General features: G+C 65.9%; 48 protein-coding genes and 1 tRNA gene (2 of these 49 running past the window's edge). 27 read left to right on the top strand and 22 right to left on the bottom strand.

The window, feature by feature from the left end; translation table 11 throughout:
- Positions 1-2,178, top strand: the 3' portion of a protein-coding gene (gene katG, locus MHM97_RS20665; RefSeq protein ID WP_239325120.1) for a catalase/peroxidase HPI. It extends 39 nt beyond the left edge of the window; the window shows 2,178 of its 2,217 coding nt (coding positions 40-2,217); the start codon falls outside the window, past its left edge; it ends in the stop codon at positions 2,176-2,178.
- 56 nt (positions 2,179-2,234) lie between these two features.
- Here the strand turns inward: katG and MHM97_RS20660 are convergent, their stop codons facing one another.
- From MHM97_RS20660 to MHM97_RS20650, 3 genes are all read right to left on the bottom strand, one after another.
- Positions 2,235-3,344, bottom strand: coding sequence for an acetyl-CoA C-acyltransferase (locus MHM97_RS20660; RefSeq protein ID WP_239325118.1), 1,110 nt, complete (start codon positions 3,342-3,344; stop codon positions 2,235-2,237).
- Positions 3,344-4,498: an AMP-binding protein gene (locus tag MHM97_RS20655; protein WP_239325116.1), complete on the bottom strand. Its 1,155-nt coding sequence runs from the start codon at positions 4,496-4,498 to the stop codon at positions 3,344-3,346. The genes MHM97_RS20660 and MHM97_RS20655 overlap by 1 nt, the downstream gene beginning before the upstream one ends.
- A gap of 64 nt (positions 4,499-4,562) precedes the next feature.
- Positions 4,563-5,420, bottom strand: coding sequence for a MurR/RpiR family transcriptional regulator (locus MHM97_RS20650; RefSeq protein ID WP_239325114.1), 858 nt, complete (start codon positions 5,418-5,420; stop codon positions 4,563-4,565).
- Between the two features lie 105 nt (positions 5,421-5,525).
- On the opposite strand from MHM97_RS20650, the gene MHM97_RS20645 reads away from it, so the two are divergent.
- The 8 genes from MHM97_RS20645 (at position 5,526) to MHM97_RS20610 (ending at position 14,178) form a co-directional block, all read left to right on the top strand.
- Positions 5,526-6,299, top strand: coding sequence for an N-formylglutamate amidohydrolase (locus MHM97_RS20645; RefSeq protein ID WP_370645781.1), 774 nt, complete (start codon positions 5,526-5,528; stop codon positions 6,297-6,299).
- Positions 6,296-6,883 carry a TRAP transporter small permease subunit gene (locus tag MHM97_RS20640; protein WP_239325110.1) on the top strand — a complete coding sequence of 196 codons (588 nt, stop codon included), beginning with the start codon at positions 6,296-6,298 and terminating at the stop codon, positions 6,881-6,883. Before MHM97_RS20645 ends, MHM97_RS20640 begins: the two co-directional genes overlap by 4 nt.
- Positions 6,880-8,199, top strand: a complete 1,320-nt coding sequence (locus tag MHM97_RS20635; protein WP_239325108.1) for a TRAP transporter large permease — start codon at positions 6,880-6,882, stop codon at positions 8,197-8,199. The genes MHM97_RS20640 and MHM97_RS20635 overlap by 4 nt, the downstream gene beginning before the upstream one ends.
- A complete protein-coding gene (locus MHM97_RS20630; protein ID WP_239325106.1) occupies positions 8,189-8,926 on the top strand; it encodes a DUF4336 domain-containing protein in 738 nt (245 codons plus the stop codon). Before MHM97_RS20635 ends, MHM97_RS20630 begins: the two co-directional genes overlap by 11 nt.
- A gap of 29 nt (positions 8,927-8,955) precedes the next feature.
- A complete protein-coding gene (locus MHM97_RS20625) occupies positions 8,956-9,990 on the top strand; it encodes a TRAP transporter substrate-binding protein (RefSeq protein WP_239325104.1) in 1,035 nt (344 codons plus the stop codon).
- Between the two features lie 101 nt (positions 9,991-10,091).
- A complete protein-coding gene (locus MHM97_RS20620) occupies positions 10,092-11,456 on the top strand; it encodes a glutamine synthetase family protein (protein WP_239325102.1) in 1,365 nt (454 codons plus the stop codon).
- A 100-nt stretch (positions 11,457-11,556) separates the two neighbouring features.
- Positions 11,557-12,939, top strand: a complete 1,383-nt coding sequence (locus tag MHM97_RS20615) for an aldehyde dehydrogenase family protein (RefSeq protein ID WP_239325100.1) — start codon at positions 11,557-11,559, stop codon at positions 12,937-12,939.
- A 93-nt stretch (positions 12,940-13,032) separates the two neighbouring features.
- On the top strand, positions 13,033-14,178 hold the full coding sequence (locus MHM97_RS20610) for an iron-containing alcohol dehydrogenase (protein WP_239325098.1): 1,146 nt from the start codon (positions 13,033-13,035) through the stop codon (positions 14,176-14,178).
- Positions 14,179-14,241: 63 nt separating this feature from the next.
- On the opposite strand, the gene MHM97_RS20605 is transcribed toward MHM97_RS20610, so the two are convergent.
- Together MHM97_RS20605 and MHM97_RS20600 are read right to left on the bottom strand one after the other, a co-directional pair.
- Entirely contained in the window at positions 14,242-15,249 is a 1,008-nt protein-coding gene (locus MHM97_RS20605; protein ID WP_239325096.1) for a LacI family DNA-binding transcriptional regulator, read from the bottom strand.
- Positions 15,250-15,387: 138 nt separating this feature from the next.
- Entirely contained in the window at positions 15,388-16,413 is a 1,026-nt protein-coding gene (locus MHM97_RS20600) for a LacI family DNA-binding transcriptional regulator (RefSeq protein WP_370645780.1), read from the bottom strand.
- Positions 16,414-16,537: 124 nt separating this feature from the next.
- On the opposite strand from MHM97_RS20600, the gene MHM97_RS20595 reads away from it, so the two are divergent.
- A tRNA-Arg gene (locus MHM97_RS20595) sits at positions 16,538-16,614 on the top strand.
- A gap of 302 nt (positions 16,615-16,916) precedes the next feature.
- Here MHM97_RS20595 and MHM97_RS20590 read toward each other — a convergent pair.
- Positions 16,917-17,798, bottom strand: a complete 882-nt coding sequence (locus MHM97_RS20590; protein WP_239325094.1) for an AraC family transcriptional regulator — start codon at positions 17,796-17,798, stop codon at positions 16,917-16,919.
- 459 nt (positions 17,799-18,257) lie between these two features.
- Between MHM97_RS20590 and MHM97_RS20585 the strand changes: the two genes are divergently transcribed.
- The 4 genes from MHM97_RS20585 to MHM97_RS20570 are packed head-to-tail and all read left to right on the top strand — an operon-like array spanning position 18,258 to position 21,702.
- Positions 18,258-19,220, top strand: coding sequence for a DMT family transporter (locus MHM97_RS20585; RefSeq protein ID WP_239325092.1), 963 nt, complete (start codon positions 18,258-18,260; stop codon positions 19,218-19,220).
- Between the two features lie 15 nt (positions 19,221-19,235).
- Positions 19,236-19,856: an HAD family hydrolase gene (locus tag MHM97_RS20580; RefSeq protein ID WP_239325090.1), complete on the top strand. Its 621-nt coding sequence runs from the start codon at positions 19,236-19,238 to the stop codon at positions 19,854-19,856.
- The gene (locus MHM97_RS20575; protein WP_239325088.1) at positions 19,853-20,770 is read left to right on the top strand and encodes an ornithine cyclodeaminase family protein; all 918 of its coding nucleotides are present in this window, start codon (positions 19,853-19,855) and stop codon (positions 20,768-20,770) included. The genes MHM97_RS20580 and MHM97_RS20575 overlap by 4 nt, the downstream gene beginning before the upstream one ends.
- Complete coding sequence (locus MHM97_RS20570; protein WP_239325086.1) at positions 20,767-21,702, top strand: alpha/beta fold hydrolase; 936 nt, start codon at positions 20,767-20,769, stop codon at positions 21,700-21,702. The genes MHM97_RS20575 and MHM97_RS20570 overlap by 4 nt, the downstream gene beginning before the upstream one ends.
- A gap of 39 nt (positions 21,703-21,741) precedes the next feature.
- Here MHM97_RS20570 and MHM97_RS20565 read toward each other — a convergent pair whose 3' ends face one another.
- A complete protein-coding gene (locus MHM97_RS20565; protein WP_239325084.1) occupies positions 21,742-22,980 on the bottom strand; it encodes an MFS transporter in 1,239 nt (412 codons plus the stop codon).
- Positions 22,981-23,145: 165 nt separating this feature from the next.
- Here MHM97_RS20565 and zapE point away from each other — a divergent pair, with 165 nt between their 5' ends.
- Positions 23,146-24,216, top strand: a complete 1,071-nt coding sequence (gene zapE / locus MHM97_RS20560) for a cell division protein ZapE (RefSeq protein ID WP_239325082.1) — start codon at positions 23,146-23,148, stop codon at positions 24,214-24,216.
- Between the two features lie 78 nt (positions 24,217-24,294).
- On the opposite strand, the gene MHM97_RS20555 is transcribed toward zapE, so the two are convergent.
- The 4 genes from MHM97_RS20555 to MHM97_RS20540 all read right to left on the bottom strand — a co-directional run bounded on the left by MHM97_RS20555 (position 24,295) and on the right by MHM97_RS20540 (position 30,766).
- Positions 24,295-25,566 (bottom strand): bifunctional folylpolyglutamate synthase/dihydrofolate synthase, encoded by a 1,272-nt coding sequence (locus MHM97_RS20555; RefSeq protein ID WP_239325080.1) that lies wholly within the window; start codon positions 25,564-25,566, stop codon positions 24,295-24,297.
- A gap of 149 nt (positions 25,567-25,715) precedes the next feature.
- Positions 25,716-26,678 (bottom strand): acetyl-CoA carboxylase, carboxyltransferase subunit beta, encoded by a 963-nt coding sequence (gene accD, locus MHM97_RS20550; RefSeq protein ID WP_239325078.1) that lies wholly within the window; start codon positions 26,676-26,678, stop codon positions 25,716-25,718.
- Between the two features lie 63 nt (positions 26,679-26,741).
- On the bottom strand, positions 26,742-27,623 hold the full coding sequence (locus MHM97_RS20545; protein ID WP_239325077.1) for a CPBP family intramembrane glutamic endopeptidase: 882 nt from the start codon (positions 27,621-27,623) through the stop codon (positions 26,742-26,744).
- 77 nt (positions 27,624-27,700) lie between these two features.
- On the bottom strand, positions 27,701-30,766 hold the full coding sequence (locus MHM97_RS20540; protein WP_239325076.1) for an ABC transporter transmembrane domain-containing protein: 3,066 nt from the start codon (positions 30,764-30,766) through the stop codon (positions 27,701-27,703).
- A gap of 375 nt (positions 30,767-31,141) precedes the next feature.
- Here MHM97_RS20540 and MHM97_RS20535 point away from each other — a divergent pair, with 375 nt between their 5' ends.
- The 3 genes from MHM97_RS20535 (at position 31,142) to MHM97_RS20525 (ending at position 33,282) form a co-directional block, all read left to right on the top strand.
- The gene (locus MHM97_RS20535) at positions 31,142-31,966 is read left to right on the top strand and encodes a hypothetical protein (protein ID WP_239325075.1); all 825 of its coding nucleotides are present in this window, start codon (positions 31,142-31,144) and stop codon (positions 31,964-31,966) included.
- Between the two features lie 121 nt (positions 31,967-32,087).
- Entirely contained in the window at positions 32,088-32,849 is a 762-nt protein-coding gene (locus tag MHM97_RS20530; RefSeq protein WP_239325074.1) for a DUF6478 family protein, read from the top strand.
- Between the two features lie 55 nt (positions 32,850-32,904).
- Positions 32,905-33,282, top strand: coding sequence for a hypothetical protein (locus MHM97_RS20525; RefSeq protein ID WP_239325073.1), 378 nt, complete (start codon positions 32,905-32,907; stop codon positions 33,280-33,282).
- A gap of 157 nt (positions 33,283-33,439) precedes the next feature.
- Here the strand turns inward: MHM97_RS20525 and MHM97_RS20520 are convergent, their stop codons facing one another.
- The 4 genes from MHM97_RS20520 to gpmI all read right to left on the bottom strand — a co-directional run bounded on the left by MHM97_RS20520 (position 33,440) and on the right by gpmI (position 39,306).
- A complete protein-coding gene (locus MHM97_RS20520; protein WP_239325072.1) occupies positions 33,440-34,501 on the bottom strand; it encodes a bifunctional transcriptional activator/DNA repair enzyme AdaA in 1,062 nt (353 codons plus the stop codon).
- Positions 34,502-35,292: 791 nt separating this feature from the next.
- Positions 35,293-36,630, bottom strand: coding sequence for a S41 family peptidase (locus MHM97_RS20515; protein ID WP_239325071.1), 1,338 nt, complete (start codon positions 36,628-36,630; stop codon positions 35,293-35,295).
- Positions 36,631-36,637: 7 nt separating this feature from the next.
- Entirely contained in the window at positions 36,638-37,789 is a 1,152-nt protein-coding gene (locus tag MHM97_RS20510; protein WP_370645779.1) for a murein hydrolase activator EnvC family protein, read from the bottom strand.
- Positions 37,786-39,306, bottom strand: coding sequence for a 2,3-bisphosphoglycerate-independent phosphoglycerate mutase (gene gpmI, locus MHM97_RS20505; protein WP_239325070.1), 1,521 nt, complete (start codon positions 39,304-39,306; stop codon positions 37,786-37,788). The genes MHM97_RS20510 and gpmI overlap by 4 nt, the downstream gene beginning before the upstream one ends.
- 327 nt (positions 39,307-39,633) lie before the next feature.
- On the opposite strand from gpmI, the gene MHM97_RS20500 reads away from it, so the two are divergent.
- A complete protein-coding gene (locus MHM97_RS20500) occupies positions 39,634-40,095 on the top strand; it encodes a DUF1203 domain-containing protein (RefSeq protein WP_239325068.1) in 462 nt (153 codons plus the stop codon).
- Positions 40,096-40,100: 5 nt separating this feature from the next.
- Here the strand turns inward: MHM97_RS20500 and MHM97_RS20495 are convergent, their stop codons facing one another.
- The 3 genes from MHM97_RS20495 to MHM97_RS20485 all read right to left on the bottom strand — a co-directional run bounded on the left by MHM97_RS20495 (position 40,101) and on the right by MHM97_RS20485 (position 42,244).
- Complete coding sequence (locus tag MHM97_RS20495; RefSeq protein WP_239325067.1) at positions 40,101-40,724, bottom strand: LysE family translocator; 624 nt, start codon at positions 40,722-40,724, stop codon at positions 40,101-40,103.
- A gap of 120 nt (positions 40,725-40,844) precedes the next feature.
- Positions 40,845-41,315: a GNAT family N-acetyltransferase gene (locus tag MHM97_RS20490; protein ID WP_239325066.1), complete on the bottom strand. Its 471-nt coding sequence runs from the start codon at positions 41,313-41,315 to the stop codon at positions 40,845-40,847.
- Positions 41,315-42,244 carry an ABC transporter ATP-binding protein gene (locus tag MHM97_RS20485; protein ID WP_239325065.1) on the bottom strand — a complete coding sequence of 310 codons (930 nt, stop codon included), beginning with the start codon at positions 42,242-42,244 and terminating at the stop codon, positions 41,315-41,317. The genes MHM97_RS20490 and MHM97_RS20485 overlap by 1 nt, the downstream gene beginning before the upstream one ends.
- Before the next feature lie 70 nt (positions 42,245-42,314).
- On the opposite strand from MHM97_RS20485, the gene MHM97_RS20480 reads away from it, so the two are divergent.
- The 4 genes from MHM97_RS20480 (at position 42,315) to MHM97_RS20465 (ending at position 46,416) form a co-directional block, all read left to right on the top strand.
- Positions 42,315-42,497: a zinc-finger domain-containing protein gene (locus MHM97_RS20480; RefSeq protein WP_005679955.1), complete on the top strand. Its 183-nt coding sequence runs from the start codon at positions 42,315-42,317 to the stop codon at positions 42,495-42,497.
- 53 nt (positions 42,498-42,550) lie between these two features.
- Positions 42,551-43,036: a flavodoxin family protein gene (locus MHM97_RS20475; protein WP_239325063.1), complete on the top strand. Its 486-nt coding sequence runs from the start codon at positions 42,551-42,553 to the stop codon at positions 43,034-43,036.
- Between the two features lie 217 nt (positions 43,037-43,253).
- Positions 43,254-46,061, top strand: coding sequence for a DNA polymerase I (gene polA / locus MHM97_RS20470; protein ID WP_239325061.1), 2,808 nt, complete (start codon positions 43,254-43,256; stop codon positions 46,059-46,061).
- 91 nt (positions 46,062-46,152) lie between these two features.
- A complete protein-coding gene (locus tag MHM97_RS20465) occupies positions 46,153-46,416 on the top strand; it encodes a hypothetical protein (protein ID WP_239325059.1) in 264 nt (87 codons plus the stop codon).
- A gap of 198 nt (positions 46,417-46,614) precedes the next feature.
- On the opposite strand, the gene MHM97_RS20460 is transcribed toward MHM97_RS20465, so the two are convergent.
- Positions 46,615-47,382: a hydroxypyruvate isomerase family protein gene (locus tag MHM97_RS20460; protein ID WP_239325057.1), complete on the bottom strand. Its 768-nt coding sequence runs from the start codon at positions 47,380-47,382 to the stop codon at positions 46,615-46,617.
- 278 nt (positions 47,383-47,660) lie between these two features.
- A complete protein-coding gene (locus MHM97_RS20455) occupies positions 47,661-48,242 on the bottom strand; it encodes a DUF1285 domain-containing protein (protein ID WP_239325055.1) in 582 nt (193 codons plus the stop codon).
- A gap of 64 nt (positions 48,243-48,306) precedes the next feature.
- Here MHM97_RS20455 and MHM97_RS20450 point away from each other — a divergent pair, with 64 nt between their 5' ends.
- From MHM97_RS20450 to MHM97_RS20435, 4 genes are read left to right on the top strand one after another with little or no spacing between them, the layout of a single operon-like run.
- Positions 48,307-49,314 (top strand): AAA family ATPase, encoded by a 1,008-nt coding sequence (locus tag MHM97_RS20450; protein WP_239325053.1) that lies wholly within the window; start codon positions 48,307-48,309, stop codon positions 49,312-49,314.
- Complete coding sequence (locus MHM97_RS20445; protein WP_239325051.1) at positions 49,311-50,219, top strand: DUF58 domain-containing protein; 909 nt, start codon at positions 49,311-49,313, stop codon at positions 50,217-50,219. The genes MHM97_RS20450 and MHM97_RS20445 overlap by 4 nt, the downstream gene beginning before the upstream one ends.
- On the top strand, positions 50,216-53,035 hold the full coding sequence (locus MHM97_RS20440) for a DUF4159 domain-containing protein (RefSeq protein WP_239325048.1): 2,820 nt from the start codon (positions 50,216-50,218) through the stop codon (positions 53,033-53,035). Before MHM97_RS20445 ends, MHM97_RS20440 begins: the two co-directional genes overlap by 4 nt.
- A 45-nt stretch (positions 53,036-53,080) precedes the next feature.
- Positions 53,081-55,123, top strand: coding sequence for a hypothetical protein (locus tag MHM97_RS20435; RefSeq protein ID WP_239325045.1), 2,043 nt, complete (start codon positions 53,081-53,083; stop codon positions 55,121-55,123).
- Positions 55,124-55,398: 275 nt separating this feature from the next.
- Here the strand turns inward: MHM97_RS20435 and MHM97_RS20430 are convergent, their stop codons facing one another.
- Both MHM97_RS20430 and pbpC read right to left on the bottom strand, forming a co-directional pair.
- Positions 55,399-56,289 carry a 2-keto-4-pentenoate hydratase gene (locus tag MHM97_RS20430; protein ID WP_239325042.1) on the bottom strand — a complete coding sequence of 297 codons (891 nt, stop codon included), beginning with the start codon at positions 56,287-56,289 and terminating at the stop codon, positions 55,399-55,401.
- A gap of 3 nt (positions 56,290-56,292) precedes the next feature.
- A protein-coding gene (gene pbpC, locus MHM97_RS20425; protein ID WP_239325040.1) for a penicillin-binding protein 1C crosses the window boundary here: on the bottom strand, positions 56,293-57,671 show its 3' portion. The gene runs 805 nt beyond the window's last position; only the last 1,379 of its 2,184 coding nucleotides appear in the window; its start codon lies off the right edge, out of view; the stop codon is at positions 56,293-56,295.

Genomic DNA, 57,671 nt, shown 5'->3' with positions numbered 1-57,671 from the left:
TTTTCCGGCGCAAACACCAACAAGGGGCGTCGCTCCAACCGCGATTGGTGGCCGAACCAGCTGAACCTTGCGATCCTGCATCAGCACCAGGCACGCCAGAACCCGCTGGGCGAAGACTTCAACTATGCCGAGGCCTTCAAGGGGCTCGATCTTGACGCGGTCAAGAAGGACCTGATCGCCCTGATGACCGACAGTCAGGACTGGTGGCCGGCGGATTACGGTCACTACGGCGGCTTGATGATCCGCATGGCGTGGCACTCGGCGGGCACCTACCGGACCGCGGACGGTCGCGGCGGCGGATCCACCGGCACCCAGCGCTTTGCACCGCTGAACTCCTGGCCGGACAACGGCAACCTCGACAAGGCCCGCATGCTGCTGTGGCCGATCAAGAAGAAATACGGCAACTCCCTGTCCTGGGCCGACCTGATGATCCTCGCCGGCAACTGCGCGATCGAATCCATGGGGCTGAAGCCTTTTGGTTTTGGCGGCGGGCGTGCCGACGTCTGGGAGCCCGAGGAAGACATCTATTGGGGGGCCGAGGACGAATGGCTTGCCACATCGGATCACGAACAGGCGCGCTACTCCGGTGATCGCGAGCTGGAGGACCCGCTGGCCGCCGTGCAGATGGGTCTGATCTACGTGAACCCCGAAGGCCCCGACGGCAACCCGGACCCCATCGCCTCCGGTCGCGACATCCGCGAGACCTTCGCCCGCATGGCGATGAATGACGAGGAAACCGTGGCGCTGACCGCCGGCGGGCACACCTTCGGCAAGGCGCATGGCAACGGCCCGGTCGAGGCCGTCGGCCCCGAACCCGAAGCCGCACCGATCGAGGCCATGGGCCAGGGCTGGCTCTCCTCGCATAAATCCGGCAAGGGTGTGGACACCATCACCTCCGGCATCGAGGGCGCGTGGACCGCAAACCCGACGCAATGGGACATGGGCTATTTCGACGTGCTGTTCGGCTACGACTGGGAGCTGACCAAATCCCCCGCCGGTGCCTGGATCTGGCATGCCAAGGACCTCAAGGACGAGGACCACGCCCCCGAGGTTGACGGGTCGGGCAAGAAGGTCCCGATCATGATGACCACCGCCGACATGGCGATGAAGATGGACCCGATCTACGGCCCGATCTCCAAGCGGTTCCACGAAAACCCCGAAGAGTTCGCCGAAGCCTTCCGCCGCGCCTGGTTCAAGCTGACCCACCGCGACATGGGGCCAAAGGCCTGCTACCTCGGGCCCGACGTGCCGGAAGAAGACCTGATCTGGCAGGACCCGGTCCCGGCGGTCGATCACCCGCTGATCGGTGACAGCGAGATCGCATCGCTCAAGGCAGAAATCCTGGCCTCCGGCCTGTCGGTGCAGGATCTGGTCTATGTGGCCTGGTCGTCGGCCTCAACCTTCCGTGGCTCCGACAAGCGCGGCGGCGCCAATGGCGCGCGCATCCGCCTGGCCCCGCAGAAAGACTGGGCCGTGAACGAGCCGGCAAAGCTGACACGGGTCCTGAGCGTGCTGGAGGGCATCCAGTCTTCGTTCAACAGTGCTGCCTCCGGCGGCATGAAAGTCTCGCTGGCCGATCTCATCGTGCTTGCAGGGTCCGCCGCGGTGGAGAAATCCGCCAAGGACGCGGGCTTTGACGTGACCGTGCCGTTCACCCCCGGCCGCACCGACGCCACCGACGCGCAGACCGACGTCGAGAGCTTTGACGTGATGGAACCGCAGGTGGACGGGTTCCGGAACTACGCGCCCAAGAAGTTCTCGGTCTCGACCGAGGAACTGCTGGTCGACAAGGCACAGCTGCTGACGCTTTCGGCGCCGGAGATGACCGTGCTGGTGGGCGGCCTGCGGGCGATCGGGGCCACCTATGGCGACAGCGATCATGGCGTGCTGACCACCCGCAAGGGCCAGCTGACCAATGACTTCTTCGTCAACGTCGTGGATCTGGACACCAAATGGACCGCCACCGATGACAGCGGCGAGGTCTTTGAAGGCGCGGATCGCAAAACCGGCGACGTGAAATGGACCGGCACCCGTGCCGACCTGATCTTCGGCTCCAACTCGCAATTGCGGGCCCTGTCGGAGGTCTATGCGCAGGACGACAACGCAGGCAAATTCGTGTCTGACTTTGTCGCCGCCTGGGTCAAGGTTATGGAGCTGGATCGCTTCGACCTGGCCTGATGTGCCGGCAGCTGCATCACCGGGAAGGCGTCGCATCCGCGGCGCCTTTCTTTTTGTCAGCCTGCCACGGCCTCAAACAGGGCTGCGGTTCCGATGCCCCCGGCGGCGGCAATCGCCGCAAGCGCCGGAGGATCGCCCGCCCGCAGCGCATGAAACAGCGTCACCGCCAGAACCGCGCCGGACGCCCCCACCGGATGCCCCTGCGCCAGGGCACCACCCGTCGGATTGACAATATCAGGCTCTAATCCGGCCTTTTTGATGCATCCGAGGGCCTGCACCGCAAAGGCCTCCATGATCTCCGCCCGCCCGAGATCCCGTGGTGTCAGCCCCTGACGGGCAAGGATTTCGGCAATGGCCGGGACCGGCGCCAGACCGGGTTGCTCCGGGCGCGCGCCCCGGGTCGCACCATCCAGCAGGCGCAGCCCCGCGGCGCCCAGATCCTGCGCCAGGCGATCGCTCACGATCACCACAAACGCCGCCGCATCTGCCGCCACCGCCATATTCGCCGCCGTAATGCACCCGGCAACCGGCTTTGCCCGGACGCAGTGACGCGCCGTCAGATCGCGGGTGAAAGCATCCGCCGTACAGCCCGCGATCGGCACGATTTCCGCCCGTCGCGCCTCTGCCGCCTGCCGCGCCAGCGCATGGCTCCGCATCGCCCAGCGATCCTGCTCGGCCTGTGCAATCCCCAGATCCGCCGCCAGCGTCGCTGCCGCCTCGGCCATGTCCGGATCGCGCTCGGCCCAGGGCGTGAACCGCGCCTGATCGTAGGGGACAGGCGGGCGGCCATCGGCAAAGGTGCGCGAACGTAGCGGCCGCCGCGAATAGCTCTCGGCCCCGCCGGCGATCACCACCTCATGCAGCCCCGCCGACACCAGCGCATGCCCCAACACAATGGCATCCAGCCCGCCCGCGCATTGGCGGTCGATGCTCAGGCCCGCGACCTGTTCCGGCAAACCGGCAGCAAGCGCCGCGCTCCGCGCCGGGTTGCCACCTGCGCCAAGCGCGTTCGACAGGATCAGCTCTCCGACCGCCGCAGGCGCAAGACGTGCATCCGCCAGACAGGCCCGGATCACCGGTCGGGCCAGCTCATGTGGCTCTAACTCGGCGAATTTGCCGCCTCTCGGCACAATGGCACTGCGCCGCGCGGCAATGATCCGGGGCATTACTCCACCTCCAGAAGACGGCGCAGCGCCTGGAGGTCCGGCTTGCCGGCGGCGAGCATGGGCAGCGCCTCCATATGCCGGATGTCGCGCGGCACCGCATGGTCGCCGATGTCCTGACGGCAGAGCTGGCGCAGCACGCGCGCCGGGGCGGTGCCCTGCACCACCGCCACAATCCTGTGGCCCCGCCGCACATCCGGCAGCGCCAGCGCAACCGCGGCCTCGACCCCGTCGGCCTGCATCAGCACGGCTTCGATCTCTTCCGGAAACACATTGCGATCAGCCACCGTCACCATCCGGTTGCGTCGCCCCTTGGGATAGAGGTTGCCCGCCGCATCGATCCACCCCATCTCGCCGATGGTCAGCCATCCGCCCTGCCAGCGCGTCTCCGCGCTCTGCCCCTGTTCGTAACCATCAAACAGATAGGGGCTGCGCATCCAGATCTCGCCCACGCCAGCCGCATCCGCATCGGCGATGCGCAGCTCGACCCCCGGATAGGCGCGCCCGACGGACTCGGGCGGCGCATCCGGTCCCGCCAGGGTCATGTAACTGGTTTCCGACGCGCCAAAGATCTCCTGCACCGTCGCCCCGGGACAGAGCGCCGCCAATGCCGCGCGGGTGGCCGGGTCCAGTTTGCCACCGGAGGAGAAGATCAGCCGCAGTTGCCGCAGCGGCTCCGTGGGCCCCGCCCGCAACAACAGACGCAGCTGAGCCGGCGTTGCATAGAGCACCGTCACCTTCAGCTCCAGAAGCTCCCGCATCTGGCGGCGCGGTGATCGTTCGCCCAGCATGGCCAGATCCGCCCCCATGTGACAGGCCGCAACCGTCGCAAACAGGGTCAAGGAGTGCGACAGGGTGCCGAGGCTGGCATAGACATCCGCCGACGACAGGCCGAACCTCTCGCGGTCCATCTCGAAGCTGCGGATCCAGCTTTGCGGTGTGCGCCGGATCGTCTTGGCATAGCCGGTCGAGCCGGAACTTTGGCAATAGAGCCACTGTTTCGTCTCTAACACGGGGGAAATCGGCGCATCACCCGGTCGGGCCAGGATCGACTGTCCGGCCTTCAGCGCGGTCAGAAGCTCCGCCAGGCCGGCCACCTCGGGCGTCAGGACGCGGGTCTGCGGCGAGAGTTGAAATCGGTCTTGGGTCGTCGACATATCCCTGTCCGCCATATCCGGGTCGGCCCGCACAATAGCCTGCGCGGGCGGCGGCGAACAGGGCTCAGGTGAACTTGCGAAACAGGCGCGTGCGGTCAAAGGCCGCCTCAAGCTCATCCGTGCGCGCCTTCACGGTTTCCCACTGATCCTCCTGGATCTTGGCGATCATGCTCTCGACCAGCAACAGCAGCGCCACGCCGGAATCCCAGGCCGAGGGCACCGCGATCCGCGCCGCAAACGTATAGGTCGCCACCTTCTGGATCGGAGAGCGCCACTGATCGGTAAACAGCACCACCTCGACGCCGCGCTCATGGGCCATTTCCGCCAACAACAGGGTCGCATTCTCGTAGCGGCGGATGTCGAACAGGATCAGCGTGTCGCCGGGCAGCAGATCCAGCACCGAATGGGTCCAGGAGGCCCGCGGCGGGATCATGAAGACATCTCTTCGGATCATCTGCAAATGCAGATAGAACGTCTGCGCCAGCGTACCGCTCAGTCGGCCTCCGGCGATATGCACGCGGCGGCTGGTGTCGGCCAGCAAGGCGCAGAGCGTGTCGAATTCTTCCAGGTTCACGTTTTCCAGCGTGGCCCGGATATTGTCGTAGACCCCCACCGCATAACGGTTGAGCATATGCGCTTCGGGCAGATCCGGCGTCTGTTCGGCGCGCTTTTCCACCGGGTTGGAGATGATCTCCTGCAGCTCCGCCCGCAGGGCATGCTGAAACTCCGGGTAGCCCGAGAACCCCAGCTTCTGCACCATACGCGCCACTGTCGGGGTGGACACCTGCGCCAGCTCCGCCAGCTCCGTGATGCTGCCCAGGCCGGGAATCGGGTAGTTGTCGAGGATCGCCGCCGCCAATTGCCGCTCCGCCCGCGTCAGGTCCGGCTCGCGGGCTTTCAGTTTCTCGGCAATCGTCGGCATGCACGGCCCTCCTGCTCGGCTTTTTTTGCATATTATTACAGAATGAGTGTTCGTGAAAGAATTTTTACAGAAATCATATTGACAGAAGGCACCCGGCTGAAGAGCATGCTTCACATGAACACGAATGCTCCCGCTCCGACCTATGGTTCCCCGTACTCCATCACGCCCGCCGCTGCGGGGGCCGAGGTGATCGTGGTCTGCGAACACGCGGCCAACAGGATCCCCCCAGAGCTGCACGAGCTGGGCCTCGATGTCTCCGCCCGGCACAGCCATATCGCGTGGGATCCGGGCGCGCTTGGCGTTGCGCGCAAGCTGGCCCATCTGCTCCGCGCACCATTGGTCGAAGGCCGCATCTCGCGCCTGGTCTATGACCTGAACCGCCCGCCGGAGTCTCCGACTGCGATTCCCGCAACCTCCGAGATTTTCGACGTTCCCGGCAATCGCGACCTCTCGGACGCGGCGCGCGCGCAGCGGGTCGCAGCGGTGTACGAACCGTTCCGCGCCGCTTTGGCGGCAGAGATCGCCGCCCGCAAAACGGCGCTGCGCCTGATGGTCACGGTGCACAGCTTCACCCCCGTCTACAAGGGCGAAACCCGCGCGGTGGAACTGGGGCTGCTGCACGGGCGCGATGACCGCTTCGCGCAGGCGATGCTGGCGCATCCCCCCGAGGGCCTGCCGTGGAACACGCGCCTGAATGAACCCTACAGCGCCAGCGACGGCGTCGCCCATACGCTGGATCTGCACGGCTGCGACAACGGATTGCTGAACGTGATGCTGGAGATCCGCAACGATCTGATCGCCACAGCGGATCAGCAGGACACCTGGGCCGCGGCGCTCGCGCCCTGGATTCGCGCCACCCTGGAGGAGAGGTTCGCATGATCGGAGCCATGCTGGGATATGTACGGGTGGTGGATGCGGTGAACTATCGCATCGGCCGCCTGATGATGTGGGGGCTGTTTGCGATGATGGGGATCCTCCTGTGGTCCTCGATCTCCAAGACCTTCTTTCTGCCCTCGCTCTGGACGCTGGAAATGGCCCAGTTTGCCATGGTCACCTATTACATTCTGGGCGGCCCCTATTCGATCCAGCTGGGGTCGAACGTGCGCATGGACCTGTTCTACCACAACTGGTCGACGCGGCGGAAAGCCTGGTTTGACGCCTTCACCGTGCTGGCGCTGATCACCTATCTGGCGATCCTGTTCTACGGCGGCCTCGGCTCCACGGCCTATTCCCTGGGCTATTGGGGCGACAATCCCTTTGCCTTCTTCTGGGGGCTGATCACCGGCGCCGAGGAGGTCGGCCATATGGAGCGCGCCTCCACCGCGTGGCGCCCCTTCATCTGGCCGATCAAATCCATCATGGTCTTCGGCTTCTTCCTGATGCTGCTGCAGGCCATCTCGGAACTCTTCAAAGACATTGCCCGCCTCAAGGGCCACGACATCCCAAGCGAGCGCCCCTCATGAGCCAGGAATATATCGCCATCTTCATGTTTGCATCGATGATGCTGATGCTCTTCACCGGGCAGCGCGTCTTTGGTGCGATCGGTGCCGTTGGGGCCGTGGCGGCGCTCCTGCTTTGGGGCGTGGGCGGCTATGACATCCCGTTCTCGGCGGCGATGAAGCTGATGAAATGGTATCCGCTGCTGACGCTGCCGATGTTCATCTTCATGGGCTACGTGCTGAGCGAAAGCCGCCTCGCCGATGACCTCTACAAGATGTTCCATGTCTGGATGGGGCCGGTGAACGGCGGCCTGGCGATCGGCACCATCGGCCTGATGGTTCTGGTCTCGGCGATGAACGGCCTGTCGGTCGCGGGCATGGCCATCGGCGCCACAATCGCACTGCCCGAGCTTTTGCGGCGCGGCTATGACAAGACCATGGTGACCGGCGTCATTCAGGCCGGGTCCTCGCTCGGCATTCTGGTGCCGCCCTCGGTGGTTCTGGTGCTCTATGCGATGATCGCGCGGCAGCCGGTGGGGCAACTGTGGCTTGCGGGCGTGCTGCCTGGGCTGATGATGGCGGGCCTGTTCATCGTCTACATCTGGCTGCGCTGCAAGGCGAACCCGGCGCTCGGCCCCGCGATGGAAGACGCCCACGAGGTGCCGCGTGCGGAGAAACTGCGCCTCCTCGGGGCTGGCGCGCTGCCGCTTCTGATCTTTGCCGCCATGATGGTGCCCTTCGTCAACGGCTGGACCTCGCTGGTGGAAAGCTCCGCCATCGGTGCGCTGACCGCGCTGGCGGCCTCGATCGCCAAGCGGCGCATGACCTGGAAGATCTTTGAATCCTGCACCAAGAGCACGCTGGCGATTTCCTGCATGTTCATGTGGATCATCCTCGCGGCACTGGGTTTTGGCGCGGTGTTCGACGGGCTTGGGGCCGTGAAGGCCATCGACAGCCTGTTCACCGAGCAGCTCGGCCTCAATCCCTGGATGATCCTGATCCTGATGCAGCTCAGCTTCATCATCATGGGCACCTTCCTTGATGACACCGCGATGCTGGTGATCGTCGCCCCGCTTTATGTGCCTCTGGTTGCGGCACTTGGCTTTGATCTGGTCTGGTATGGCGTGCTCTATACGATCACCACCCAGATCGCTTATATGACGCCGCCCTTCGGCTACAACCTGTTCCTGATGCGCGCCATGGCCCCGCCGGAGATCTCGCTCACCGACATCTACCGGTCCATCGTGCCCTTCGTGGCGATCATGGTGGTGGCACTGGCAATCATCATGACCTTCCCGCAGATCGCGCTCTGGCTGCCGGAGACCGTGTATGGCAAGTGACGCGCCCCTCCTGACACCTTTGGGTGAGGACATCTGGATCGTCGATGGCCCGACCATCGACTTCTACCGGATCCCTTTCCCGACGCGGATGACGGTCATCCGGCTGGCCAATGGCGACCTCTTCCTGCATTCGCCCATCGCCTACACAGAGGCATTGGCGGACGAACTGGAGAAGCTGGGCACCATCCGTCACCTCGTGTCGCCCAATTGGATTCACTACGCCTATATCGCGGACTGGCAGCGCCATTGTGCGGATACCCTGGCATGGGCGTCACCCGGTGTGCGGGAGCGGGCCCAAAGCCGCGAGGTCGAGATCACATTTGATGGTGATCTGGAGGACGCCCCCGCGACAGACTGGGCGGGTGAGATCGATCAGCTTATCGTTCGGGGGAGCAAGGCGCACACAGAGGTCGTCTTCTTTCACCAGAAGAGCCAGACGCTGGTGCTCACCGACCTGATCGAGAACATGCACGCAAAGGATCTGCCCCTGTGGGTGCGGCCCTTTGCCTGGGTTGCGGGAATTCTCGCGCCCCACGGAAAAATGCCGCTGGACATCTGGATGTCCTTCTCCGGCAACCGGGACACACTGCGCGCCGCGCTGACCCGCATGCTGGACTGGCACCCCAAGATCGTCGTGCTCGCGCATGGCGACATCCTTCGCGAGAATGCACCGCAACGGCTCCGGGAAGGATTCAGACGGCTGAGGCCCTGCGCTCACAGCCATTGAACTTAGTCCGACAGAGGAGACTGAAAGACATGACAACCCGTCGTAATTTCCTGAAGACCACCGCCCTCGGCGCCGCCGCCGCGCCGCTGGCCACCCCCGCCCTCGCCCAGGGCAAGATCACCTGGCGCATGCAGACCTATGCCGGTCCCGCGCTGGCCGCCCATGTGATCGATCCGGCGATCCAGATGTTCAACAAGATCGCAGGCGACCGCATGCAGATCGAACTGTTCTACGCCGATCAGCTGGTCCCCACCGGTGAATTGTTCCGCGCCCTGCAAAAAGGCACCATCGACGCGGTGCAATCCGATGACGACTCCATGGCGTCGCCGACCGAAGTCACCGTCTTTGGCGGCTACTTCCCCTTCGCGTCGCGCTACTCGCTGGACGTGCCGGTGCTGTTCAACCAATACGGCCTGAACGAGATCTGGGACGAGGAATACTCCAAGGTCGGCGTCAAGCATATCTCCGCCGGGTCCTGGGATCCCTGCCACTTTGCCACCAAGGACCCGATCAACTCGCTCGCGGACCTCAAGGGCAAGCGCGTCTTCACCTTCCCCACCGCGGGCCGCTTCCTCAGCCAGTTCGGCGTGGTGCCCGTGACCCTGCCCTGGGAGGACATCGAGGTCGCAGTGCAGACCGGCGAGCTGGACGGCATCGCCTGGTCCGGCATCACCGAGGACTACACCGTGGGCTGGGCCGATGTGACCAACTACTTCCTGACCAACAACATCTCCGGCGCCTGGGCCGGCAGCTTCTTTGCCAACATGGACCGCTGGAACGAGCTGCCCGAGGATCTGCAAACGCTGTTCCGCGTCTGCACCGACCAGTCGCACTACTATCGCCAGTGGTGGTACTGGGGCGGCGAGGCCTCCCTGCGCGTCAACGGCGACAAGCTGAAGCTGACCTCGATCCCGGATGCCGAATGGCAGCAGGTCGAAGACGCCGCCGTGAAGTTCTGGGACGAAATCGCAGCCGAGTCCGAGACCAAGGCAAAGGTCGTGGAGATCTTCAAGAAGTACAACGCCGATATGGCAAAAGCCGGCCGCCCCTATCGCTACGGGTGATCCAGCGGGCCGTGCAGGGCCAATGGCCCTGCACGGTCTTGACCAGCGACCGGCCCCGCATGGGGCCGGTCACCGCATACCAACCGCACGGGGAACGCACTATGTCCGGCCAATTCACTCTGGAAGCACTCACTGATGACATCAAACGCGGGGCCATCGACACCGTTCTGACCTGCATCGTGGACATGCAGGGCCGTCTGATGGGCAAACGCTTCCACGCCGAGGCCTTTCTGGAAATGGCCGAGGGCGAAACCCACTGCTGCAACTACCTGCTGGCCACCGACCTCGCGATGGCAACCCCCGACGGCTATGCCTCCACCAGTTGGGAGCGCGGCTACGGCGACTATATCATGAAGCCGGATCTGACGACGCTGCGGCGGGTGCCCTGGCTTGAGGGGACCGCCATGGTTCTGTGTGATGTGATCGACCATCACACCCATGCCCCGGTTGCCCATGCACCGCGTGAAATGCTGAAGGCGCAGATCGCGCGCTGTGCAGAGCTGGGCCTGTCGCCGGTGATGGCGACGGAACTGGAGTTCTTCCTCTTTAAGGGCACCGCCGACGAGATCACGGCAGCGGGGTTTCGCGACCTGCAGCCGATCTCCAACTACAATGAGGACTACCACATCTTCCAAACCTCGAAGGAAGAGCCGGTCATGCGCCCGATCCGCAACCACCTGCGTGCGATGGGCATCCCGGTCGAAGGCTCCAAGGGCGAAGCCGAGGCCGGCCAGGAAGAGCTCAACATCAAATACGACACGGCGATGGCCACTGCGGATCACCACACGCTTGCCAAACACGGCATCAAGGAGATCGCGCATCAGCAGGGCTTTGCCGCGACCTTCCTGCCCAAATGGCACCACGAGCGGGTCGGCTCTGCCGCGCATGTGCATCAGTCGCTGTGGAAGGATGGGGCAAATGCGTTTTTTGACGAGAGCGCACCGCTGGGCAAATCCAGGCTGATGGATCATTATATGGCGGGGCTGTTGAAATACGCCGCGGACTACACCTATTTCATGGCACCCTACATCAACAGCTACAAGCGGTTTGCCAAGGGCACCTTTGCGCCGACGCAGGTGGTCTGGTCGGTGGACAACCGCACCGCAGCCTTCCGCCTGTGCGGTGACGGCACCAAAGGCGTCCGGGTTGAATGCCGGGTCCCGGGGTCCGACATGAACCCCTATCTGGCACAGGCGGCCATGCTGGCGGCCGGGCTCAAGGGGATCGAGGAAAAGCTGGAGCTGCAAGACCCGTTCAACGGCGACGCCTATGCCGACGACGCTCAGCAACATATCCCGCGCAGCCTGCCCGAGGCGCGCGAGGCGCTTCTGGCGTCCGAGATGCTGCGCGAGGCGTTTGGCGAAGAGGTGATCACCCATTACGCCCGCGCGGCGGAGTGGGAGATCGAAGAGTTCAACCGCGTGGTGACCGACTACGAGATCGCACGCGGGTTTGAGAAAGCCTGATATCGCGCGGACAGGCGGGGGCCAGCCCCCGCACCCCCGGGATATTTGGGAAAAGATGAAGGTAACGGGGCCGCGACTGCGCCTCCGGAGGAGTTGGCCAATGGGCAAGACACTGAACTGTATTTCGCCGATCGACGGATCGGTCTACGCCAGCCGCGAGACGCTGGATCTGGACGCCGCCCGCGCCGACGTGGCTGCGGTGCGGACAGCACAGAAGGCCTGGGCGGCGCGTCCGCTGCAGGAGCGCATTGACCTCGTGATGGCAGGTGTCGCCGCCATTGGAGAGATGAACGATGACATCGTGCCCGAGCTTGCCCATATGATGGGCCGCCCGGTGCGCTTTGGCGGCGAGTTTGGCGGGTTCAACGAACGCGCATCGCATATGGCGCAGATCGCGGCTGAATCGCTGGCGGATATCGAGGTTGGCGAGGACGCGACGTTCAAACGCTACATCAAGCGCATTCCCCATGGCGTCGTTTTTGTGGTCGCGCCCTGGAACTACCCTTACATGACGGCGATCAATACGGTTGCTCCGGCGCTGATAGCAGGCAACACCGTGGTGCTGAAACATGCAACCCAGACCCTGCTGGTGGGTGAGCGTATGGCAAAAGCCTTCCACGCGGCAGGCGTGCCCGAGGACGTGTTCAAGAATGTGTTCCTCGATCATGACACCACCTCGGCACTGATTGCCGAGAAGGCGTTTGATTTTGTGAACTTCACCGGCTCCGTCGGCGGCGGTCAGGCAATGGAGCGCGCCGCAGCAGGCACGTTCACCGGCGTCGGCACCGAACTGGGCGGCAAGGATCCCGGCTATGTCATGGAGGACGCCGATGTGGATGCGGCGGTCGACACGCTGATCGACGGGGCCATGTTCAACTCCGGCCAGTGCTGCTGCGGCATCGAACGCATCTACGTGCATGAAAGCCTCTACGACAGCTTCCTTAAAAAGGCGCTGGCGGTGGTCAATGGCTACAAGCTCGGCAACCCGCTTGAGGCGGAGACGACCATCGGCCCGATGGCCAATGTGCGCTTTGCCAAAGAAGTGCGCGACCAGATCGCCGAGGCGGTCGAACAGGGTGCCGTGGCCCATATCGCCACGATGGAGGCCGATGATGGCGGCGCCTATCTGACACCGCAGATCCTGACCAATGTCACCCATGAGATGCGGGTGATGCGCGACGAGAGCTTTGGCCCGGTCGTTGGCATCATGAAGGTCTCTTCCGACGAAGAAGCGATCAAGCTGATGAACGACAGCGAATTTGGCCTCACCGCCTCGATCTGGACCAAGGATCTGGAGCGCGCACAGGCGGTGGGTGACCAGATCGAGACCGGCACCGTGTTCATGAACCGCGCCGACTACCTCGACCCCGCGCTGTGCTGGACCGGCTGCAAGAACACCGGGCGCGGCGGTGGCCTCTCGGTGATCGGCTATCACAACCTGACCCGCCCCAAGTCCTACCACCTGAAAAAAGTCACGGGCTGAGGCCCTTCAACTTCTTGAAAATATCTCGGGGGAGCTTGCCGAAGGGCAAGCGGGGGCAGCGCCCCCACCCCGGCTCACCACAGGAACATGCTGATGTCTCTCATTGGAAACTGGTCGTATCCGACCGCAATCAAGTTCGGCGCCGGCCGGATCAAGGAACTGGCCGATGCCTGCGCGCAGGCCGGGATCAAGAAGCCACTCTTGGTCACCGACAAGGGGCTTGCGGATCTGCCCGTGACAAAATCCACCCTCGACATCATGGAGGCTGCCGGCCTTGGTCGCGGGATGTTCTCCGAGGTGGATCCCAACCCGAACGAGAAGAACCTCGATGCCGGTGTCGCGGCCTACAAGGCCGGCGGCCATGATGGTGTGATCGCCTTTGGCGGCGGCTCCGGTCTCGATCTGGGCAAGATGGTTGCCTTCATGGCGGGCCAGACTCGCCCGGTCTGGGATTTCGAGGACATCGGCGACTGGTGGACCCGCGCCGATGCCGACGCCATTGCGCCGATCATCGCAGTGCCGACCACTGCGGGCACCGGGTCTGAGGTGGGCCGCGCCTCTGTCATCACCGACAGCGTCACCCACCAGAAAAAGATCATCTTCCACCCCAAGGTCCTGCCTACCGTGGTGATCTGCGATCCCGAGCTGACCGTGGGTATGCCAAAGTTCATCACCGCCGGCACCGGCCTTGATGCCTTTGCCCATTGTGTCGAGGCCTTCTCCTCGCCGCATTACCACCCGATGTCGCAGGGCATGGCGCTTGAAGGTATGCGCCTGGTCAAGGACTACCTGCCGCGCGCCTACGCAGACGGCACCGACATCGAGGCGCGCGCGCATATGATGTCTGCGGCGGCCATGGGCGCGACCGCCTTCCAGAAGGGCCTCGGCGCGATCCACGCCATGAGCCACCCCATTGGCGCACATTTCAACACCCACCACGGCACCACCAATGCAGTCTGCATGCCCGCGGTGCTGGAGTTCAACGCCTCCGAGATTGCCGAACGCTTTGACATGGCGGCAGCCTATCTTGGCATTGCCGGCGGCTTTGACGGGTTCAAGGCGTTTGTGCAGGAGTTCAACGACAGCCTCGGCATTCCGCGCGGCCTTGCGGAGCTGGGCGTCACCGAGGACGCCATCCCCGAGCTGGTCAAGGGCGCGATCATTGACCCCAGCTGCGGTGGCAACCCGGTCACGCTGACCGAGGACAACCTGTCGCAATTGTTCAAAGCTGCACTCTGAGTCAACAATCGGTCCCCGAACACCGATGCGACGGTCGCACTGCCTGTCAGTGCGGCCGTTTTTTCAAGGTGCGATCCGGGCGACGCTGCCGCGCTCGATCAGCTCCACCCCGATGGTCTCGGAGGGGCCGGTCAGGCTGCCCGCGTCAATCATGTCGAGCAGCAACCGCGCCGCGCGGCCGCCGATCTCGCTACGCCGTTGTTGGATGGTGGTCAGCGGCGGCGACAGATGGCCGGCGACTTCGATGTTGTCAAAGCCCACCAGCGACACATCCTCCGGCACCCGGAGGCCACGATGCTGCACCGCCCCCATAAAGCCGATGGCCATTTCATCCGACGCGCAGAACACAGCACTGGGGCGATCTGTCAGCCCCAGCCACGCCTGCGCTGCCGCCGCGCCGGATTCCATGCTGAAATCGCCCTCAAAGATCCACGCCGCGCGCGTCTGCGCGCCCTGCGCCGTGATGGCCGCCTGAAACCCGTCAAGCCGCGTCTGCGACAGGCAGTTCCCCTGCGGCCCGGTGATATGGCCAATCCGTCGATGCCCCATGCCGACCAGATACGCCACGGCAAGCGCCCCGCCCCCGGCATTGTCGCTCCGCACCGACGGCAGATCTTCTTGCATCCACTCGCAAGCCAGCACGACAGGCGGGCGCGCGGGGCGTGTCAACGACGCGGCCGAGAGGGTGCCATCCAGCAGGACAATGCCATCGGCCAGCCCCGACCGCAGGTAGTGGGTCAGCCGACCCTCCGGATCCGGTTCCGCCCGGGTGTCCGCCACCAGAAGCCCGTAACCAGCCTGCCGAAAAACCGCACTCATCCCGGCCAGGATCTGTGAAAAGAACGGATTGGCCAGGTTCGGCAACAGCGCGATCACGCTCCCGGTCCGCTGTCGGCGCAGGTTGGAGGCGGTGGCGTTGACCCGGTAGCCGGTCCGCTCCACCGCTGACAGCACCGCCTCTCGCGTCGCCTTGGCCACCACCGACGGTTTCGACAAGGTGCGGCTGACGGTGGCCGTGGACACCCCGGCCGCGACCGCGACATCCTGAATGGTGGCGCTCTTCCTGACCATGACCCGACCTTCCGAGGGGCGCCGGAATGCCCCAACGGCACCGGCCCGTAAACGATTGCGCCTTCAGATCCGCGCGCACCGCGTCTCTGCCGCCGGTTCGGGCCAACCCGCCCGAGGGCGGCGCGGCCCCGCCCCGGATCAGCGGCGCTTGAGCGTATCCCCGTAGGAAATCGTCGGGGTCAGCGTGACGTGTTTTTCCACGTCGGCATCGGGCTGTTCCAGCTGCGCCGCAATGATCTGCGCCGCCTTCATACCGATCTCCTGCCGGCAGGCATCCATGGTCGCCAGCTGCCGCGGCAGCCCCGCCAGCAGCTCCACCCCGTTAAAGCCCGCAAGACCGATCTGCCCCGGCACATCAATGCCCTGGTCCAGCAGGTGCAAGAGCCCGCCAGCGCCGATCATATCGTTGGAATAATAGAGGAAATCCAGCTCGGGCGAGCGTTCCAGCATGGCTTGCGTCATCTCGCGCCCCTTCGCCAGGGCAGAGCCCCCGGAGTAGAATTCGCGATCCTCGATCTCGATCCCCTCCTTGGCGAGCGCCTCGGTAAAGCCCTCGAACCGTTTGCGCGCCCGGTGGTCGAGCGGCATTTTGGTGCCCATGAACCCGATATGGCTATAGCCGGCCTTGAGGATCGCCTTGGCCATTTCACGACCCGCGCGGCGATGGGAAATGCCCACCATCGCATCCACCGGCTTGCCGTCGGTGTCCATGATCTCCACCACCGGAATGCCCGCCGCCGCCAGCATGGCACGCGCCGGATCGGTGTGTTCAAGCCCGGCGATGATCACCCCGGAGGGCCGCCAGGACAGCATTTCATAAAGAACTTTTTCTTCTTTTTCAGGTTGATAGTCGGTAACGCCGACCACCGGTTGCAGCTCGGTATCCTCCAGCACCCGGTTGATGCCCGTCAGCACCTCGGGAAACACCATATTGGACAGCGACGGAATGATGACCGCCACCAGATTGACCCGTTTGGAGGCCAGCGCGCCGGCGATCTTGTTGGGCACGTAGCCCAGCTCCTTGGCCGCCTCCAGCACCTTTTGCCGGGTCTTTTCCGAGACATCACCCCGGTTTCGAAGAACACGGCTGACGGTCATTTCCGATACGCCGGTGGCATCTGAAACATCACGCAGCGTCAGCGGACGCTTGGAGTCGTTGGTCACGTGCTTGGCCTCTTTGCTTTGTTGCCTTGAGGTTAGCCAGTCCCGCCGGAGGACACAATGGCTCTTGGACGGCCCCACGTGGCGCTTGAGGTTGCAGGGTCTATTTGCTATCGCCCCTTTGGATGGCCCCGTGGCTCAACTGGATAGAGCAGCCCCCTCCTAAGGGGCAGGTTGCAGGTTCGAACCCTGCCGGGGTCGCCAACACCTTGCTGACTGCCAATGACCCATCTGCTTGCACATTCTGGCAGTTTTCCTGCGCACACCCTATCGCATACATCCTGTGAAGGGCTTTTTGCGCTGACACAGTGTGGGGCTTGGATTTTCTCTGGCAACCGCGCAGAGTTGGAGTGAAGCGCGAAGCTGACTTTCGCGCTCTGCGCGGCGAATGCCTCAAATGAGCCCAGAATGACGAATGCTGCTCGATGACCCGAAGTCTCCTATTGAATGTAAGCCGCCTGTCCGCTTTGGGGAGACGTGATGGGACAAGCGGCCATTGGTCGAGATTATTTGAGTGGCAGAAACAGGTCTGCCACAGCCTCATGTTCCGGCACTTCTGGAAAGAACGCGATGCGTTGGCAGTAGAGCGGAAAGTCTCTCGCCTCCTCACCGCTTTCCGGAAGCCAGTCGCGGTATAGATAGAGGGCGGCGGGTTCTAGATCGTCGGAATTGCCGACGACCCTCAGTACCGCACAGCGTCCGCCCGGAATGGTCCCTGACGCCACACCTTGCTCGTGCGCGTCAAAGACGCGTTCCGTTCCTGCACACAAGTCCAGTCGATAGTCGCGGGGATCCGTAGTTCGCGGATCGGAATGGAAGATGTTGAAGGTCTCGCTGGTTTGCGGCGAAAGCCCGTTCGCCTTTCGCCAGGCGATGAACCGTTGGATGGTCGCCCCGATTTCGGTCGGTGGTCCACGGTGCTCCATGATCGCCACCGGGATCGAGTCGACCTCTTTGGTTGTTACGTCACTTGCATTGAATTTCCGTTGCATGAGTTTGCTCCTCGCGTTGGTGAGAGCCTCGAAGGCCACAAGCCACGGCTCCCAATCGGGAGCGTTCCGGAACGACGACGGCGACTGTCCAAACCGTCGCCGAAAGGCACGGGCGAACGCGTCGGGTGCGTCATAACCGGCATCCATCGCAATCTGTGTGACACTCTGATCGTCGCGGTATGCCAGCCGGAATGAAGCCCGCTTCATCCGGGAAAGCTGAACGTAACTATGCACAGATAGCCCAAAGGTCGCGGCAAACTGCCGGTGGAAATGGAACTTCGAGAATGCTGCGACAGCACTTACTGCTTCTAGGTCCAGCTGATCATCGAGATGCTGATCTATATGATCTAGCGCTCGCTTCATTCGCTTGTGGTAGTTTTGAAGTGTTGTCGTCATTGTCCGCTCCATCGTGGCGCTACCATTTAGCTCCGTTGATGTGGACTCCGCTCGACCGATCTTGCGGATCTGATATGAAGTGAGCCGATACATTCCAGCGGCAACTAAATGTTGAGATTCTGGGTCGGAGCGACAGGAATGAGGTTGGAAGCGGACCTTTACTGTCCGCAATCGTACGACTGCTTTGTCCCGCTGAGCGACCATTCACGACGGACATGATCAATGCCTCCACACATCCGATCAGTGCGTGCTTATGCGTCATTGGCAAGGCCCGTTTGACGCAAGACCGCACGGGCGCTGGTGTCCGTGCACAATCGTCTTGCGACATCAGGATAGGTGGCCGCGACCGGCCGCGTTCGGCACGTCTCTCTCGGTACATCCGACAAAATTGTACCTTTGTGTCATTATGATTGCCCCCGCGGCACGCATCGGCGACAACCGCCGGGGAGGCACGCGCGGATGAGCACATCTTTGGTCAATTCCAATGTCCTGGGCATTCTCGCCGCGATTGGCGCCGCGGTTGCCTTCTCCGTCATCGATGTCACCTTCAAGTTCCTCTCCGAAGGCTATCCGCTCTATCAGGTGGTGTTCATCCGCTCTGCGGTGGCGCTGGTGCTCCTGATGGCGATCATCGTGCCCATGGAAGGCGGCTACCGGATCCTGCGCACGCAAAACCTGCGCCTGCATCTGATGCGGGTGGCGGCCGTGGCCTTTGCCAACCTGTCGTTCTTTTCCGGCCTGGCGGTGCTGCCGCTGGCCGAGGCGGTCGCCATCGCCTTTGCCACGCCGCTGATCGTGACCCTGCTGTCGATCCTGTTCCTGAAGGAACGTGTCGGCCCCTGGCGCTGGGGCGCGGTGGTGGTGGGGTTCAGCGGCATCCTGGTGATCGTGAAACCCGGCGCCGATGCGTTTCAGCCCTATGCGCTGCTGCCGTTCTTCGGGTCCTGCGGCTATGCCACCCTGCATGTGCTGACCCGCCGGGCCGGCGGTTCGGACAAGGCGGCGACGCTGTCGTTCTACCCCAACATGGGCTTTCTGGTGATCAGCGCGCTGGCCGGTGTGATCTTTGGCCATGGCAGCTGGGCCACCGGTCACCCGATCACCGATGTGGTGCTCAAACCCTGGGCCTGGCCGCAGGGGGTTGAGTGGGGCATCTTTGCCATCGCCGGGGTCTCCGGCGCCATTGGCGGCTATCTGGTCGGGCAGGCGTACCGGCTCTGCGAGGCCGGATTGGTCGCCCCGTTTGAATATATCGCCATGCCGCTGGCTGTGGTTTGGGGGGTACTGGTGTTTGCCGAATGGCCCGATGCGTCGGTCTGGCTCGGCTCGGCCTTGATTATCGGCGCCGGGCTTGTTTCTCTCTGGCGTGAGACCCGCACCCCCGGCCCGCCGCCACGCCCGCGGCCCCGTTCCTCCGGCTAGAAAGGCCAATAGATCATGCCCGTAACCGCCGTCGTCTTTGATATTGGCCGTGTCCTTCTTGAGTGGGAGCCGGAGCGCTTCTTTGACCGCCTGATCGGAGAACCCCGCCGCACCGCGCTGTTCAAGGAGGTCGACCTGCATGGCGCCAACCTTGATGTGGACCGCGGCCACCCGTTCCGCGACACCATCTACGGGCTGGCGGAGAAACACCCGGAGTGGGCCGAGGAGATCCGCCACTGGCATGACAGCTGGATCGAGATGGCCAGCCCCGAGATCCCCCATTCGGTGCGGCTGCTGCGGGCGCTCAAGGCCCGGGGCGTGCCGGTCTATGCGCTGACGAATTTCGGCGCCGAGACCTTTGTGATCGCCCAGACCCATTACCCGTTCCTGCGCGAATTCGATCAGGCCTTTGTGTCGGCGCATCTGCGCTGCATCAAACCGGATGCGGAGATCTACGCGCATCTGGAACAGGGCACCGGACGCCGCCCGGAGGAGCTATTGTTCACCGATGACCGGCCCGAAAACATCACCGCCGCCGCGGTACGCGGATGGAAAACCCATCTGTTCGACCGCCCCGAAACCTGGGCCGCACGGCTGGTGGAAGAAGGACTGTTGACCGAAGAGGAGGCACAATGAGCCTGACGCAGATCAGCTTTGACGACGGCGAGGCGCTGCTGGACTGGCGGGCGCTGACGGAGGCGCTGGCCGAGGGTCACAGCCGCCCCAAGGCCGAGGTGGACGACACTTTCCTCTATCGGGGCAAGGATACGCTGCTGTCGCGCTCGGCCTGGATCGACGGGCTTGGGATCGCGGTCAAGACGGCGATGATCTTTCCCGACAACCCGATCCGCGACCTGCCGATGATCAACGGCGCGGTGACCCTGTTTGATGATGCCACCGGCCAGCCCGAGGCGCTGGTGGATTTCCACCTGGTGACCAAGTGGAAGACCGCCGGCGACAGCCTCCTGGGCGCGCGCCGTCTGGCCAACCCGGAGGCGCAAGAGATCCTGATCGTCGGCGCCGGCACCGTGGCCGGCAGCCTGATCGAGGCCTTCTCCGCCGTGTGGACGCAGGCGCAAATCCGGATCTGGAACCGCACCACCGCCAAGGCCGAGGCGCTGGCAGCGGACTATCCCGGCGTCGCCGTCGCCACCGATCTGGAGCAGGCCGTCGGCGCGGCCGACATCATCCTGACCTGCACCATGTCGACAGACCCGGTGATCCGCGGCGACTGGCTGCGCCCGGGCCAGCACCTCAACATGATTGGCGCCTATCGCCCGGACATGCGTGAGGCCGATGACGCCGCACTCGCGCGCGCGCAGATCTATTGCGACAGCTTCGACACCACCCTCGACCATATTGGCGAGTTCAAGATCCCGCTGGCCTCGGGCGCGCTGCAGCGTGACGACGTGCTGGCCGATTTCTATGGTCTTGCGGAGTTTCCGACCTATGATCCGTCTGCAATCACGCTTTTCAAAAACGGCGGCGGCGCGCATCTGGACCTGATGACCAGCCGCCATATTCTGGACCTCTGGACCCGCTCTGCATGATCTGGCTGCTTGTTGTTGCCATTCTCATTGTCGGCTTCCTGTTCCTGCCCTCGGTGCAGGAAACCCTGCGTAAGCCGCTGACCGACTCGATGCGCCGCTTTGCCCCCGGCCGCTTTGCCGAGCTGAGCCAGGGGCAGACCCATTATCGCTGGATCGGTCCCGAACGCGGCCCGGTTGCGGTCTGCGTGCATGGGATCACCACCCCCTCCGAAGGGTTTGCCGGCCTGGCGGAGCAGCTGGGCAACATGGGCTACCGGGTGCTGCTCTATGATCTCTACGGGCGCGGCCTGTCGGATCATGCCACCGGCCCGCAGGATCGCGCCTTCTTTCACCAGCAGTTGCAGGATCTGCTGGCCCATGAAGGCGTGGTCGAGGATTTCATCCTGATCGGCTACTCGGCCGGGGGCTGCATCGCCACCTCCTTTGCCGCCGAGAACCTGCCGCGTGTGCGGCAGCTGATCCTGATCGCCTCGGTCGGCCTGCATGCGCCGCGCACGCCGGTGGCCGGCTTCATGGAGCGCCGCCCCGGGTTGCAGGACCTGATCCTGCGCTGGACCTATCCGATGGCGGCCCGGCGCTATATCAAGAGCCACCTGAGCGACCCGCGCAGCCCGTCAACGGTGATCCGGGCGCAGAGCGCACAGACCCGCCGCCGCGGGTTCTTTCCCGCCAATCTGGCGGCGATGCGCGGCATCCTGCGCGGCGACTTTGCCCCGGAACACCGGTTGTTTCACCGCCAGGGGCTGCCGGTTCTGGCGATCTGGGGCGGCGACGACAGGATCATCCCCGGGCATGTGATCGGGCGGCTGGCCGAGATCAACCGCTCCGCCAAACAGGCCGTCGTGGACGGGGCCGGCCACAGCGTGGTCTACACCCACCCGGCCGAGGTCGCCGAAATCATCGCCGAGAACCAGCGCGGCGGTTTGGCCTGAGGCGGCACACCGCCGACGCTGCGGTCATTCCCGTCCCGATCAGGCCGCCGCCTGCTGCAAGGGACGCTCGCGCACCGGCAGATGCACAATGGCGCTGAAGGCCCCGACGCCGACACCGATCCACCAGACCATCGTGTAGTCGCCGTAGATGTCGTACATCCGACCGCCCAGCCAGACGCCGAGGAAGCCGCCGATCTGGTGGCTGAGGAACACGATGCCGTAGAGCGTGCCCATGTAGCGCAGCCCGTAGATATGGGCGACCAGACCGGAGGTCAGCGGCACGGTCGCCAGCCACAGCGCGCCCATCGCCACCGAGAACAGGATCACCGACAGGGGCGTGATCGGCAGCAGGATGAAGGCCCCCGCCACGATCGTGCGCGCGGTATAGATGCCCGCCAGCAGGTATTTCTTGGAATAATGCTTGCCCGCCCAGCCCGCCAGCAGCGTGCCGCCCACATTGGCCAGACCGATCAGCGAGATCGACACCGCCCCCAGCGCCGAGGTGGTGGTGATCCCCAGCCCGTGCAGCATGCCGCCGGGCATGATCGGGCCGCACATCTCGGTGACAAAGGCCGGAAAATGCGCGGTGACAAAGGCCAGCTGATAGCCACAGGAGAAAAACCCGAGGAAAATCAGCGTGTAAGACGGATCGCGAAAGGCTTTCTTGAGGATCGCGCCCATGCTTTCCTCAAGCTCTGCCTTGCCCGCAGAGACCGGCGCGCGCATCAGGGGAAGCGACAGGATCAGCGCCAGAACGACACCAGCAAAGACCAAAAACACCGTCTGCCACGACATCAGCCCCAGCATGTATTCCGCCGTCGGCGCGCCAAAGATCTGCCCCGCCGAACCCGCTGCGGTGACAATCGCCAGCGACATGGAGCGGTTCTCGTCCGAGCTGGCACGCCCCACCACCGCCAGCACCACGCCAAAGCCCGTGCCCGCAACGCCAAAGCCCACCAGCCATTCGTAGGCCTGCATTTCAAACGGCGTGGTGGCGCCCGCGCTCAGCACCAGACCGGCGGCATAGACCACCGCGCCGATGATGATCGCCTTGCGGTCGCCGATCTTCTCGGCAATGGCGCCAAAGATCGGCTGGCCGATGCCCCAGGCCAGGTTCTGGATCGCGATGGCCAGCGAAAATTCGCTCCGGAGCCAGCCAAAATCCTCGGCGATCGGGATCTGGAACACGCCAAAGGAGGCGCGCACCGCAAAGCTCACCATGATGATCAGGCAGCCCACCAGCAGGACGGGGGTGAACAAGGGGGCTGGACGGTCCATGGGCGCGCTCTCCGGCTGTGTCATTGCGCCGCAAGTGTTCCCATTCGCACGCGGGCGTCAATTCAGGAGTTTTGTGTGCATACATAAATAAAATTGAACCATCGGGTTCAGCCAGCGGGCGGCTGCGGCTTTCCTTTGCAAAATCATCCGGCTATGGCTGGGGGCATGACACATATGACCGACCTCTATCAGGCCCGTGTAGACAGTGGGCAGATCCAGCCCGACCCCGCACAAGAGGCGGTCCTGCCGGAGTTTGACCGCATCGCCGAGGGCCTGCGCGCCGAGCCGGTCAAGCGCGGCCTGTTCCGCAAGGCGGTACGCCCGGAGGTCAGGGGGCTTTATCTGTGGGGCGGTGTCGGGCGCGGCAAGTCGATGCTGATGGATCTCTTTGTCGAGAGCCTTGATGACATCCCCAGCCGCCGGGTGCATTTCCACGCCTTCATGCAGGAGATCCACGCCAGGATGCACCGCGCCCGCGAGGCCGGCACCGAGGACGCGCTGGCGCCGGTGGTGGCGGATGTGGTGGCCTCAGTGCGCTTGTTGGCGTTTGACGAGATGCAGATCACCGACATCACCGATGCGATGATCGTCGGTCGGCTGTTCGAGGCGCTGTTCGAGGCCGGCGTGGTGGTGGTGACCACCTCCAACCGGGTGCCGGATGACCTTTATAAGGACGGGCTGAACCGGCAGCTGTTCCTGCCCTTCATCGACCTCATCAAGGACAGGATGCAGGTGCATGAGATGGTCAGCCCCAAGGACTATCGACAGGACCGTCTGACCGGCTCTCGGGTCTATTTCACGCCCCTGAACGCCGACACCCGCGCCGAGATGGAAGAGATCTGGCGCGATCTCACCGGCGGCGCGGCAGAGCCATTGGTGCTGACGGTAAAGGGCCGCGAGGTCACCCTGCCCGCCTATCGCAACGGGGTGGCGCGGGCGACGTTTTATGACCTCTGCGGCACCATGCTGGGGCCCGGCGATTATCTGGCGGTGGCCGATGCGGTCAAGGTTTTGGTGCTGGAGAACATCCCCAGCCTCGGGCGCAACAATTTCAACGAAGCCAAACGGTTCGTGACCCTGATCGACGCGCTTTACGAGGCCCGCGTGCGGCTCATTTGCTCGGCGGCGGCAGAGCCGGAGTTCCTCTATATGGAGGGCGATGGCGCCTTTGAATTCGAACGCACCGCCTCGCGCCTGCGGGAGATGCAGGACAAGGACTGGGGGCGCGCGGCCTGACACCGGGGAGGGGGCGCTGCCCCCGGCCCTTTGGGCCTCCCCCGGGATATTTATGAAAAGATGAAGGCGCGGCGGATCCTAGCCGTTTTCGCGCAGGATATTGCCCGCGAGGTAGAGCGAGCCGCAGATCAGCACCCGGCAATCGGGATCGCGGGCCAGGATCGCACTCAGCGCCGCTGCAACGCTCTCGGCCTCCTGCGCTGCAAGCCCGACGGAGGCCGCCGCCGCCGCGGTGTCTGCCGCGCTGAGCGTTGCCGCTTCGCCGGGGATCGACACTGCGGTCAGACTCTCGGCCTGGGCTGCAAGGGGGCGCATATAGCCGGTCACATCCTTGGTGTTGAGCATGCCGCAGATCAGATGCGTCGGGCGTTTGGGCAGCTTGGCCAGCACATCGGCGAGCGCAATGCCTGCGGCGGCGTTGTGACCGCCATCCAGCCATAGCTCTGCCGCGCCGGCGGCCGCGACCAGCGGGCCGGTTTTGAGGCGCTGCATGCGGGCGGGCCATTCGGCGCCGGTCATCGCCGCCTCGCAGGCGGCCTCATCCGCGCCGAGGTGACGCAGCACCGCAAGGGCGGCACCTGCGTTCTGGATCTGATGCGCGCCCATCAGGTTGGGCAGCGGCAGATCCAGCAGACCACGTTCGTCCTGATAGACCAGACGTCCGCGTTCCTCGTGGACGTGCCAGTGCTGACCATAGGCGATCAGGGGCGCGCCAAGGCGCATCGCGGTGTCCTCGATCACCTCCATCGCTTCGTCGGGTTGCGGGCCGACCACCACCGGCACGCCGCGTTTGATGATGCCGGCCTTCTCGCCTGCGATCTTCGCCAGCGTGTTGCCGAGGAATTGTTCATGGTCGATGGAAATCGGCGTGATCACCGAAACCTCGGGCGTGATCACATTGGTGGCGTCCAGACGCCCGCCAAGGCCAACCTCCAGCAGGGTGTAATCCGCCGAGGTGCGCGAGAACGCCAGCAGCCCCGCCACGGTGGTGATCTCGAAATAGGTGATGCTCTCGTCGCCATTGGCGTTGTAGCACTCATCAAGCACCTGCGTCAGGTGATCCTCGGAGATCAGATCGCCCGCCAGACGGACGCGTTCGTGAAAACGGGCCAGATGCGGCGAGGTATAGGCGTGCACCGATTTGCCCCAGCCCTCAAGCCCGGCGCGGATCATCGCCTGGGTGGAGCCTTTGCCATTGGTGCCCGCGATATGGATCACCGGGGGCAGTTTATCCTGCGGGTTGTCCAGCGCCGCCAAGAGACGCCAGACCCGATCCAGCGTCAGGTCGATGATCTTGGGATGCAGCGCCATCATACGGGCGAGAATGGCGTCGGAGGTCTGTTCGGTCATCGGACGTGATCCAGTCTGATCACGGAGCCAGGCGGTGCCACATGCGATGAGGGCAGCGCCCGTCCCGTCGGGGTGGAAGCGAAGCGCCCGCCTCGATTGGGGCGGGCGCTGCCCGACCTTCGGTCAGGCAAAACTCATGATGAAGGGGCTCAGGCTTTTTTGTCTTCGCCCGATGCGTCCTCCTCGGGCGCTTTTTCGTCTTTTTCGGCCCCTTCGACCTGCGGCTCAGGCTCCGGGGCGGGCAGATCGCCATGCACCTGAGGCGGCAGTTTCATCATCATGCGGATGATGGTGATCAGCTCGTCGCGCATCTCGGTGCGTGGGGTCACCCGGTCCAGCATGCCATGGTCCAGCAGGTATTCGGCGCGCTGAAAGCCCTCGGGCAGTTTTTCGCGGATGGTCTGCTCGATCACGCGGGGACCGGCAAAACAAATGAGCGCGTTGGGTTCGGAGATATGCACATCGCCCAGCATCGCATAGGACGCGGTGACACCGCCGGTGGTCGGATGGGTGAGCACCACGATATAGGGCAGGCCCGCCTCTTTGAGCATCTCGATCGCAACGGTGGTGCGCGGCATCTGCATCAGCGACAGGATGCCCTCCTGCATGCGTGCGCCACCTGCGGCAGAGAACAGCACCAGCGGGCGGCCCAGTTTCACGGCCTCTTCGGCGGCGGCGATGATGGCGTTGCCGACATACATGCCCATGGAGCCGCCCATGAAGGAGAAATCCTGCGCGGTGGCGACGATCGGCGTGCGCCCGATTTCACCGGTGGCGACCAGCATCGCCTCTTTTTCGCCGGTGTTTTTCTGTGCCGCACGCATCCGGTCGGGATAGCGTTTCTGGTCGCGGAACTTCAGCGGATCGGCAACCGGTTCCGGGACCTTCACCTCGGCAAAGATGCCACCGTCGAACAGCGCCTCGAACCGCGCCCGCGGGGTGATATGCATGTGGTGGCCGCAGTTGGTGCAGACGTTCTGATTGTCGGTCAACTCGCGGTGAAACAGCATGGTGCCGCATTCGTCGCATTTCTTCCACAGGTTCTCGGGGACTTCCCGGCGCGAGAAGATCGAGTTGATCCTGGGGCGGACGTAGTTGGTGATCCAGTTCATCTATTGGCCTCTGCCTGATTGGCGGTTGGAACCCCAGATAAGGCGAGTTTGCGTCAATTGCAATCAGGCCCTGATCGCAACCCGCGCCGCAAGCCACGTCACAAGGAGCACCATCAGGTCCACCAGCAGCCAGGGGCGCAGCGCCGCCACGTCATCCATTGCAAAGGGGTGCAGATAGAGCGCCAGCCCGTTGAGGCTGGAGGGCGAGGCCACCACCAGCAGGGACCAGACGTTGTTGATGAAATGCACCGCGATCGCCGGGCCGAGACTGCCGGCCCGCGCGGTCAGATCCGCCATCAGCATGCCATAGAGGGTGGCACTCGCCACGATGAGCCAGGCATTGTCCCCGGCCTCCTGCGGCATGTAGTGGCCCATGCCAAACAGGAGCGACGGCAGGAGCAGCCAGACCAGCGGGCTCCGGAACCGGGCGGCGAGCCCCTGCTGAAGATAGCCGCGAAACAGGATTTCCTCGGCGCTGACCTGGATCAGTACCAAGACCAGCGACAGCGGCAACCACAGCAGCCAGCGTCCAAACGGCAGCTGCGCCACCACCGGTTCGCCCATGTCGTAGGGCGGCAGCACCACCACGACGCAGACCAGCACCAGCAGGATACGCACCACCTGCCACCACTGCCGGAGCACCCGGTCCCGCGGCCCCACCAGAGAGCCAAGACTGCGCCCGTGCAGCATCTGTAACACCAGCCCCACGGCAATGATGGCATAGAGGAAATTGCCCAGCAGCACCGCCATCCCGGCCGCATCATTGCCGCCAAACAGATCCGCGTCGCCGGTCAGCGCCAGCACCGCCGGCAGCACCAGCAGGTCCGACAGCAGCCCCAGCGCAAACCAGGTCACGATCACCAGCACCACCCCGACCGCCAGACGCCAGAGCTCCGGCATCTTGCGGGCGTCCTGCAGCAGGATCTCGTGGGGGTGATAGCGCATTGCGGGCGGTCCTTCGGCGTTTTGCCCCTTGTAAGCGAGCCGGGCGCGCCTGACCAGCGCCGGACACCGGGACGCGATCAGCCCTCGCGCTGCGCGCTGTCGTCGGGTTGCGGCCCCGTCCGCGCCGCCTGCAGGGCGACGGCGGCGCTCGACAGATGTCCGGAGACCGTTTTCAGCAATTGCACCGCCACCGAGACATCGCTTTCGATCACGGTGCAATATTCCTCGGCCCCGATGCGCAGGAACACGCAGTCCTCGACCGCCAGCAGGTCGAGCTGGCGCGGCTCGCCGGTGATCACCGCCAGATCCCCGATCAGCCGCCCGGGGCCGATCTCGTCGAGCTGGCTGCCGTCTTCGGGGAATTGCAGCGCTGCACGGCCGGACAGGCACAGGTAGACCGCATCGCCCTCGGCGCCGGCGCGGAACACCGCAGTGCCCGTCGGCACCTGCACCCAGGCGGCGGAAAACGCCAGCAGGCGCTGATTGCGGGGATCCAGCCGCGCAAACAGATCGACATCGCCGATCACCGCCAGCTTGCGATCAAAATCGCCGCCCTGTTCTGCCGTCTCGGGCCAGGGCGCGGCCACACCCTCCTGCCCGTCCAGCCGCCCGTCCGTCAGCTCCAGATACATGTCATAGCGCGAGGGGTTCTCGAAATGGTCTTCGAGGTGGATCATCGTGGTCTTGGGCAAGAGCGCCTGCAACCGGGTGCGGGTCTTCAGCCGGTTGTCGGCGTCATGGCTGGCCAGCACGTGATCGAGGATCAGGATATCGGGCCGCTTGATCGCCGCCCGGGTAAAGGCGGCGCGTTCGCGGAACACCGGCTCCAGCAAGGCGCCGCCCAGCCCGGTCGGCAGGTCGTAGATCATCAGCGCCAGCCGCGCCTTCAGATCGTGGTCGGCCATCACCTCGGCGACCACATCCTCCACCGCCTGCGCGCGGGCGCCCGCGTGGATCGACACCCGGCCAAACAGCGCGTTTTCCAGCACCGTCAGCTTGCGGGCGTATTCTTCGGAGCGCAGGCGGCGATAGACCCCGGCGCAGTCCGACAGCAGCAGATCGCCGCGCCGCGCCCGGATTTCGAGGATGCGGTCCTTGTAGGCGCGCGGCAGACCGGCGCCGATCTGCTCTTCGGTCAGCAGGAAGGGCAGCGTGCACAACAGCGCATTGTCTGCGCGCCCCAGCGTGCCGCCGCCGGTGTGGTGGTCGGCCGCACGGGTGATGCGGGCATAGAGATCCTCGTCCAGCCCCAGCCGCCGGAACAGCGGGTGCGAGGTGTCGCCCTTGCCAAAGGTCCGTTGCAGCGTGTCGATCAGCGCCAGGCTGATGTCGCGGGTCTCCACCTCAAGCCCCTCTGCCCGCAGCACCCGCTGAAACGGACCGTCGGGATCGGTGAACAGCTCTGTCGGCACCGGCTGCACCGGAAAGGCGAACATCATGTTCTCGGCCAGCGACAGGGTGGGATTGTAACGCTCCGGCAGGAACCGATAGACCACATCCCCCAGCCCCTGCGCCGCCAGCCGGGCGGCGATGCGGGGCCGCAGGGCGGTGATCTGCGCCTCCAGCGCGCGGTGATGATCCATCAACCGGGCATGCAGGGTGCGGTGAAACAGCTGGCCGTCGATGCCCATCGCCTCCACCAGCTGGAACCACCAGTCGCGCAGCCCGTCCTCGGAGCCGAGCCCGGCCAGATCCGGGTTCACCCAATCCGCATGCAGCGGATCGGCACTGTTGCCCGCCCGCACCGCCTCGGCGCGGCTCAGCAGTTGCAGCTCCGGCGCGGTGGCGCGGGGCCGGTTGCGCAGCGGCATCAGCACATTGTCCCCCAGCGAGCCGTCAAACAGATAGGGCCCGCTGAAGGCATAGCCGATGCGGCTGGCGATCACCCCCTGATGCAATTCCGCCAGGGGGCGTCCGGCCACGATGACCTCGCCCCGCGCCGGCAGCACCTCGCGGGTCAGAAGCTGCGCCAGCGCCTGACGTTCCGCCGCCGAGGTGCTCCGGATCGCCACCTGCGCGCCCGCCGGGATGGTCAGCGAGAGCCCGTCCAGGATCGGCTTGCCCTCGCCATCGCGGACGGTGACATCGCGCAGCTCGATCGCCCCGCGCAGATGCGGCAGGCTCCGGGGTTCGCCCTCGAACAGCGCCGCGTCGAGCATCCCGGGCGGGGCGAATTTCTCGCGCATGACCTGCCAGCGCAGCGACATGTCCTGCACCTGGTTGTAATAGGTCAGCAGCTCTTTCCACGGGGCCGACAGATCCTTGTAGGCCGCCAGTGCCGCCACCAGCGCGCCCACGGTGATCTCGCCCCGGATCGCCAGCAGACCGCCCACCGAATAAAAGAAGAACGGCGTCAGATGGCCGATCAGGTTGTTGAGGAACTTCATGAAGAACTTTTTCATGAAGATGCGACGGCGGATCTCGAACAGGCGGCCCAGCCGGTTGGACACCTGCGCCAGCCGGTAGCGCCAGCCGCCGTTGCTGCGCAGGTCGGAAAGCCCGGCGGCGGTTTCACCGATCTCGGCAGAGAGCGCGCGCAGCTCGACGATCCGGTCCTTGTTGAGGAGGTTGATCTGGCGTTGCAGCATCGGGATCAGCCAGGCCTGCAACGGGATCAGCGCCACCGAGGCCAGCCCGAACCAGACGCTCTGCACAAACAGGAACGCCACGATGGTCAGCATCTGCCCGGCCTGGAACACCGGCTGCGCCACCGCATCCCCCATCAGCCCGCCCATCGGCTCTGATTCGGAGGTGATGAGCGACACCATCTCCCCCTGCGAGGTGGTGCGAAAGTGGCCCGAGGGGAACCGCATCATCCGCGCGATCATCTGATAGCGCAGGCGCCGCAGCAGCCGCTCCGACAGGATACCCTTGAGCGTATTGAGCCGCATCTTCATCAGGCCGCTGGCCAGAACCGCCGCCAGGAAGGTGAAGCACAGCACCAGCAGATAGGACTCGGAACTCAGCCGCCACCCCCAGAGCATGATCCAGTCGCTCGGCGCGCCGATGGCATCGTTGACGATCCGCTTGGGCAGCTCCAACGTCGCGTAGAGAAACGGAAAACTCAGCAGCGTCAGGACCAGCAGACCGAGTTGCTGGCGCTTGGAATAGCGCCAGATAAAGGCAAACAGGCTTGGCTCCACAGCCTATGTCCTTTCTGTCGGTCCGGGCCGCCCTGGTGACCGGAGCCCCCGGGCGGCAAGAGCGGCGCGGCGGTTCGCGCGTATGGGGGCGTCTGGTGCACAGGGCGCCGTCAAGGCGCGTGAGGTAAGCGTGATACCGCCACAATTCAAGCCTCGCCCGGTCACGCCTCCTTTATCCTTGTTCCGCCACGGTGCTGGGTTTAGAACTTTTGAGCAGTATTCAGCCGTGTATATATCCTTTGATCAGGGGTCTGATCCATCGATTTGTCGGGCTGAAGCAGGCTTGCACGCAGGCCATCACACACAGGTGGAACCACAGGCGAAAGCCTGCGCGACACCATAGGCGGCACAGGCGCAGATCACGAAGGGCAGACCGTGAGGCAGACAATCGCACAGACCCTGGCGGCCGCCGGCCGCATCCGGCGCGGGATCGCCCGCAGCAGATGGGGCGGTTTCGGCGCGCTTTGCCTTGTGCTGGTCGCACCTTTGCTGCTGGCGGGCTGCATGCAGGGCAACCGGCTCGCCTTTGCACCGCCGGGAGAGGACATCTCCCGCCCCGGCAGCGGCCGTGGCCGCGCGCTCACCGCGGTGTTCGGCGACGGGCAGCTGATCCTCGCCGCGCCCAGCGGGTTCTGTTTCGACGCGCAGATGGAGAAGCACACCGCCACCGGCGGCTTTGCGCTGCTGGCCGATTGCGCGCGCCTGAGCACATTTGGCCGCTTTCGCGGCGCCGAGGGCGCAATGCTGACCGCCACCGTCGGCGCCGTGGCCGCCAACACCCCCGCCCCCTCGGCCGAGGCCCTGCGCGCCGCCTTCACCACCAGCCGCCGCACCGCCCGGGTGCTGGAGACCCGCAGCGACCGCGATCTGCCGCTGGTGAAACTGCATATGGACGGCCATTCCGCAGAGGGCGCCAGCGGCACCCATTGGCGCGGTGCCTTTGTGGTGCACGGGCATCTGGTGTCGGTTGCGCTCTATGCGCCGGATGGCAGCACCTACCTCGGAGAGAAAGGCGCCCGGCTGATCCGCGAATTCGTGCGCGCCTCGCGCAATGCCACCCGCCTGGCGGAGACCACCACCCCGGCGGCCCCGGGTGAGTCGGCGCCGGAGCAGACCGCACGCCCCCTGTCGCGTCCGGGGAACACCGCGCCCGTCGCGACCGCCTCCGCAGCTGCGGATCCGCAGCGCTCGGACGGCTGAACAGCCGTCACAGCCCGCCTCAGAAACACCTTTGTCTCCGGTGGCTAGTCCGTTAATATGGCGGACAAATCCGGGCGAACATCCCGGGCAGACACGCGAGAACGCGAGCCGTGGGGGCAGGATGGGCAGACTTCTGGAGCAGCTGTTGAATGCAGGCGCGCTGCGGCGCTGGCGCAGTGCGGTGCGACAGGCCCCCGGCGCGCCATTGCCGCTCCTGCGCCAGCAGCGCAACGCCGCCCGGCAGCTGCGCGCCCAGCTCGACCAGCTGATCCACATCGCCGACGGGCGCCTGGCGCTGCCGCGTGTCGGCTCCACCGCCTTTGCCCGCCCGCATGGGACCGACTGGTCCTGGCGCCCCGAGCTCTGGCGCGGCCCCTTGCCGGTGGTGGGGGTGTCCTCGGTGCCCAGCAAGACCCGCCTCGGCCACGAGATCCAGATGTTTCACGACTGTGCCATCTCGGAACTGACCCTGCGCCAGCTGCGCAACACGCGGGAGGAGGACCTGGCGCCCTTTGGCCTGCGGATGGATGTGTTCCAGTTTGATGGGTCGTTTCTGTCGCTTGTCATTGACCTGCCGGCAGAGGCGACGCGCGGGCTGACGCGGCAGCATCTGGTGCGCATGGATTGTATCGTCGAAAGCGAAAAGCCGATCGAGATCTTCGCCCGCCTCAACATCAAGCACGGCCCCAATACCGAACAACTGGTCCGCGAACTGCCGCCGGGCGAGAAAAACATGACGGTGGAATACGATCTGGCCTATTCGCGGCTGAACGAAAAGCGGATCGAGAAGGCCTGGCTCGACCTGATCTTCGAAGCCCCCGACCTGAACCAGGTGGTGCTGCGGGATGTGACCTTCGCCCGTTTCCGCCGCGCCAACCTCTGAGGTCTGTCCCGCCCCCGTTTGCCACCTGCCTCTGCCCCATTCCCAGGAGATCCCCATGAGCGCCCTCACCCTCCGCAAGATCCGTTTTCGCTCCGGCGTCTGGGAAGGCCAGGTCGAGAACGCGCCGCACGGCGGGCCCCGGCCGCAGATCGCCGTGCGCTATCTCGACCGCGAGGTTGCCGATGTGGCGCTGACCGAGGCGGAGACGCCGGGATGCTGGACCCTGTCCATTCCGATCCCGACCGAAGCCGTGGGCGATGGTGTGCAGAGCTTCGTCATCTATGAGGCCGGATCGGATGAGAAACTGGGCGATTTCACCCTGATCGCGGGCGAGCCGCTGGTGGATGACCTGCGGGCCGAAGTGGAGCTGCTGCGCGCGGAGCTGGACATGCTGAAACGCGCCTTCCGCCGCCATTGTCTGGAAACCACCTGACGGGTCTGAGGTCATTCAACGCGCGCGGCCAGTCCAGAGGTATTGCGAGCCCTGACGGGCCCGCCGAGGGGCGCGCGCCGGGCCAAAGGCCCGGCGCGCGCGGGTCCGACCGCACAGGTCGGAAGCCCCTTCTGACACCAGGGAAACGGGGAGCGGCCTAGGCGGCGGATGTACTCAGGCTGCGTTCGATCTCGATCAGGCGCTGCTTGCGCCACAGGCCGCCACCATAGCCGGTCAATGCCCCGTCGGCCCCCAGCACCCGGTGACAGGGGATCATCACCGCGATCTGGTTGGCCCCATTGGCACGGGCCACCGCGCGGCTGGACCCGGGGCGCCCCAGCGCCTTGGCCAACTGGCCGTAACTACGGGTCTCTCCGGCGGGGATCTCGCGCAGGGCGCGCCAGACCTGCGCTTCGAAGCCGGTGCCGTGATAGGCCAGCGGCGTTTCAAACCGCGCCGCCTGACCCGCGAAATAGGCCGCAAGCTCCTCCGCCGCCTGGTCGATCACCGCCGGGCGGCCAAAGCCGAGCCCGCCGGGCTGGCGCTTTTGCAGCTTTGCCACCTCGCGCGGCAGCGCCTTGCGATCGGCAAATTCCAGCAGGTGCAACCGATGCTGGCAGGCCACCGCCACCATCGCCCCCAGCGGCGTGTCGATCCAGTCGGCCAGCAGCTGCGCGTCCTTGCGAAAGGCACCCGGTGCCACGCCGACCAACCGTGCAAAGGCAGCGCGAAAGGCGCTTGGGCTCTCGAAACCGGCATCAAGCTGCGCCGCAATCACCGGCTCGCCCGCGCTCAGGGTGGTGAAACCGTCCCGCAACCGGCGCTGGCGGGCCATTTCCAGAAAGGTCATGCCGAACTGCCGCTTGAAGGCGCGCCGCGTGGTGGAGGGATCCAGCCCCATGGCGATCACGTCGCCCTCGCCCCAGCGATGGCCCGGGCGCGCCTCCAGCGCCGCCAGCAATCGCCGCACGTTCGGATCATTGCCCGCCGCCGCATCGACCGGGTGGCAGCGTTTGCAGGCGCGAAACCCCGCCTCGATACAGGCGCCGGGCGTGGCAAAGAACTGGCAGTTCTCGAACTTAGGTTTGCGCGCCGGGCAGGTCAAACGGCAGAAGATCCCGGTCGAGGTGACCCCCACATAAGCGCGCCCGTCATAGGCCGCATCGCGGGAGAGCAACGCTTGGTACAGCGTCTGTGAATCAGGCAAATCGAACATCATGACACGAAGCTTAGCCCAGATCGCCCGGCGACGACGCCGAAAATCAGGCGTCTATTCCCCCGCCGCTGCGCGGACGGAAAAAGCGGTCGACACGCGGTTTCCCCCGTAAATTCCGCCAGCGCGCACCCCACACCTGTTTTGCATTGTGCAAAGGAAGCCCCATCTGGACCCAGAAAAGGACCCCCATGGCCACCAAGGACCTCGGCATGCTGGCGGCGAAATAGGCCCACCGGGGTCCGATGCGGGATGCGCCCCGCGCCGGGCCACCCTCGCACACAACGACAATGGGCCCGCGACCAGAGCGCCCGTCCCGAGGCCGCGCCACACGCCGGCAGCGCACGCCCCCCCCGTTGCCGGGCCCCCGCACGCGCCGGTGACCGGATCCTCAGATCCCTGTGGCAGACTGGCGGGGATCGATCACCTCTACCCGGCGCGGGCAAACTGTGTGGCTGCCCGCGCTCAGACCGGAGACCGGCCCCGATAAAAAGGGGGTCGTTCTGGCAAGCCAGTGCGAACAGGCCCCGCGGGGTCTGTCCCTCCTCCACCCGGCGGCGCCGCCCCCCTTTCGGGGCCCCAGCCACGGATCACCGAATCACCGGATCAGGCCAGCAGCCTCGGCAATGGCGATGATCCCCCCGCACCCTCCGCGCCAATGCGCGGACAGACCCGCCCGGCCCCAGGCCCCGGCGGCCCTCCGTGCTTGTCGGCGCCCGCACGCAAGCCAACATGCAAAAAGGGCCGCCCGAAGGCAGCCCTTGCGTGTGGATGAGCCCAGCGCAGCGCGCGCGATATCAGTCCTTTGGACCCAGCGCCGACAGGCCCTTGAGGATGTCGATGGCATAGGCCAGCTGATAATCCTCCTCGCGCAGCTCGGCGGCCTTCTCGGCCTTTTCGCGGTCGGCCTCGATCTGGCGCACCTCGTCCTCGGACAGGCTGTCGTTGTTCAGACGCCCGCGCAGGTCGGCTTCGGACCGGGGACCAAAGGCAGAGCTTGCGGGCTCGTCCTCTTCGGCCTCGGGGCGGCGGCGGGGCTGCTGCACCACAATGTCGGGGCTCACACCCAGCGCCTGAATGGAGCGACCCGACGGCGTGTAATACCGCGCGGTGGTCAGGCGCATGGCGCCATCGCCGCGCAGCGGCATCACCGTCTGAACCGAGCCCTTGCCGAAGGACTTGGTGCCCACCACGATGGCGCGGCGGTGATCCTGCAAGGCGCCGGCGACAATCTCCGAGGCCGAGGCAGAGCCGCCGTTGATCAGCACCACGATCGGCTTGCCGTCGATCAGGTCGCCCGGGGTGGCGTTGAACCGTTCGCCGTCCTCGGGCTGGCGCCCGCGGGTGGAGACGATCTCGCCGCTGTCGAGGAAACTGTCGGCGACGCTGATCGCCTGGGTCAGCAACCCGCCCGGGTTGTTGCGCAGGTCCAGCACGATGCCGTTGACGTTGTCCATGCCGCCCAGCGCCTCGACCTGCTCCTCGAGGTATTCCTCCAGATTGGGCGTGGTCTGTTCGTTGAAGGTGGTGACCCGCAGCACGACGCTGTCACCCTCGGTGCGGCTGCGCACGGCGGTGAGCTTGATGGTGTCGCGGATGATGGAGACGTCAAACGGCTCCTCCTCGCCCTCGCGAACCACGGTGATGATGATCTCGGACCCGACCGGGCCGCGCATCAGCTCCACCGCTTCGTCGAGGCCGAGGCCCAGCAGGCTCTCGCCATCCACATGGGTGATGAAATCGCCTGCCTCGACACCGGCCTCGTAGGCGGGGGTGCCATCCATCGGCGAGACCACCTTGACGAAGCCGTCCTCCTGCGTGACCTCGATGCCGAGGCCGCCGAATTCGCCCCGGGTCTGCACCCGCATCTTGGAGGCGTCATCGGGCGACAGGTAGCTGGAGTGCGGGTCGAGCGATTGCAGCATGCCGCCGATCGCGGCCTCGATCAGCTCGGTCTCGTCCACCTCCTCGACATATTGTGCGCGGATGCGTTCGAAAATGTCTCCGAACAGGTCGAGCTGCTCGTAGACGGTTGCCTCACTGCTTTCCTGTGCCAGCAGCGGTGCCGCCACATAGGTCGTCGCCACAAAGCCCGCGAGCGTCCCGCCCAGAGCCGCCATCGCAAATTTCTTCATCTCTTGCCTATCCACCTTGCCCGGTCCTGAACCACGTTTCCGGGTCCACGGGACTGTTTTCCATTCTGACTTCTATATAGAGCGTTTCCGAGCGGCCAGTTCCACCCCCTTCACCGCTAAGTGACAAAATCGCGCTGCTCGCGGCCGCCTCACCGCCCATCAGACCCACCGGCGTGCCCTCGGGAATGACCTGTCCGGCGCTGCCAAAGACCTCGGCAAGGCCGGAGAGGATGAACAATGTGTCCGGCTGCGGTTCCAGAATCACCACATTGCCCAGGTCCAGCAAGGGCCCGAGATAGCGGATGGTGGCCGCCGTAGGGCTGGTGACCAGCGCCCGCGGACGGGTCGCCACCAGCACCCCGGCCCGGGCCACCCCGGCGGCATCCCGCTCGCCGTAGCCACGCAGCAGCAGCCCCTCGACCGGCAGCGCCAGATCACCGCGGCGGTCGGAGATGTCGCCGCGGGTGGTCTCGATGCCGTTGGCCTCGGCAATCAGCGCCAGACCGTCCGCAAACCCGGTGAGCGTCTCGGTCGAGGAGATCAGGATCGCGGTCTGCACCGGGTCCTCGGTATAGCGCTGCGGCAGATCCTGGCGGTCGGCGATCGCTGTCGACAGCGCCGCACGGGCCGCTTGCACCCCCTGCAAGCCCTCCTCCAGTTTCTGCGCCGCGCTCTGTTGCAAGAGCCGCAGGTCGCGCACCTCCTGCACGTCGTTGCGCAGCGCATCGGCGCGGGCCTGCACCCCCGGGGTGACCTCCGCCAGCATCATCGCCGACCGGGCCGCGCCCAGCGGGCCGGAGGGATGCAGCATCAGCACCGGCGGCGTCGAGGTCTCGATGGTGGTGATCACCCCGAGCAGCTCCGCCACCTCGCCCTCGCGCGCCTTCAGCTGCGTGGTCAGCTGGGTTTCCCGCCGCGCCACCCGGCGCAGCCCGTCCCGCATCGCCTGAAGCCCGGCCTCATAGGCCCGCACCGTCTCGGTGAGCGCCTTGACCCGGTCGCGCGCGCCCTCGGCCTGATCCAGACGCACTGCCGCCGCCTCAAGCGCCGACGCGGCCGATGCCGCCGCCTCGCCCGGGTCGGACGGCGCCGCCCGCACCACGCCCGCCGTAAACGCGGCGAGGCCGAGTCCCAGAACCATTGCCCATGCCCGGCTCATGCCAGCAGGCTCTCCCCGGTCATCTCCGCGGGTTGCTCCAGCCCCATCAAGGCCAGCAGCGTCGGCGCCAGATCGGCCAGACGCCCGTCCTTCAGCGCCGCCCCCTCCGGCCCGCCGACCAGCGCCACCGGCACCAGATTGGTGGTATGCGCCGTATGCGCCCCGCCTGTGTCCGGATCGACCATCACCTCGCAATTGCCGTGGTCCGCGGTGACGATCATCGCGCCGCCCGCGTCCCTAAGGGCCGCGACAACCGCGCCAAGCCCCTGATCCACCGCCTCACAGGCCTTGATCGCCGCATCAAGGTCCCCTGTGTGGCCAACCATGTCGGGGTTGGCGTAGTTGGTGACAATGAGGTCATAGCCCGCCTTGATCGCCTCGACGAATTTCGCGGTGACCTCGGGCGCGGACATCTCGGGCTGCAGATCATAGGTCGCCACCTTGGGCGATTTCGGCATGAAGCGGTCCTCGCCCTCCTCGGGTGTTTCCTTGCCACCGTTCAGGAAGAAGGTGACATGAGGATATTTCTCGGTCTCCGCCAGACGGAACTGACGCTTGCCCTGTTTGGCCACCCATTCACCCAGCGTGTTGACGATGGCCTTTTTGGGATAGGCGGTGGTCATATAGGCGTTGTGGCCCTGGGAATATTCCACCATGCCCAGCAGACCCGCGAGCGCGGGCCGGGGGCCGGTGTCGAACTCTGCAAACTCCGGCTCGCCAATGGCGCGCAGGATTTCCCGTGCCCGATCCGCCCGGAAGTTGAGGCAGAAAAACCCGTCGCCGTCCTGAATGCCATCGAACCCCTCGACCACCGTGGCCTTGACGAATTCATCCAGCTCATCACGCCCATAGGCGGCCTCAACCGCCTCTTTGGCAGTGGCGGCGGTGAACTGCCCTTCCCCTTTCACCATCGCAGCATAGGCCTGAGAAACCCGCTCCCAGCGGTTGTCGCGGTCCATGGCGAAATAGCGCCCGGTGACGGTGGCGATCTGCGCCCCTGCGGCCATACCGGCCTCAAGCTGATCCAGATAGCCCAGCGCCGATTTCGGCGCCACGTCCCGCCCGTCGGTGACCGCATGCAGCCAGACCGGCACGCCCGCATCGCGGATCGCCTTTATCGCAGCCAGAATATGGGTCACATGGCCATGCACGCCGCCATCGGACACAAGCCCCATCAGATGCGCCGCGCCGCCCGTCTCCTTCAGCCTGGCGATAAAGGCCTGAAGCGCGGCATTGTCGTAAAAGGAGCCGTCCTCGATCGCCAGATCAATCTGGCCGAGGTCCATCGCCACCACCCGGCCCGCACCGATATTGGTATGGCCGACCTCGGAATTGCCCATCTGACCGCTGGGCAGCCCCACATCGGGACCATGGGTGATCAGCCGCGCGGTGGGGCTGCTTGCCATGATCGCATCCAGCGTCGGCGTCTTTGCAAGATAGGGCGCATTGGCCGGTCCCGGCTCGGCACTGCCCCAGCCATCAAGGATGCAAAGAACAACGGGTTTGGGTGCGGGCATGTTTCGTCTCCGGTCAGCGACAATGGTTTGACCCGGGTTCTACAGCCTGTGACGCGGTTGGGAAACCGGGGAGTGCGATCTCGGCAGTTTTGTGACAGCGGGCCTTGCGGGTTTCATGCATCGCCAGCGGCGCGCGATGCGCAGCGCGCCGCCAGGCGCGCTGCCGGGCCCAACGGGGGCGGCGGCATTTACAATGCAGACGCCCCCGGCGGGAGCCTCCCCCAGCATGGGGCGCGGCCACCGTGGCGAAGGCGCAAGATCCGGGTCGCGGCGGCAATGCAGGGGTTGCTAGCCATAGCGGACAGATCAACAACAGGACGATCCCCCATGCCCCAGATCATCGCCATGCCCACCGAAACCGTGCGCGCCTATCAGGCCGGCCAGCCCGACGCCCATGGCCAGACACCGGAACGCGCCACCTCTGACGGCGGTGGCAACCCATGTCGCCACTGCCTGACCTATATCCCCGAGGGGGCCGAGATGCTGATCCTCGCGCATCGCCCCTTTCCCACAGCACAGCCCTATGCAGAAACCGGGCCGATCTTCCTCTGCGCCGATGCTTGCCCCCGGCACGCGGGCCCGGAGATGCCAGAGGTCTTCACCCGTTCCCCCGACTATCTGATCAAGGGATATGGCGCAGACGACCGCATCGTCTACGGCACCGGGATCGTGATCGGCAAGGACCAGATGATGGCGCAGGCCGAAGAGATCTTCGCCGACCCGCGCGTGCGCTACGTCCACATCCGATCCGCACGCAACAACTGCTATCAGGCAAGGATCGAGCGCTGACGCCCTTAGCGCGCGGCAACGAGGCTTAGGCCACTGGCGACGAACACCCCGCCCGTGGCCTTATGCAGCCGGGACATCGCCCGGCGGGACAGTTTCAATTCGCGCACCCAGGCGCCAAGCCCGCAATAAAACGCCGCCACACCAAATGACCCCAGTCCGACCACTGTGACCATCGTGGCCAGCTGTCCAAGTCCTGTGCCTTCCGGTGACAGGAACTGCGGAAACAACGCTGTGAAAAATATGATGGCCTTGGGATTGCTCGCCGCCACGGTGAAGCCGCTGACAAACAGGCGGGCAGAGCTGATGGCGGCTGACCCCATCGCCTCTGCCATATCGACCCGCCGCGCAGCGCTGCGCCACATCTGGATACCGGCCCAGATCAGATAGGCAGCGCCCAGGTATTTCACCACCAGAAACAGGCTCGCGGACCCGGCAAGCACCACCCCCAGCCCGGCAGAGGCTGCAATCGCCTGCAAGATCGACGCCGCTGCATTGCCCAGCGCGGTCCAGATCGACCGCAGCCACCCGCTCCCTGCACCATGGGCAAATGCGATCAGCGTGCTTGGACCGGGAATGAGAGAGACCCCGACAACCGCAGCTGCAAACAGGACGATCTGATGCAAATCCATTCCTAAAATCCCTCTCAGCCAAATACCGAACGCACACCACAGCCGTGCCGCGCCTGATCATTTCAGCGACCTTAAGCGGCGCGAACTCCCGGAGCGAGCGTTCATTGCGCCAGTATGAATCTAGGTCAGCGCCTTGGTCATCGCGTAATTGTGGATCATCACACCGCGCCGTTCAAACTCGCGGCGCCCGGCCTCGGTAAAGCCCTGGCGCAGAAAGAACCGCCGCGCTGCCTCGCTGGCCTCAACATAGAGCGCGGACAGACCAAGATTGCGGGCCTCACCCTCCAGCTGGGTATATAGGTCCGCACCGATGCCCGTGCCGGCCACCTCGGGGGCAAGGTAGAAACAGTCGATGTGGCCGTCGGCCTCCAGCTCGATAAAGCCTTGCGCCACATCCGCCGCATCCGCCGCGACCCAGATACGGCGGCCGTCCTGCGCGCGCTCCAGCACCCGGTCGACCGGGGCGGGTTCCGGGCTCCATGCGGCGCATTGTTCGGGGGTATAATCCCGCGCGCCGACCTGATGCACGGCGGTGTGAAAGATCCGCGCCCAGTCGGCGGCGTCACGGGGTTCAAACGGACGGATCAGCATCAGCGGGACTTTGTCAGTGCGAGGAAAACATCTTCGAGGTCGGCCTCCTCGGTTTTGACGTCCCGAATGGAAATCCCGGCTGCGCGCACCGCCTCCAGCACCGCCTCGGCAGATGTTTCGTTGCTGTGATAGCGCAGCACCACGGCCCCGTCCCCGCGCAGTTCGGCCTCGATCCCCGGCCCTTGTGGCAGGGTCGTGACGGGGGCAGCGGGCTGCACCACCATCGCGCGCGCATCAAGGCGGCCCAGCAGGTTTGCAGTCGAATCCCGCGCCACCACTTCGCCCTGATTGATGATGGCGATCTCGTCGCACATCTCCTGCGCTTCCTCCAGATAATGGGTGGTGAGGATGATGGTCATGCCCTGCGCGTTGAGCTTGCGGACGTTCTCCCACAGCATCTGGCGCAACTCGATGTCGACACCGGCGGTGGGCTCATCCAGCACCAGGATATTGGGGCGATGCACCAGCGCCTTGCCCAACAACAGCCTGCGCCGCATACCGCCCGAGAGCGTGCGGGCATAGGCTTCGGCCTTGTCCTCCAGCCCGATGAGTTTCAGGATGCCGTCGCTGTCGCGCTCGGCCTTCGGCACGCCATACAGGCCCGCCTGCACTTCCAGCGCGCCGCGCGGAGAAAAGAACGGGTCCAGGTTCAATTCCTGCGGCATCACCCCGATCGAGGCGCGGCTCTGGCGTGGGTTTGCATCCTGATCGAACCCCCAGATCGTGACTTTGCCACTGGTTTTCAGCACCAGCCCCGCAAGGATATTGATCAGCGTCGACTTGCCCGCGCCATTCGGCCCCAAGAGGCCAAACACCGATCCACGCGGCACGGTGAGGTCGATCCCCTTCAGTGCCTGCTTTTCGGGCTGGCCCTTGCGGCCCTTGTAGGTCTTGCGCAAGGCTTCAATTCGGATTGCCTCGTCAGTCATCGCGGCTCTTGCCCCCGGTATTTCCATGGCTCATAAAGCCCCTAACGCATTAGCCAGAGGATCGCCAGCGATGACCATAGAAGCGCCGGAAACCAAGATCGTGGACAGCTACCGCGTCGCCTGCGACGGCAGCGAAGGCGCGCTTGGCCACCCGCGGGTCTATCTGCAAATCCCCGAGGACAGCGGGTTTGTCGAATGCCCCTATTGCGACTGCAAATACATCCACCGGGATTTTGAGGGCAAAGTCGCCTGAACCAGGCTTGCCCGCGCTTTTGATCCGCGCCCGGGTTCGCTAGTCTGCCGGATATGGCAGAGCTGTTGATCGTATATCACTCCCGCACCGGCGGCAGCCGGCAGATGGCCGAGGCCGCACATGCAGGCGCTTCGGGCGAAGGGTCCGCACGTCTGGTCCGCGCCGAGGAGGCCGAGCCGGAGGATTTGCTGGCGGCAAGCGGCTATCTGTTCTGCGCGCCGGAAAACCTCGCGGCGCTGTCCGGCGCGATGAAGGAATTCTTTGATCGCTGCTACTATCCGGTGCTGGGACAGATCGAGGCGCGCCCCTATGCGCAGATGATCTGTGCCGGGTCGGATGGCGAGAACGCCGCGCGGCAACTGGCACGGATCGCGCAGGGCTGGCGGCTGAAGCCGGTGCAGGAGCCGCTGATTATCTGCACCCACGCACAGACGCCCGAGGCGATTCTGGCCGACAAGGTGATCCCCGAGGATGAATTGCAGATGTGCCGCGATTTGGGGCAGGCCATGGCGGCTGGTCTCGCGATGGGCATGTTCTGAGGGATGCCCCGGTCCGACCGACAGGTCGGACAGCCCCCGACCCTCCCCGTCAAACCGCAGGTTTGCCTCATGCAAAACGGGAGGGGGCTGTCCTATTGCGTCCCTCAACCCTGCCGATCAGCCCCCCAATCCCAAACTCCAATTGCCCTTGGCCCCCGGATCATTGATAACCCAGAAACAGAACACGAACGATTTCCCGAGAAGGAGCGCGACGGTCATGAGCGGAACGCAATTCGGCAAAGGCTGCCATCTTCACCTGATCGATGGCTCCGCCTTCATCTTTCGCGCCTACCACGCGCTGCCGCCGCTGACGCGCAAATCCGACGGGCTGCCGATCGGTGCGGTCTCGGGGTTCTGCAACATGCTGTTCAAACAGGTCGAGGACAACAAGGGCCCCGACGCGCCCACCCATGTGGCGGTGATCTTCGACCATTCGGGCAAGTCGTTCCGCAATGACATGTACGATCTCTATAAGGCCAACCGCCCCCCCGCGCCCGAGGATCTGGTGCCGCAATTCCCGCTGACGCGCGAGGCCACCCGCGCCTTCAACATCGCCTGCAAGGAAATCGAAGGTTTCGAGGCCGACGACATCATCGCCACATTGGCCTGTCAGGCGCGCGAGGCCGGGGGCCGCGTCACCATCATCTCGTCCGACAAGGACCTGATGCAGCTGGTCGGCGACGGGGTCGAAATGCTCGACGCGATGAAGAACAAGCGCATCGACAGCGATGGCGTGCGCGAGAAATTCGGCGTCGGCCCCGACCGGGTGGTGGATGTGCAGGCGCTTGCCGGTGACTCGGTCGACAACGTGCCCGGCGCGCCCGGCATCGGCATCAAGACCGCCGCGCTGCTGATCAACGAGTTCGGCTCGCTGGAGGATCTGCTGGACCGCGCCGAGGAGATCAAACAGCCCAAGCGCCGCCAGACCCTGGTGGAAAAACGCGATCAGATCGAAATGTCCAAACGCCTCGTGCAGCTGGATTGCGACATGGAACTGGACTTCACCCTCGACGATCTGGAAGTGCGCGACCCGGACGCGGAAACGCTCCTGGGCTTCCTCGCCGAGATGGAATTCCGCACCCTGTCCAAGCGGATGGCCGACCAGCTGGGCCGCGAGGCCCCGACCATCCCCGAAGCCCCCTCCGCCGCGGCCGCCGCGCTGGAGCTGCCCGAGGCGCCGGGCTTTGACAGTGCCGAATATACCACCGTGCGCGACGCCGAGACGCTGCAGCAGTGGATCGACCTCATTCGCGACCACGGCTATGTCGCGGTGGATACCGAGACCACCGGCCTCAACGAGATGATCGCCGATCTGGTCGGCATCTGCCTCTGCGTGGTGCCCGGGCAGGCCTGCTATGTGCCGCTCACGCATAAGGCGGGCAATTCCGACGATCTGTTTGGCTCTGACGATCTGGCCGAGGGGCAGATGCCACTGGCGCAGGCGCTGGAGATGCTGAAACCGGTTCTGGAGGATGACGCCATCCTCAAGATCGGCCAGAACATGAAATACGACGCCAAGATCTTTGCCCGCAACGGCATCGACGTGGCCCCGATCGACGACACCATGCTGTTGTCCTACGCGCTGCATGGCGGCATGCACGGGCATGGCATGGACACGCTGTCGGAACGCTACCTCGATCACCAGCCGATCCCGATCAAATCGCTGCTGGGCAGCGGCAAATCCGCGATCACCTTTGATCGGGTGCCGATCGACGACGCCACGCCCTATGCCGCCGAGGACGCCGACATCACCCTGCGCCTCTGGCAGCAGTTCAAACCGCAATTGCACCAGAAACAGGTGACCACGGTCTACGAGACGCTGGAACGTCCGCTGGTGCCGGTGCTGGCGCAGATGGAACAACATGGCATCAAGGTGGACCGCGACACGCTGAGCCGGATGTCGAATGCGTTTTCGCAAAAGATGGCAGCACTTGAGGCCGAGATCCACGCGCTTGCGGGCGAAAGCTTCAACGTCGGCTCGCCCAAACAGCTGGGCGAGATCCTCTTTGACAAGCTGTCCCTACCGGGCGGTAAGAAAGGCAAGACCGGGGCCTATGCCACCGGCGCCGACATCCTGGAGGATCTGGCAACCGAGCATGAACTGCCCGCCCGTGTGCTGGACTGGCGGCAGCTGTCGAAACTGAAATCCACCTATACCGACGCCTTGCAGGAACATATCCACCCGGAGACGGGCCGGGTGCATACCTCGTATTTGCAGACCGGGGCCAACACCGGGCGTCTGGCCTCGACCGACCCCAACCTACAGAACATCCCCGTGCGCAGCGAGGAAGGCCGCCGCATCCGCGAGGCCTTTGTCGCCGAAGAGGGCAATGTGCTCCTGTCGCTCGACTACAGCCAGATCGAGCTGCGCATTCTGGCCCATGTGGCGGGAATCGACGCGCTGAAACAGGCCTTTGCCGATGGTCACGACATTCACGCCATGACCGCCTCCGAGGTCTTTGACGTGCCGCTGGCGGAGATGACCCCGGAGATCCGCCGCAAGGCCAAGGCGATCAATTTCGGGGTGATCTACGGCATCTCGGGCTTTGGTCTGGCGCGCAACCTGCGCATCCCGCGCGGCGAGGCGCAGGGTTTCATCGACCGCTATTTCGAGCGCTTCCCCGGCATTCGCCAGTATATGGACGACACGGTGAATTTCGCCAAGGACCACGGCTATGTGCAGACGCTGTTTGGCCGCAAGATCCACACGCCGGAGATCGCCGCCAAGGGGCCGCGCGCAAGCTTTGCCAAACGGGCGGCGATCAACGCGCCGATTCAGGGCACCGCCGCCGATGTGATCCGCCGCGCCATGGTGCGGATGCCGGATGCGATTGCGCATCTGCCCGCCCGCATGCTGTTGCAGGTGCACGATGAATTGCTATTTGAAGTGCCGGAGGATCACGTGGACGAAACCATTTCGGTCGCCCGCGAGATCATGGAAGGCGCTGCCGATCCGGCGGTGCATATGGACGTGAAACTGGTGGTGGACGCCGGTCGCGGCCAGAACTGGGCCGAGGCGCATTAACGCGCGCTCTGGCCCGTTTCAGACAAAGCCCTTCCCGGCGGGCGCCCGACGTGGCCGCCGGTTTTTGACCAAACCAATTGGACGACCCGTTTTGAAACCGATCATCTTGACCGCAACGCTGGCGGCGCTGACCGCCTGTGCCCATCACATCGACCCGCAGGTCACCGCCTATAACGGCGACAGCGTCACCATTGCCACCAAACAGAAATTCAAACGCCACTGGGCGCTGAAAGTGGCCCGGGAGGAGGCCGACCGCGTCTGCCGCGCCGGTCAGGGCAAACGCGCCGAACATGCCTCGACCGAGACCGACCGCGCCCGTGGCCGCAATCTGGACCTGTTCCTCTGCTTGCAGTGACCGGTCGCGCCAATACGCCCTGCGCCGCGCCAGCGGCGCCGGGCCCAACGCCCGCAGATCATCTGTGATGATCGCACGGGGGGCGGGAGCGCCCCCTGCCTGCAACAGTGCCCCCCCCGGAACACAGCGCAAACGCAGATCCCGCCGCCGCGCCCGTCGATCAAACAGCAACCGCTCGGCCAGATCACATCGTGGGGTTCAGGCCGCCTCCAGGCTTCGCATCCAGCTCAGGCTGTCCTCGGTCCGCGGCGTGCTGGGGGTATATTCGGCGCTGACCCAGCCCTGATAGCCACTGGCGTCAATCGCCGCAAAAAGCGCGTCGAAATCCAGCGGCCCGTTGCCCGGTTCGCAGCGCGAGGGTGCGGCCGCAAACTGCACATGGGTGGCGCGATCTCCAAAGGTCTCCCAGACCTTGAGCGCATCGCCGTGGATCAGCTGCGCGTGGTAGGCATCAAACTGCAGGGTCACATTCTCGCGGTCCACCTCGTCGAGGATCTCCACCGCGAGGTTGTAATCATCAAGGAAATAGCCCGGAAAATCGCCGCTGTTCAGCGGCTCGATGGTGAACTGCTGCTGCGGCGCCGAATCCGCCGCCGCCCGCAGGTTCTGCACAAAGGTCTCGCGCGCCGCCGCGCCCTTGGCCGGGCCTGCCATCACATGGATGCGCCCGGCCTTCAGCATGTCGGCATAGCGCAGCACCCGGCGGATGTCGCGCTGGAACCGGTCGGCCAGCTCCGGCACCGCCGCATAGCCGGGATCGCCGCCGGTGTAATTCGGCGGTGGCGCATTGATCAGCAGCAGATCCAGCCCGTTGGCCAGCAGCGCGCGCTGGGTTTCCTTGGCCGCAAACTCATAGGGAAACAGCACCTCCACCGCCTCGAACCCTGCGGCGGCCGCGGCCGAAAACCGGTCCAGATAGGGAAGCTCCGCAAAGAGCATGGATAGATTGGCCGCGAATCTTGGCATTCTCACCTCCTGCTGCACGCGTGCAGTCCGGACCCGAAGTGTAGCACATTCCGCCACCGGGCGTGCGCGGGTTTTAATTTAACTTTGAACTGCATCTGCTCTGTCGAGGCCTGATATGCCGCGCCGCCACGCAGAAGAAAACGGGTTGTTTTGTGCAATTTTAATGGCCTTCCTGCCGCCGCACCGCGCGGGGGCAGCGATGGCGCTGCCACCCTCAGTTCGGCCAGTCTGCCGAGGCGCGCAGCTGTCGGCAAGAGTCCGATCCGGGGGGTGCGAGGTCAGGCGGACTCCAGCCCATCTTCTGGCAGGATCGCAAAGAACCGCCCGCCCGACCACAGGCCAAACCAGCCGTCGTGGATCTCGCCGCGCTCCATCAGCCGGTAAAAACTCTTGCGGTCGATCAGCGCCTCCAGCCCGGCCCGCACATGCACATAGGGCGACGGCTCTCCGGTGTCGGGGTCCTGCTCGACCCGGATCGCGTTCTCCGCTCCTGCGGCGCTGCGGTCGCCGACCTGGGTGACAAAGGTCAGGACCTGATCCCGGCCGCTGCCGTCGACCTCGAAATCCACCGCCACAAAGGGCGCATCCTCCACCGTGATGCCGACCTTTTCCACCGGGGTCACCAGGTAATAGCGGCCCTCTTCCAGCTTCAGAATCGACGAAAACAGCCGGACCAGTTCAACGCGGTTGATCGGCGAGCCGAGATAACTCCAGCTGCCGTCGCGATGAATGCGGATGTCGAGGTCGCCGCAATAGGGCGGGTTCCACAAATGCACGGGCGGCAATCCGCCTTTGCCAGCGGCTTTTGCGCTGGCTTCAAGGCCCTTTGCCGTCGGGGTCACAGCTTTTTGTCCACTCATTCGTTTTGCCATTCCATCTGCGCGCGATACACTCAGACCATATAAGCCCACGGAAAGGGAAGTCATGAGCGAAGCACAGGATCTGTTGTCCGACATCGAAGCGCTGGAAGCAAAGCTGCAAGAGGCGCGCGCCTCGATCACCCGCCGCTTCATCGGGCAGGAACGCGTGGTGGACCTGACGCTGGCGACGCTCTTGTGCGGCGGCCACGGGCTGCTGATCGGCCTGCCGGGCCTCGGCAAGACCCGGCTGGTCGAAGCGCTGTCGACGGTGATGGGGCTGCGGGGGAATCGGGTGCAGTTCACCCCCGACCTGATGCCCGCCGATATTCTCGGCTCCGAGGTGCTGGATACCGCACCCGACGGCACCCGCGCCTTTCGCTTTGTGCAGGGGCCGATCTTCTGCCAGCTTTTGATGGCGGATGAGATCAACCGCGCCTCGCCGCGGACGCAATCGGCGCTGTTGCAGGCGATGCAGGAAAAGACCGTGACCGTCGCCGGGGCGGATCGCCCGCTGGAGGCGCCGTTTCACGTGCTGGCCACCCAGAACCCGATCGAGCAGGAGGGCACCTACCCCCTGCCCGAAGCGCAGCTGGACCGGTTCCTGTTGCAGATCGACGTGCACTACCCGGATCGCGACACCGAGCGCGACATCCTGCTGGCCACCACCGGGGTCGCCGAGGACGAGGCGCATCAGGTGTTCACCGCCGAGGAGCTGGTCGCCGCCCAGACCCTGCTGCGGCGCATGCCGGTGGGCGAGTCGGTGGTCGAGGTGATCCTCGACCTGGTGCGCGCCTTCCGCCCGCAGGAGGCCGGGGTCAGCGACCGGGTTGCCCAGACCGTGGCCTGGGGGCCGGGACCGCGCGCAGCACAGGCGCTGATGCTGGCGGTGCGGGCCCGCGCCCTGTTGCAGGGACGCCTCGCCCCCAGTGCCGAGGATGTGATCGACATGGCCCGCCCGGTGCTCAGCCACCGCATGCAGCTCAGCTTTGCCGCCCGCGCCCGCGGCGACAGCCTGGCGGATCTGATCGACGAGACCGCCGCCACCCTGATCCGGACCGAGGCCGCCGCGTGAGCCATCCTGCCACCTCTCGCGATCTGGCCGCCCGGGGCCCCGCAGGCCAGATCCGCAGCCGCGCCGAAGAGGCCGCCAGCGTGCTGCCGCCCCTGCTGGTGCAGGCGCAGCAGCTCGCCGGGGCGGTGCTGCTGGGCGAACACGGGCGCCGGCGTTCCGGCGTGGGCGATGACTTCTGGCAATACCGCCCGGTGCAGCAGGGCGACAGCCGTCGCATGATCGACCACCGCCGCTCTGCCCGGGGCGATCAGCAATTCGTGCGCGAGCGGGAATGGCAGATTGCGCAGACCGTGCATCTGTGGGTCGATCAGGGGCAGTCGATGCGCTTTGCCTCCACCGCCGACCTGCCGCAGAAGATCGACCGCGCCCGTCTGCTGGCGCTGGCGACGGCGGTGCTGATGGTGCGCGGCGGCGAACGGGTCGGGCTGACCGGCGGGGTGCTGCCGCCCCGGCGCGGCAATATGCAGATCCTGCGACTGGCGGAGCATTTCACCACCCACGACGACACCGCCTATGCCCCGCCGGAACATCGGGCGCTGATCCCGCATGCCCGGGCGCTGTTCATCTCGGATTTCCTCGGCCCTTTCGAGGAGCTGGAAATCGCCCTCAGCAAGGCCGCCGACCGGGGCCTGCGCGGGGTGCTGTTGCAGGTGCTGGACCCGAGCGAGGAGCAGTTTCCCTTTGCCGGGCGCACCCGGTTCGAAGGGCCCGGCGACGGCGTCACCCATGAAACGCTCAAGGCGGCGGCCCTGCGCGACCGCTATCTGGAGCGGCTGGCAGAGCGCCGCGACGCCCTGGCGCGCCTGTGCCACGCCGCGGGCTGGACCTTTGGCCTGCACCACAGCGGCGAGAGCGCCCAGGCCGGGTTGTTGTGGCTTTATCACGCATTGGAGCGGCGCCAATGACCATGATCGCGGGCATAGGGTTTGCCAGCCCCTGGCTGCTGCTGGGGCTGTTGGTGCTGCCGCTTCTCTGGCTGCTGCTGCGGGCGATCCCGCCGGCTCCAAAACGGCAACTGTTCCCCGCCGTGCGGCTGCTGCTGGGGCTGAAGGATGACGAGAGCCTGTCGGATCGCACCCCCTGGTGGCTGCTGCTGCTGCGGATGCTGGCGGTGGCGGCGGCGATCATCGGCCTGTCCGGGCCGGTGCTGAACCCGGCGCAGGACCGGAGCGGCAGCGGGCCGCTCCTCGTGGTGATGGACGCGGGCTGGGGCGGCGCGCCGCACTGGCAGCAGAACCGCACCCAGATCGAGGAAGCGCTGGCCGAAGCCGGGCGCGCGGGCCGCCCGGTGGCGCTGTTGCGCCTGACCGCGCCGGAGCCGGTGCAGTTCCTCGCCGCCGGACGCTGGGAGCGCCAGCTGCCGGGTCTCACCCCGGCGCCCTGGGTCGCCGCGCCGGATCAGGTGCAAGCGGCACAGGAGCTGATCGCCGGGGTCGAGGGCGGCTTTGACACCCTGTGGCTGAGCGATGGCCTCGCCATGCCGGGGCGGGCGGATCTGGTCGCCGCCCTGGCCGAGCGCGGCGATATCGAGGTCTACGAAAGCGGCGCGCCGGTGGTCGGGCTGCTGCCCGCCACCTATGAGGACGGCGCCATTGTCCTGCGGGCCCTGCGCAGCGGTGCCGGGCTGGCGCAGGACCTGACGGTGCAGGCGCTGGGGCCGGATCCGAACGGCGTCGAACGGGCGCTGGCGGCGGCGACGCTGCGCTTTGAACCCGGCGCCACCCAGGCCGAGGCGCAACTGGCGCTGCCGATGGAGCTGCGCGCCCGCATCAGCCGGTTCGAAGTGCTCGAAACCCGGTCGGCGGGGGCGGTCTCGCTGACCGATGACCGGCTGCGGCGGCGCGAGGTGGCGCTGATCTCGGCCCAGAGCAGCGACGAGGGGCTGGCGCTGTTGTCGCCGCTGCACTACCTGCGCCAGGCGCTGGAACCGACGGCGGAGCTGCTGGAAGGTGCGCTGACCGATCTGCTGCCCGCCAACCCGGATGTGGTGGTGCTGGCCGATGTGGCCCGGCTTGCCCCGGCGCAGGAAGAGGCGCTGGTCGACTGGGTGGATCAGGGCGGGCTGCTGTTGCGGTTTGCCGGGCCGCGGCTGGCGGCCAGCGACACCGCCCGCGACACCGAAGAGCCGCTGATGCCGGTGCGCCTGCGGATCGGCGGGCGCAGCATCGGCGGCGCCATGAGCTGGGGTGAACCCAAGGCGCTGGCGCCCTTTACCGAAGGCTCGCCCTTTTACGGGCTGGAGATCCCGCCGGATGTGACGGTCAGTTCGCAGGTGATGGCGCAGCCCGACCCGGAGCTGGCCAGCCGCGTGGTGGCGGAATTGAGCGACGGCACCCCGCTGGTCACCCGCAAGCCATTGGGACAGGGACAGGTGATCCTGTTCCATGTCACCGCCAACGCGGAATGGAGCACGCTGCCGCTGTCGGGCCTGTTTGTCGACATGCTGGAACGGCTGGCGGTGTCCTCGGCGGCCAAACCACCCGCAGCAGAAGATCTGGAGGGCACCACCTGGCAGGCGGCCGAGGTTCTGGACGGGTTTGGCCGTCTCAGCGATGCGGATACGCTCGGCGGTGTCGCCGGGCCGGATCTGGTCGCCGCCGCAGCCGGGCCGGACGTGCAGCCCGGGCTCTATACCAGCGGCAGCCGCGCCTATGCCCGCAATGTGCTGCGGGACGGTGATGAGATCAAGCCCGCCACATGGCCCACTTCGGTGCCGGTGCTGCGCTATGAAGGCGCGGAGGAGCGCCCGCTGGGTGGCCTCATGCTGAGCGCGGCGCTGGTGCTCATGGCGGTGGATGTCCTGGCGGCCCTCGTGGTCTCCGGCCTGTGGTCGCCCGCGCGGATCGCCAGCCTCGTCCTGGCCGCGGGCCTTGCGTCGGCGCTGATCGCGACAGGCCCCCCCGCGGTGCGCGCACAGGAACAGGCACAGGCCCAGGAACAAGCGCAGCGGGGCGCACCCGCAGCCACCGCCAGCCCGACCGAGCTGACATCCGAGCTGACCCTGGCCCATGTGCTGACCGGCGATGCGCAGGTGGACCGGGTGGCACAGGAAGGCCTGCGCGGGCTCAGCAACGTGCTGGCCCTGCGCACCTCGGTAGAGCCGGCAGCCCCCCACGGCGTAGACCTCGAAGCCGATGAGCTGGCGTTCTTTCCCTTCCTCTACTGGCCGGTGACAGAGGCGCAGCCGCTGCCCTCCTCGGCGGCCTACAGCAAGCTGAACGCCTATCTGCGCACCGGCGGCATGATCCTCTTTGACACCCGCGATGCCGATCTGGCGTTGGCCGGGGCCACCAGCGGCGCGGCGCGGCGCCTGCAACAGCTGGCGCTGCCGCTGGACATCCCGCCGCTGGAACCGCTGCCCGCCGATCACGTGCTGACCCGGGCCTTCTACCTGTTGCAGGATTTTCCCGGCCGTCACCCGCGCGGCGAGATCTGGGTCGAGGCCGCGCCGCCGGATGCGGAGCAGGTCGAGGGCCTGCCCTTCCGCAACCTCAACGACGGGGTGACTCCGGTGGTGATCGGCGGCAACGACTGGGCCGCCGCCTGGGCGGTGGATCAGAACAACGCGCCGCTCTATCCGGTCGGGCGCGGGTTCTCCGGCGAACGCCAGCGGGAGCTGGCGCGGCGGTTCGGTGTCAACCTGCTGATGCATGTGCTCACCGGCAACTACAAATCCGACCAGGTCCATGTGCCTGCGCTGCTCGACCGTCTGGGGCAGTAACCGCATGCAACACCCTGATCCCGTGGCGCAAGGAGCCCAGCCGCAATGACGCAAACGATCCTCTTCGACCCGCTGGTGCCCTGGGCGCTGGTTGCCGGGCTTGCGGCGCTGAGCCTTCTTGCGTTGGGGCTGGCGATCTGGCGGCGCCTGTCGGGCTGGGCGCTGCGGGCGGCGGCGGCGCTGGTGCTGCTGGCAGCCCTTTCGGGTCCGGTGATCCAGGTCGAGGACCGCAGCCCGCTCAGCGACATTGTCATCGTGGCGGAGGACCACACGGCGAGCCAGGGGCTGTCGGACCGGCCCGAACAGATGGCCACGGCCCGCGCGGAGCTGGAGGCAGCACTGGCCGCCCGCCCCAATACCGAGGTGCGCTGGATCACGGTCGAGGACAGCCCCGATGATGGCGGCACCCAGCTGATGGACGCGCTGTCGCGGGCGCTGGCGGATGAGCCGCGCGCCCGGGTCGCCGGGCTGATCGCGCTGTCGGACGGGCAGGTGCACGACATGGCCCGCAGCCCCGATCTGCCAGCGCCGCTGCATCTGTTGATGACCGGCCGCGCAGAGGACTGGGACCGCCGCCTGATCGTCAGGAATGCGCCTTCCTTCGGCATCATCGGCGAGCCGATGACCCTGACCCTGCGGGTGGAGGACCAGGGCGCCGCGCCTGCGGGGGCGCGGCTGACCGACCTGCAGATCTCCATCGATGGCGGCCCGGCGCAGAGCTTTCGCCTGCCGGTGGGGGTGGATTTCGACCTGCCGCTGACCCTGCCCCATGGCGGCCGCAACGTGGTGGAGTTCCGCGTCCCCGAGGCCGAGGGCGAGCTGACCGCGCGCAACAATGCCGCCCTGTTGCAGATCAACGGGGTGCGCGACCGGCTGCGGGTGCTGCTGGTCTCCGGCGCGCCGCACCCCGGCGGGCGCACCTGGCGCAACCTGCTGAAGTCCGACAGCGCCGTCGATCTGGTGCATTTCACCATTCTGCGCCCTCCGGAAAAGCAGGATGGCGTGCCGGTGGACGAGCTATCACTGATCGCCTTCCCGACGCGGGAGCTGTTCCTGGAGAAGATCGAGGATTTCGACCTCATCATCTTTGACCGCTACAAGCGGCGCGGCATCCTGCCGGCGATCTATCTGGACAATGTCGCCAATTACGTGCGCGGCGGTGGCGCGGTGCTGGTCGCGGCAGGGCCGGATTTTGCCAGCGCCGACAGTATCTTTCGCACGCCGCTGGCCGAGGTGCTGCCGGCCCGTCCCTCGGCCCGCGTGCTGGAGGAACCCTATCGCCCCGCCATCAGCGAGACCGGCCTGCAACACCCGGTCACCGCCGAGCTGACCGGCGCCGAGGACTGGGGCCGCTGGATGCGGCAGGTGGAGCTGGAGACCACCGGCGGCGATACATTGATGCGCGGCATCGGCACCCGGCCGCTGCTGACCCTGGACCGGGTCGAGGAGGGGCGCGTGGCGCTGCTGGCCTCGGACCACGCCTGGCTCTGGAGCCGCGGCTATGAGGGCGGCGGGCCACAGCTGGAGCTGCTGCGCCGCCTCGCCCACTGGATGATGAAGGAACCGGAACTGGAAGAGGAGGTTCTGACCGCCGAGGCCACCGGCCAGCGCATGCGCATCCAGCGGCGCACCCTCGGCGATCGCGTCGGCCCGGTGACCGTGACCGCCCCGGATGGCAGCACCTCCGAGGTCCGCCTGCGCGAGCTCCGCCCCGGGCTCTGGGTCGGGCGCTACGAGAGCGACCAGATCGGGTTGTATCACCTGGAGGAAGGCGACGAACGCGCGGTGATCGGCCTTGGCCCCGCCGCACCGCGGGAGTTCGAGCAGACGATCGCCACCGCACGCGTGATGGAGCCTCTGGTGCAAAGCCTGCGCGGCGGTGCGATGGCGCTCGAAGACGGTATGCCCTCGCTGCGCAACATCCGCGAGGGGCGTCCTGCGGCGGGGCGCGGCTGGATCGGGCTGGTGCCGCGCGGCGCTTATGAAACCACGGCGGTGACCCAGTCGCCGGTGCTGCCGTCCTGGCTCTTGCTGCTGCTGGCGGCGGGGCTGATGATCGGGGCCTGGCTGCGCGAGGGGCGCAGCTAGACGGATCCACCGTCCCGGCCCGGTGGTTGCGCCTGATCCGTGATCGCCTGCCGGGATCCTGCATGGTTTCTGCAAGGTTTCCGCATCAAGGCCAGCGCCGACGCTGCCTGCTGTGACCGTCACGCCGTCCGGGGGCGCTCCCGCCCAGGCTTGAGATCTGGCGATCTCATCGCCCGGTTGGGCCGCGCGCCGCGCCAAAGGCGCGGCGCGGGTCGCATCGGGCAAAGCCCGATGCGAAACCTCTCATGCCAACGATCCCCGCGCACATCCTCGCATCAGGACGTCGACCCGAAGGTCACCGCAACCTGCGGATCACCAGGCAGCCCCTCATAGGTGACCGTGGCAGCACCATGAAGATCGGCGGGCGGCACCAGAGCGCCGAAGGATCCGACCGACACCAGATCGCCGGCCTTGAAGGTCACGCCGGCGGCGTGCAGCCACAGGATCGTTTCGGCGGGATGTCCCAACACCGCCGAGCCGGGTGCGGAGACCACCACCCGCCCCTGCGCATCCCGCAGCGTGACCTGCATCTGCGCCAGGGCAGCGGTCAGCTGCGGCACCTCCGCGACCTCGATCTCCGCGCCCAAGACACCAAGGCGCGCCCCGACCCCCATTGCAGTGATCGTCTCCGCCGTCATCGGCTCTCCGGGCGCGAGAGCGAGGTCCGGCAATTCGATGAAGGGGCGGATGCGGCTTATGTTCTCCATCACCTCCTCCGGCGTGGTGGCCCAGTTGACCGCGGCATCCCCGATCTCCAGGATCAGATCCGCCTCCACCATCGGCACCGCACCCCAGGGGACCGGCACCGTCGCGCCGCTCGGCACCATCATATCGCGATAGAGCACGCCACGCACCGGCGCCTCGGCGCCAAAGCGCGCCTGCGCGGGCGGGCTGGTCAGCCCGGCCTTGTAGCCGATCACCGGCCCCATGTGCGCCGAGAGGGCTTCACTCAGCCGCGCCTGCGTACAGAGCGCATCCACCATGCTCCCCTCCGCGCCCAGGGCCACGGTTGGCGTGAACGCCATGTAGTCCGATACGAAGCGCGCAACCTCCTCTGCGCTGGCACAATCGGCCCGCGCCCGCAGCGGTGTCACCGCCGCAATCGCCGCCACCGTTGCGATCAGGGCCAGCCGCCCTGCTGGTTGCCTCAGCCGCCTCTTCTGCATGCCTTACCCTCTCTCCTCGATTTCCACCGTCACCCGCGCAGATTGCCCATCCGCATCGATCACCACAAGCGTGGCGTGGCCCGGCCCGGGGCTCGGCAGGTCGAGATCACGGGACCGCAGACCCCGGGCCACCGGCAGACCGTTGGCCAGCACCGTAAACGGCAACCGTCCCCCGCGCAGCTTCAGCGCCAGACGGCCCTCCACCAGCGCCAGCCGGGCGCGGGCGGGCGGGAAGACCACCTCCGGCGCCCCAGCCCCCGCGTCGGAAAACACCGCGTCCCGCGCCCGGAACCGCTGCAAGGGCTGCGGCAACTCGGCCGAGGCAAGCACCAGCGCATTGGGCGGTGGCGGCGCCAACGGGGTCAGGTCGGGCTTCAACGCGGCAAAGGCCTCAAACAGAACCGGCGCTGCCAGTTCCGCGCCAAAGACGCCCGGCACCGGGGTGCCATCCGCCCGTCCCAGCCAGACGCCGATCACATGCTGACCGTCCCAGCCCACGGCCCAGGCATCCCGATGCCCGTAGGAGGTGCCGGTCTTGTAGGGCAGAACGCCCGCCCGGGCGCCGCGCGGCACCGGCACATCGCGCAGGATGTTGCCAAGATACCAAGCCGCAACAGGGGAGATCACCTGCGGGGTTCGGTCGCTGCCCTCGCCTGCCTGAACCGTCAGCTGTGGTCCCGCGCCCCCTGCTGCCAGCACCGCATACATTTGCACCAGATCCTGCAGGCTGACGCCAACACCCCCCAGGCTCACCGCCAGCCCCGCCTTGCCGCCGGGCAGCTGTGGCTGCACTCCCGCCTGCCGCATCGCCGCCATCAACCGCGAGGGGCCAAGCGCCTCCGTCAGCATCACCACCGGCGTATTGAGCGACATCTGCAACGCGTCGCGGACCCGGACATCACCCCGAAACGCCCCGTCGAAATTCTCCGGCGCGTAGCCGCCAAAGGACACCGGCGCGTCGCGGATCAGCGTATCGGGATGCGCCAGCCCCTCGTCAAAGGCGAGGCCGTAGACCAGCGGTTTCAGGGTCGAACCGGGCGAACGGGTGGCCGTCACCATATCGACAAAGCCGCGCCGCGCCGCATTGGTATAGTCCGGTGCGCCGATCCGGGCGAGGACCTCGCCTGTGCGGTGATCCGCCACGATCATCGCTGCACCAAGCCGCGGCCCTGCCGCCGTCACCCGCCGGTACAGCACCGCCTGCAGCCGCGCCTGCAGATCGGCGTCCAGCGTCACGTCAAACCGCGCCTGCGCCGGCGACGCGCTCCGCAGCGCATCGCCCAGATGTGGCGCCAGCAGGGGGAACGGGCGGCGGCTGTCCGGCACCCGCGCCTGCGCCGCCTGATGTGCGACCTGTGCCGACAGCACCCCGGCCTCCCGGC

Origin of the sequence: Epibacterium sp. Ofav1-8 (assembly GCF_022348185.1) — a bacterium.
Lineage (GTDB): Bacteria > Pseudomonadota > Alphaproteobacteria > Rhodobacterales > Rhodobacteraceae > Epibacterium.
This window is presented reverse-complemented; position numbering and strand designations above follow the sequence as displayed.

Excerpts from the sequence above, each read along its gene's own strand:
- MHM97_RS20500 (WP_239325068.1), top strand. The coding sequence starts at position 39,634 with ATGCCCCAGATCATCGCCATGCCCACCGAAACCGTGCGCGCCTATCAG.
- MHM97_RS20610 (WP_239325098.1), top strand. The coding sequence starts at position 13,033 with ATGTCTCTCATTGGAAACTGGTCGTATCCGACCGCAATCAAGTTCGGC.
- MHM97_RS20435 (WP_239325045.1), top strand. The coding sequence starts at position 53,081 with ATGACGCAAACGATCCTCTTCGACCCGCTGGTGCCCTGGGCGCTGGTT.
- MHM97_RS20495 (WP_239325067.1), bottom strand. The coding sequence starts at position 40,724 with ATGGATTTGCATCAGATCGTCCTGTTTGCAGCTGCGGTTGTCGGGGTC.
- MHM97_RS20545 (WP_239325077.1), bottom strand. The coding sequence starts at position 27,623 with ATGCGCTATCACCCCCACGAGATCCTGCTGCAGGACGCCCGCAAGATG.
- MHM97_RS20615 (WP_239325100.1), top strand. The coding sequence starts at position 11,557 with ATGGGCAAGACACTGAACTGTATTTCGCCGATCGACGGATCGGTCTAC.
- MHM97_RS20660 (WP_239325118.1), bottom strand. The coding sequence starts at position 3,344 with ATGCCCCGGATCATTGCCGCGCGGCGCAGTGCCATTGTGCCGAGAGGC.
- MHM97_RS20590 (WP_239325094.1), bottom strand. The coding sequence starts at position 17,798 with ATGACGACAACACTTCAAAACTACCACAAGCGAATGAAGCGAGCGCTA.
- MHM97_RS20620 (WP_239325102.1), top strand. The coding sequence starts at position 10,092 with ATGTCCGGCCAATTCACTCTGGAAGCACTCACTGATGACATCAAACGC.
- MHM97_RS20650 (WP_239325114.1), bottom strand. The coding sequence starts at position 5,420 with ATGCCGACGATTGCCGAGAAACTGAAAGCCCGCGAGCCGGACCTGACG.
- gpmI (WP_239325070.1), bottom strand. The coding sequence starts at position 39,306 with ATGCCCGCACCCAAACCCGTTGTTCTTTGCATCCTTGATGGCTGGGGC.
- MHM97_RS20455 (WP_239325055.1), bottom strand. The coding sequence starts at position 48,242 with ATGAGTGGACAAAAAGCTGTGACCCCGACGGCAAAGGGCCTTGAAGCC.
- MHM97_RS20585 (WP_239325092.1), top strand. The coding sequence starts at position 18,258 with ATGAGCACATCTTTGGTCAATTCCAATGTCCTGGGCATTCTCGCCGCG.
- MHM97_RS20520 (WP_239325072.1), bottom strand. The coding sequence starts at position 34,501 with ATGATGTTCGATTTGCCTGATTCACAGACGCTGTACCAAGCGTTGCTC.
- MHM97_RS20625 (WP_239325104.1), top strand. The coding sequence starts at position 8,956 with ATGACAACCCGTCGTAATTTCCTGAAGACCACCGCCCTCGGCGCCGCC.
- MHM97_RS20555 (WP_239325080.1), bottom strand. The coding sequence starts at position 25,566 with ATGACCGAACAGACCTCCGACGCCATTCTCGCCCGTATGATGGCGCTG.
- MHM97_RS20450 (WP_239325053.1), top strand. The coding sequence starts at position 48,307 with ATGAGCGAAGCACAGGATCTGTTGTCCGACATCGAAGCGCTGGAAGCA.
- MHM97_RS20490 (WP_239325066.1), bottom strand. The coding sequence starts at position 41,315 with ATGCTGATCCGTCCGTTTGAACCCCGTGACGCCGCCGACTGGGCGCGG.
- MHM97_RS20570 (WP_239325086.1), top strand. The coding sequence starts at position 20,767 with ATGATCTGGCTGCTTGTTGTTGCCATTCTCATTGTCGGCTTCCTGTTC.
- zapE (WP_239325082.1), top strand. The coding sequence starts at position 23,146 with ATGACACATATGACCGACCTCTATCAGGCCCGTGTAGACAGTGGGCAG.
- MHM97_RS20485 (WP_239325065.1), bottom strand. The coding sequence starts at position 42,244 with ATGACTGACGAGGCAATCCGAATTGAAGCCTTGCGCAAGACCTACAAG.
- MHM97_RS20565 (WP_239325084.1), bottom strand. The coding sequence starts at position 22,980 with ATGGACCGTCCAGCCCCCTTGTTCACCCCCGTCCTGCTGGTGGGCTGC.
- MHM97_RS20605 (WP_239325096.1), bottom strand. The coding sequence starts at position 15,249 with ATGGTCAGGAAGAGCGCCACCATTCAGGATGTCGCGGTCGCGGCCGGG.
- MHM97_RS20640 (WP_239325110.1), top strand. The coding sequence starts at position 6,296 with ATGATCGGAGCCATGCTGGGATATGTACGGGTGGTGGATGCGGTGAAC.
- polA (WP_239325061.1), top strand. The coding sequence starts at position 43,254 with ATGAGCGGAACGCAATTCGGCAAAGGCTGCCATCTTCACCTGATCGAT.
- MHM97_RS20645 (WP_370645781.1), top strand. The coding sequence starts at position 5,526 with ATGCTTCACATGAACACGAATGCTCCCGCTCCGACCTATGGTTCCCCG.
- MHM97_RS20440 (WP_239325048.1), top strand. The coding sequence starts at position 50,216 with ATGACCATGATCGCGGGCATAGGGTTTGCCAGCCCCTGGCTGCTGCTG.
- MHM97_RS20510 (WP_370645779.1), bottom strand. The coding sequence starts at position 37,789 with ATGAGCCGGGCATGGGCAATGGTTCTGGGACTCGGCCTCGCCGCGTTT.
- MHM97_RS20480 (WP_005679955.1), top strand. The coding sequence starts at position 42,315 with ATGACCATAGAAGCGCCGGAAACCAAGATCGTGGACAGCTACCGCGTC.
- MHM97_RS20530 (WP_239325074.1), top strand. The coding sequence starts at position 32,088 with ATGGGCAGACTTCTGGAGCAGCTGTTGAATGCAGGCGCGCTGCGGCGC.
- MHM97_RS20430 (WP_239325042.1), bottom strand. The coding sequence starts at position 56,289 with ATGCAGAAGAGGCGGCTGAGGCAACCAGCAGGGCGGCTGGCCCTGATC.
- MHM97_RS20630 (WP_239325106.1), top strand. The coding sequence starts at position 8,189 with ATGGCAAGTGACGCGCCCCTCCTGACACCTTTGGGTGAGGACATCTGG.
- MHM97_RS20635 (WP_239325108.1), top strand. The coding sequence starts at position 6,880 with ATGAGCCAGGAATATATCGCCATCTTCATGTTTGCATCGATGATGCTG.
- accD (WP_239325078.1), bottom strand. The coding sequence starts at position 26,678 with ATGAACTGGATCACCAACTACGTCCGCCCCAGGATCAACTCGATCTTC.
- MHM97_RS20475 (WP_239325063.1), top strand. The coding sequence starts at position 42,551 with ATGGCAGAGCTGTTGATCGTATATCACTCCCGCACCGGCGGCAGCCGG.
- MHM97_RS20655 (WP_239325116.1), bottom strand. The coding sequence starts at position 4,498 with ATGTCGACGACCCAAGACCGATTTCAACTCTCGCCGCAGACCCGCGTC.
- MHM97_RS20525 (WP_239325073.1), top strand. The coding sequence starts at position 32,905 with ATGAGCGCCCTCACCCTCCGCAAGATCCGTTTTCGCTCCGGCGTCTGG.
- MHM97_RS20575 (WP_239325088.1), top strand. The coding sequence starts at position 19,853 with ATGAGCCTGACGCAGATCAGCTTTGACGACGGCGAGGCGCTGCTGGAC.
- MHM97_RS20515 (WP_239325071.1), bottom strand. The coding sequence starts at position 36,630 with ATGAAGAAATTTGCGATGGCGGCTCTGGGCGGGACGCTCGCGGGCTTT.
- MHM97_RS20580 (WP_239325090.1), top strand. The coding sequence starts at position 19,236 with ATGCCCGTAACCGCCGTCGTCTTTGATATTGGCCGTGTCCTTCTTGAG.
- MHM97_RS20460 (WP_239325057.1), bottom strand. The coding sequence starts at position 47,382 with ATGCCAAGATTCGCGGCCAATCTATCCATGCTCTTTGCGGAGCTTCCC.